Raw genomic sequence first — 57,671 nt, forward strand, 5'->3', positions numbered from 1 at the left:
CCCGGCTGCGCGCCGCCCTCGACGTGCGGGTGCCGCTGGCCGCCGTCTTCGAGCATCCCACGCTGGGCGAGTTCACCGCCGCGCTGCGCGCCGAGCACGGTCCCGCCGTGGACGAGGCCGCCGCGCTCTACCTCAGCGTGCTGGCCTGCTCGGACGCCGAGGCCGAGACGATGCTCGGGCGTCTCGATGACTGACGTGCTCTCCCCGCGCCAGGCCGCGCTGCTCGCCGCCCTGCGCGCCCGGCGCGCCGCTGCCGCCGACGGGGGCGCGGCCGTGCCGGCCGGCACGGACGCGATCATCCCCGGCGGCGGGCCCGCCGGCCGCGTCGCCTCCGCCGGGCAGCGGCAGATGTGGTACCTGGCGCAGGCCGACCCGGGCGAGCCGGCGTACCTGGCACCGGTGGCGTGGCGGCTGCGCGGCCCGCTGGACCTGCCCGCCCTGAGCGCGGCGCTGGACGCGGTGGTCGCCCGGCACGAGCCGCTGCGCACCACGCTGACCGCCGAGGGCGGCCGGGTGGTGCCGGTGGTCGCCGAGCCACCGGCCGGCCTGCTGGCCGTGCTGGACCTGACCGGGCTGGCCGCGTCCGCGCGGGAGGACGAGCTGGCCGCCCGCCTCGCCGCCGAGGCGGCCACCCCGATCGACCTGGGCGGCGGCCCGGTGCTGCGGGCCCGCCTGCTGCGCCTCGCCGACACCGACCACGTGCTGGTGCTGACCGCGCACCACGCGGCGGTGGACGAGTGGTCGCTGCGGATCGTCGCCGACGAGCTGTCCGAGGCGTACGCCGCCCGGCTGGCCGGTCGGTCCGCCGAGCTGCCGGCGCTGCCCGTCACGTACGGCGACTACGCGCAGTGGCAGCGGCGGTGGCTGGCCGGGCCGGAGGCGGAGGCGCAGCGGCGCTGGTGGCGGGAGCGGCTCGCGGGCGCGCCGCCGGTGCTGGAGCTGCCCACCCCCGGCCCCCGGCCCGCCGCGCCGTCGCAGGCCGGCGCCACCGCCGCGTTCCCGCTGGGCGTCCCGCCCGACGCGCTGCGGGCGCTGTGCCTGCGGCTCAACGTCACGCCGTACCTGCTGCTGCTCGCCGCGTTCCAGGTGCTGCTGGCCCGGTGGACCGGCCGGTACGACGTGCCCGTCGGCACCCCGGTGGCCAACCGAGGCCGCCCGGAGACGGAGCCGCTGGTCGGCCTGTTCGTCAACACCGTGGTGATCCGGACCGACCTGACCGACGACCCGACCTTCGCCACCTGCGTGGCCCGGGTCCGGGCCGAGGTGCTGGCCGCCCAGGAGCGGCAGGAGCTGCCCTTCGGGAGCGTCGTCGAGGCGGTGCGCCCGGCCCGGCACGCCGGGCACAGCCCGCTGTTCCAGGTGATGTTCGTGCACGCCGACGCGCCCGCGCCGCTGCGGCTGCCCGGGATCGACGCGACCTGCGTCGAGGTGCCGACCCGCACCGCGAAGTTCGACCTGACCGTGGCCGTACGCCCCGGCGCGGACGGGCTCGACGCCGTGGTCGAGTACCGCACCGACCTGTTCGACGCGGCGACCGTGGCGCGGCTCGCCGGACATTTCCGGACCCTGCTGGCCGACCTGCTCGCCGACCCCGACGTCCGGATCCGCGACGCCCGGCTGCTCGTCGCCGAGGAGCGCCGGCGGATGCTGGTGGACTGGAACGACACCGCCACCGCCGCGCCGCCGGACGTCCGCGTCCACGCGTTGGTCGGCCGGTGGGCCCGGGAGCTGCCCGACGCCCCGGCGGTCGCCGACGACGCGCGCACCCTGAGCTACGGGGAACTCGACGCCCGCGCCGACGCGCTGGCCGCGACCCTGCGCGCCGAGGGGATCGGCGTCGGCGACCTCGTCGGCGTCCTGCTGGAGCGGTCCGCCGCGCTGCCGGTGGCACTGCTCGCGGTGCTCAAGGCCGGGGCCGCGTACGTGCCGCTGGACCCGACCCACCCGCCGGCCCGGCTCGGACACCTCCTGGCCGACAGCGGCGCCCCGGTGGTGCTGACCTCCGCGCTGCTGCGGCACCGGCTCCCCGTGGGGCAGGCCCGGCCGGTCGAGGTGGGCCTCGACGCGGCGCCGCCGACCGGGACGGCCCCGGTGTCCGTGCGGACGGGCCCGGACGACCTCGCCTACGTCATCCACACCTCCGGCTCGACGGGCCGCCCCAAGGGTGTGATGGTGACCCACCGGGGCGTGGTGAACTACCTGCGCTGGGCGGGTGCCGCGTACCGGCTGGGCCCGGGCGACGAGGTGCCGGTGCACTCCTCGATCGGCTTCGACCTGACGGTCACCAGCCTGCTGGTGCCGCTGGCCGCCGGCGCGACCGTCCGGCTGCTCCCCGACGACCTCGGGCCGGCGGGGCTCGGCGAGGCGCTGCGCGCACGGCGCACGCCGTACGGGCTGGTCAAGATCACTCCCGCCCAGTTGGAGATCGTCAACCGGCAGGTCGGGGCGACCGGGGCGGCGGGCCGGACCCGGGCGTTCGTCATCGGCGGGGAGAACCTGCGCGCCGACCAGGTGGCGCTGTGGCGGGACCACGCTGCCGGCACCCGGCTCGTCAACGAGTACGGCCCGACCGAGACCGTCGTCGGCTGCGCGGTGCACGAGGTCGGCCCCGGCACCGCGCGGACCGGCTCCGTGCCGATCGGTCGGCCGATCGCCAACACCACCCTGTACGTGCTGGACGACCGGCTCGACCCCGTTCCCGTCGGCGTCACCGGTGAGTTGTACGTCGGCGGCGCGGGCGTGGCCCGCGGCTACCTGAACCGGCCCGGGCTGACCGCCGACCGGTTCCTGCCCGACCCGTTCGCCGCCGAGGGCGGGCGGCGGCTCTACCGCACCGGCGACCTGGCCCGGTGGCGCCCCGACGGTGTCCTGGAGTTCCTGGGCCGGGCCGACGGGCAGGTCAAGCTGCGCGGCCACCGCATCGAGCCCGGCGAGGTGGAGGCGGCGCTGCGTCGGCTCCGGCCGGACAGCGACGTCGCCGTCGTGCTGCGCCGCGACGACCCCGACGACCCCCGGCTGGTCGCCTACCTCACCGGCGACCCGGACCCGGCCGTGCTTCGCGCCGGGCTGCGGGCGGAGCTGCCCGGACACCTGGTGCCGGCCGCGTTCGTCGGCGTCGACGCGCTGCCGCTGACCGGCAACGGCAAGCTCGACCCGGCCGCCCTCCCGCCGCCCCCGGCCGGCGCGCCGGCGGCGGACCGGTCGGCCGGGGACGCGCCGGTGGCGCCGCCGGTCGGCGACGTCGCCGCGGCCGAGCGGTTCGTCGCCGAGGTGTGGCGGGAGGTGCTCGGCGTCGACCGGGTCGGCGTCCGGGACAACTTCTTCGACCTGGGCGGGCACTCGCTGCGACTGCTGGCCGTGCACCGGCTGCTGGTCGAGCGGCTCGGTCCGGTGCTCACCGTGACCGACCTGTTCCGCCACACCACCGTCGCGGCGCTGGCCGAGTTCCTCGCCGGCGTCGCCGCGCCGCCGGCGGTCCCGGCGCCGCGTGCACCCGGCGCCGCGACCACCGGGGTGCCGGGGGACGCGATCGCGGTGGTCGGGATGGCCCTCCGGTTCCCCGGCGCCCGCACCCCCGAGGAGTTCTGGCGGCTCGTCCGCGACGGCGTGGAGGCCGTCCGGGAGTTCCGCACCGAGGAACTGCTCGCCGACGGGGCCGACCCGGCACTGCTGGGCGACCCCGCGTACGTGCGGCGGGGCACCGAGCTGCCCGACGTGGACCGCTTCGACGCCGAGTTCTTCGGCTTCACGCCGCGCGAGGCACAGGTGCTCGACCCGCAGCACCGGCTGCTGCTGGAGTGCGCCTGGGAGGCCCTCGAACGCGCCGGCCACGACCCCGAGGCGTACGCGGGTCAGATCGGGCTCTTCGCCGGCTCCGGCCGGGCCGGCTACCTGTCGGAGCACCTGCGCGACGCGCCGGAGGAGATCCGGGCGCTCGGGGAGTACCAGCTCGCGCTGAGCAACGACAAGGACTTCCTGGCGACCCGGGCGTCGTACAAGCTGAACCTGACCGGGCCGAGCGTCAGCGTCGGCACCGCCTGCTCCACCTCCCTGGTCGCGGTGCACCTGGCCCGGCAGAGCCTGCTCGCCGGCGAGTGCGACCTGGCGCTGGCCGGCGGGGTGAGCGTCTTCCCCGCCCAGCGGCAGGGCTACCTGCACCACGACGGTGGGATCTTCTCCCCGGACGGGCACTGCCGCCCGTTCGACGCCGACGCCCGGGGCACCATCGCCTCCAGCGGCGTCGGCGTCGTGGTGCTGCGCCGGCTCGCCGACGCCCTCGCCGACGGCGACCTGGTGCACGCGGTGATCCGCGGTTCGGCGGTGAACAACGACGGCGCCCGCCGGGCCGGCTACTCGGCCCCCGGCGTCGCCGGCCAGGCCGAGGTGGTCAGCCGGGCCCTCGCCGTGGCCGGGGTGGACCCCCGCACGGTCGGCTACGTGGAGGCGCACGGCACCGGCACCAGCCTCGGCGACCCGATCGAGGTCGCCGCGCTCACCGAGGCGTTCCGCCGCGGCACCGCCGACACCGGGTTCTGCGCGCTCGGCTCGGTCAAGGCCGCCATCGGGCACACCGACGCCGCGGCCGGGGTGGCCGGCCTGATCAAGACCGTGCTGGCGCTGCGGCACCGCACCCTGCCGCCGGTGGTCAACCTGCGCCGGCCCAACCCCGCCATCGACTTCGCCGCCAGCCCGTTCCACCTGCCGACCCGGGCCCGGCCGTGGCCGGGTGACTCCGGGCCGCGCCGGGCCGGCGTGAGCTCCTTCGGGATGGGCGGCACGAACGCCCACGTCGTGCTGGAGGAGGCCCCGCCGGCCGCCGCCGCGCCCGAGGCCGCCGAGCCGCCGGCCGGCCCGCACCTGCTGGTGCTCTCCGCACGTACGCCCGCCGCGCTGGACCGGGCCACCGACGCGCTGCGCGCGCACCTCGACGCGTACCCCGCGCTGCGGCTGGCGGACGTGGCCGCGGGCCTGGGCCGGCGGCGGCAGATGGCGCACCGACGGGCCGTCGTCTGCGCCGACCGGGCCGACGCCCGCGACGCGCTCGGCGACCCGGCGCGGCTGCTCACCGCCGCGACCGACGGCGACGCCGGGCTGGCCTTCGTCTTCCCCGGCCACGGCGCGCAGCACGTCGGCATGGGCGCCGGCCTGTACCGGGCCGAAGCTGGCTACCGGGCCGTCGTGGACCACTGCGCCGAGCTGCTGCGCGAGCCGCTCGGGGTGGACCTGCGGGCGGTCCTCGACCCCGCGCCCGCCGACCGGGCCGAGGCCGAGCGCCTGCTCGCCGAGCCCCGGATCAACCAGCCGGCGCTCTTCGTCACCGAGTACGCGCTGGCCCGGCTGCTGGTCGACCGGGGCCTACGCCCCGACGCGGTGGCCGGGCACAGCCTCGGCGAGTACGTCGCCGCCTGCCTCGCCGGGGTGTTCTCCCTCGCGGACGCGCTGCGGCTGGTCCGCGCCCGCAGCCGGCTCGCCCAGTCCACCGCGCCGGGCGCGATGCTCGCCGTCTCCCTGCCCGAGCCCGAGGTCGGCGCGCTGCTCGGCGACGACCTGGACCTCGCCGCCGTCAACGCGCCCGGCCTGTGCGTCGTGTCCGGCCGGCCCGACGCCGTCGCCGCGCTGCACCGGCGGCTCGACCGCGACGGGGTCGAGACCCGCCCGCTTCCCGCCGACCGGGCCTTCCACTCCGCGCTGCTCGACCCGGTCCTCGACGACTTCCGCGCCGAGGCGCGGCAGGTCGGCTACGCCGAGCCGACGACGACGTTCCTGTCGAACGTCACCGGCGCCACCGTGGGGCCCGGGGAGGTCACCGACCCGGAGTACTGGGTGCGGCACCTGCGCGGCACGGTCCGGTTCGCCGACTGCGCCGCGCTGCTGGCCGACCGGGGCCTGGCCGTCGCCGAGGTCGGCCCCGGGCACACCCTCGGCGGGCTGCTGCGGCAGGGCGGCGCGCGGCCCGACCGCGTGGTGCAGGTGATGCGCCACGTCCGCGCCGACGCCGACGACCACCGCGTCGCGCTCGACGCCGTGGGCCGGCTCTGGCTCGCCGGCGTACGCGTCGACTGGTCGGCCTTCCACGCCGGGCCGTGCCGCCGGGTTGAACTGCCCACCTACCCGTTCGAGCGGCAGCGGCACTGGGTCGACCGCGGCGTCCCCGCCCCGCGCCCTGCCCCGCCGCCCGGCGCGGAACCCGCCGTGCCGCCCGGGGCGGAGCCCGCGCCGCCGTCCGGCGCGGCGTCCGCGTCCCCTGGGGACGGCGGCGGCGTCCCGTCGGGCGTGGACTCGCCGGAGCGGGGCAACCGGCCGGCGCTGACCACCGCCTACCTCGCCCCCCGTACCGAGGCGGAGCGGGCGGTGGCGGAGATCTGGTCCGAGCTGCTCGGCGTCGCGCCGGTCGGCGCGCACGACGACTTCTTCGCCCTCGGCGGCCACTCCCTGCTCGCCACCCAGGTCGTCGCCCGGGTGCGCGCCCGGCTCGGGGTGGCGCTGCCGATCGAGGCGGTGTTCGCCCGGCCCACCGTCGCCGGGGTCGCCGCCGCCCTGCCGGCCGCGCCGGAGCCGGCGGTGCCGCCGATCCCGCGCGCCACCGATCCCGGGCCCGCCCCGGTCTCGTCCGGGCAGCGCCGGCTGTGGTTCCTGGAGCAGGTGCACGACCAGGTCGCGTACGCGGTGCTCACCGCCCTGCGGCTGCACGGCGACCTGCGGGTCGACGTGCTCGCCGCCGCGCTGACCGAGCTGGTGCGCCGGCACGAGGTGCTGCGCACCGTGGTCCGCCCGGCCCCCGACGGCGGGGACCCGGTGCAGGTGGTGCTGCCCGCCGCGCCGGTCGACCTGCCGGTGGTCGACCTGGCCGTCGAGGGCGCCGACGACGCGGACCTCGCCGAGCGGGAGCGCCTGGCGTTGGTCGCCGAGGCCCGCCGGCCGTACGACCTGGAACGGGGGCCGCTGTTCCGGCCCGTCCTGTTCCGCTCCGCGCCGGGGCGGCACGTGCTCTGCCTCGCGATGCACCACATCGTCTCCGACGGCTGGTCGCTCGGGGTGATCCGGGCCGACCTGGGCGCCCTTTACGACGCCTTCGCCGCCGACCTGCCCTCGCCCCTGCCCGACCTGCCGGTCCAGTACGCCGACTACGCCCGCTGGCAGCGGGATCGGGCCGCCGCGGACTCCGCCGACCTGGCGTACTGGACAGAGCGGCTGGCCGGCGCGACGGGCGCCTTGGACCTGCCCACCGACCGGCCCCGGCCGCCGGTGCAGACCTTCGACGGGGCGGTGGCCCGGCTGACCCTGCCGCCGGCGCTGACCGAGCGGGTCCGCGACCTCGGCCAGCGGCACGGCGCCACCCTCTACATGACGGTGCTCGCAGCCGTGCAGGCGCTGCTGTTCCGCTACACCGGGCAGCGCGACATCTGCGTCGGCTCCCCGGTGGCCGGCCGGGTCCGTGCCGAGCTGGAGCCGATGGTCGGCTTCTTCCTCAACAGCATCGTGCTGCGCACCACGCTGGACGGCGACTGGAGCGTCGCCCGGCTGCTCGACGAGACCCGCCGCACCGCCCTGGCCGCGTACGACCACCAGGAGACGCCCTTCGAGCGGGTGGTCGACGCCCTCGACGTGCCCCGGGACCTCAGCCGCAACGCCCTGTTCCAGGTGATGGTGAACCTGCTCAACCTGCCCGAGCAGGACCTGGCGATGACCGGCCTGCGGGTGGAGCAGCTCACCGTCGAACCCGGCACCGCCCAGGTCGACCTCGCCCTGTACGCGTACGACCGGCCGGACGGGTTGCTCTGCTGCCTGGAGTACAACACCGCGCTGTTCGACCTGGGCACCGCCGAGCGGATGCTGGCCCACCTGGAGACGCTGCTGACCGCGTTCGTGGCGGACCCGGACGGCCGGCTCGCCGACGTGGAGATCCTGGCCCCCGCCGAGCGGCACCGGCAGCTGGGGGAGTGGAACGCCACGGCCGCGCCGGTCCCGGCGGTCGGGCTGGCCCGGCTGGTCGAGGAGCAGGTGGCCCGCACCCCGGACCGCCCCGCGGTCACCTTCGCGGGCCGCACCCTCAGCTACGCGGAACTGAACGTGCGCGCCAACCGGCTGGCCCGGCGGCTGCGCCGGGTGGGCGTCGGGCCGGACGTGACGGTCGCCGTGTCGATGGAACGCTCCGCCGACCTGCTGGTGGCGCTGCTCGGCGTGCTCAAGTCCGGTGGCGCGTACGTCCCGCTGGACCCGTCGTACCCGCTCGACCGGCAGCGCTGGGTGCTGGACCACAGCCGCGCGGCGGTGCTGGTCACCGAGCCGGCGCTGGCCGACCGGTTCGCGGACTTCGCCGGCCCGGTGCTGCGCGTCGACGACCCGTCCCTGGCCGTCGAGTGCGCCGCCGACCCCGATCCGGTCACCACTCCCGGGCACCTGGCGTACGTGCTCTACACCTCCGGCTCCACCGGCCGGCCCAAGGGCGTGCGGGTCAGCCACGCCTCGGTGGTCAACCTGCTCACCGCGATGCGGCACGCGCCGGGCCTGACCGCCGACGACACCCTGGTCGCGCTGACCACCTTCGCCTTCGACATCTCCGTGCTGGAGCTGTTCCTGCCGCTGGCGGTCGGCGCCCGGGTGGTGGTCGCCGGCCGGGACGTCGGCTACGACGCCGCCGGGCTGGCCGCGCTGCTGCGCGCCGAGGGGGCCACCGTCGTGCAGGCCACCCCGGCCACCTGGCGGCTGCTGCTCGCCTCCGGCTGGACCGGGATGCCGGGGCTGAAGGCGCTCTGCGGCGGCGAGGCGCTGCCTCCGCCGCTGGCCCGCGACCTGGCCGCCCGGGTCGGCGAGCTGTGGAACATGTACGGGCCGACGGAGGCCACCATCTGGGCCACCACGGCCCGGATCGCGCCGGACGCGCCCGAGGTCACCATCGGCCGGCCGATCGCCAACCTGCGGGCGTACGTGCTCGACGAGGCGCTGCGGCCGGTGCCCGTGGGCGTGGTCGGGGAACTCTGGCTCGGCGGCGCCGGGGTGGCCCGCGACTACCTCGACCAGCCGGGCCTGACCGCCGACCGGTTCCGCCCCGACCCGTACGCCGACCAGCCGGGCGCCCGGCTCTACCGCACCGGCGACCTCGCCCGGTGGCGTCCCGACGGCACGATCGAGTGCCTCGGCCGCAACGACTCCCAGGTGAAGGTGCGCGGCCACCGCATCGAGCTGGGCGAGATCGAGGCGGCGCTGCAACGGCACCCGGCGGTGCGGGAGTCGGCCGTCGTGGTGCGTGACATCGACGGCGAGCCGGCCCTGGTCGCGTACCTCGCGCCGCGCCCCGAGCCGCCCGACGAGGGGGCCGGCCGGTGGCGGGCGTTCCTGCGCGACTGGCTGCCCGACTACATGGTCCCGACGACGTACGTGCCGCTCGACGCCCTGCCGTTGACCGACAACGGCAAGGTCGACCGCCGGGCCCTGCCGGCGCCCGGGCGCGGCGGGCCGCGCGGCGACGTCGGCGCGGCGCCGGCCACCCCGCTGCAGGCCGCCCTCGCCGAGCGCTGGGCGCAGGTGCTCGGCTACGACCGGGTCGGCATCGACGACGACTTCTTCGACCTCGGCGGGGACTCGTTCACCGCGATCCGGGCGCTCAGCGGCATCGAGCCACCGATCAGCGTGCTGGACCTGTTCCGCCACCCGACGATCCGCGGCCTGACCGGGCACGCCGACGCCGCGGCCGGCGAGGCCGACCGGCTGCTGCACGAGCTGACCCCGCCCCGGGCGACCGCGCCGGCGGTGACGGTGCTCTGCGTACCGTTCGCCGGGGCCGGCGCGGTGACCTACCAGTCCCTGGCCGCCGCGATGCCCGCGCACGTCGCGCTCTACGCCCTGCAACGCCCCGGGCACGACCTCAACCGCCCCGACGAGCCGGCCCTGGGCATGGCCGAGCTGGTCGAGCGGTGCATGGCCGAGGTGACCGCCGGCATCTCCGGGCCGGTGCTGGTCTACGGCCACTGCATGGGCGGCGCCACCGCCGTCGAGCTGGGCCGGCGGCTGGAGGCGGCCGGGGTCGACGTGCGCCGGGTGGTCGTCGGCGGGCACTTCCCGGCGCCCCGGCTGCCGGGCCGGTTCGCCCGCTGGTTCCGCCGCGCCTTCCCGATGGAGCGCTGGACCTCGAAGCGGCACGCGCTGGACTTCCTGCGGGCCATGGGCTTCTTCACCGACGTGCTCGACGAACGGGAGAAGGACTTCCTGATGGGGGTCTTCCTGGCCGACACCCGGGTCGGCGAGGACTACTACACCGACGTCTACGCCCAGGGGCTGCCCCGGCGGCTGGCCGCCCCGATCGTCTGCGTGGTGGGCACCGGCGACCGCGCCACCGAGCTGTACGAGGAGCGCTACCTGGAGTGGGGGTACTTCTCCGACTCGGTCCGCCTGTGCACCATCGAGGGCGCGGGGCACTACTTCCAGAAGCACCAGGCCACGGAGCTGGCGGACATCATCCTGGCCGACCCGCCGGACGCGGCGGTCCCCACCGCCGCGCCGGTCCCCGCGCCGGTCACTTCCGTGCAGGCCGTCCCGACCCAGGCCGTCCCGACCCAGGTCGTCCCCGCGTCGGCCGTTCCCGCGCCGTCCGTTCCCGCGCCGGTTCCGCCGGCCCGCTCCGGGCTGACCACGTTCTTCCTGGTCGCGTTCGGGCAGCTCGTGTCGCTGGTCGGCACGGGGCTGACGGGGTTCGCCCTGTCGCTGTGGGTCTACCAACGCACCGGCTCGATCTCCTGGTTCGCGCTGGCGTCGGTGCTGGCGCTGCTGCCGGCGGTGGTCCTCTCACCGATCGCCGGCGCACTGGCCGACCGCTGGGACCGCCGGCTGATCATGGTCTGCGCCGACTCCTTCGCCGCCTGCGGCACGGTGGTCCTGGCGGTGCTGCTCTGGACCGGCCGGGCGCAGCTCTGGCACGTCTTCGCGGCGCTCACGGCCAGCGCGCTGGCCACCGCGTTCCAGCAACCGGCGTACCTCGCGGCGGTGACCCAGCTCGTGCCCAAGCGGTACTACGGCCGGGCCAACGGCCTCATCTCGCTGGGCACCGCGACCAGCACCGTGCTCGCCCCGCTCGTCGGCGGCGCGCTCGTGGTCGCGATCGGCCTGCGCGGCATCGTCCTGATCGACCTGGTCAGCTTCGCCGTCGCGGTCGGCATCACCCTCGCCGTACGCTTCCCCGACACCCTGTTCAAGAAGCGGGAGGAGTCGTTCGGGCAGGAGGTCCTCGGGGGCTGGCGGTTCATCGCCCGCCGGCACGGCCTGCTCGCGATGATCGTGCTGACCGCGCTGCTCAACTACTTCTTCGCCGTCGTCGAGGTGCTGGCCACCCCGCTGACCCTCTCCTTCGGCGACCCCTCCGTGCTCGGCGTGGTGCTCGCCGCCAGCGGCGCCGGGTTGCTGTTCGGCAGCATCCTGATGGGCGTGTGGGGCGGCACGGCGCGGCGGACCACCGGCATCCTGACCGGCGTGGTGCTGCTCGGTGTCGCGATGCTGATGGTCGGGCTGCGTCCGGACCCGGTCTTCCCGGCGGTGGGCCTGTTCGGGCTGGGGCTCGCCTCGGCGCTGGTCAACACGCACTGGCTGGCCATCGTGCAGGCCAAGGTGGGGCTGGAGTTGCAGGGCCGGGTGCTGTCCACCACGCTGATGCTCTCCTGGCTGATGGTGCCCGCCGGGTTCCTCACCGCCGCCCCGCTCGCCGAGGGGGTCTTCGAGCCGCTGATGGCTACCGGCGACGGCGTCGCCGGGTCGCTCGGCGCGGTGATCGGGCACGGGCCCGGCCGGGGGATCGCGCTCACCGCCGTCGTCGCCGGGCTGTGCACCCTGGCGCTCGCCGCCGCCGGGTGGGCGTACCGGCCGATCCGGCGGCTGGAGGACGAGCTGCCGGACGCCGACCCGGGCACGGTGATCGTCAGCGACAAGGACCGCATCCAGGAACTCGCCGACCGGCGGCTGGCCGAACTGACCGGCGCCCGCTGACCGGTGAGGAGATGACGTGCGCGCCGGTAAGCTCGCTCACCGGCCGGTCACCGCGCGGCCGAATCGTTCGGCGACGTCCTGGATCAGCAGGTTCGACGGGGTGCGGAAGTCGTCGAAGCGACCGTCGATCGACCGGTCGAGCAGCGGCTTGTGCCGCTCGGACGGTACGCCCGCCAAGCCGAGGAACCAGCCGAGCACCTGCCGGCAGTGCCACTCCCAGGGGCCGTCGGCACAGGTCCGGTCGACCACGACGGTGACCAGGTGCGCCACCGCCCGTTCCCAGGCGGACGGGTCGGCGCGGTCGGCGGCGATCAGCGGCAGGAACCGGTCGAAGCGCTCGGCCAGCTCCTCCAGCCACCCCCGCCACTCGACCAGCGCCTCGGTGACCACGTCGAGCGTCTGCTCGGGGTCACCCATGCTGTCGGCGGGGCAGCACCAGGCGTGGACGGGGCCGCCGCCGAAGTCCGCCTCGCCGACGCCCCACCGCCAGCCCGACGCCCAGTGCCCGTAGTGACCGACGATCGCGAAGCTCATCTCGTCGGCCCACCGCATGCCCTGCCGCTGCCCCCATTCGTGCACCTCGGGCCGGCCCGACCGGCCGGATGGTCGGGTGGGAACAGTGGCGGCCGGCGGCAGCGACCGGACGACGGCGGGGGTGGAGACCGGATCGAACGGCTGCCGGGACGGCTCCACCTCCGCCCAGGTCAGGTGCCAGGGCACGATCTTCGGGTCATAGCTGGGGAGGTAGGGCTCGGCGTCTGGCGCGTCGGGCAACGAGGCGTCCTCCGGTGGCTCGCGGTCTGACCCGCCCACCCTAGTGGGTCCAGCCGCGGCGCCGCCGTCAACGCCCGCCCTCATCTGGCGGCGCCCGCCGGACCCGCGAGAGGTGCCGGGATGGTACGACGCGCACGGCGCCGGGTGGTGCGCCGGCCGGCCGGATCGGTCAGGATGACCTGGGCGAGGGCGCCGCCGGGCCGAGCCGCGGCCGACGGCGCGACCGCCGCCGGAAGGAGACCTGTGTCGTCCACTCTGCTCTCCCGTCGCGACCTGCGGTTCCTGCTGCACGACTGGCTGGAGGTGACCCGGCTGACCGAGCGGCCCCGCTACGCGGAGCACTCCCGGGAGACCTTCGACGCCGTGCTGGACCTCGCCGAGCGGGTGGCCACCGAGCGGTTCGCCCCGCACAACCGGGCCGCCGACCTCACCGAGCCCAGCTTCGACGGCCGGCGGGTGCACGTCATCCCGCAGGTCAAGCAGGCCCTCGACGTCTTCGCCGAGACCGGCCTGCTGGCCGCCGGCATGGACGCCTCGATCGGCGGGATGCAGTTGCCGCACGTCGTGCAGGCCGCCTGCTTCGCCTGGTTCCAGGCCGCCAACATCGGCACCTCGGCCTACCCGTTCCTGACCCTCGGCAACGCCAACCTGTTGCTGGCGCATGGCAGCGCGGAGCAGATCGACACCTGGGTCCGGCCGATGGTGCAGGGCCGGTTCTTCGGCACCATGTGCCTGTCCGAGCCGCAGGCCGGCAGCTCGCTGGCCGACATCACCACCCGCGCGGAGCCGCAGGACGACGGGACGTACCGGCTGCACGGCACCAAGATGTGGATCTCCGGCGGCGACCACGAGCTGTCGGAGAACATCGTCCACCTGGTGCTCGCCCGGATCCCCGGCGGCCCGCCCGGGGTGAAGGGCATCTCGCTGTTCATCGTCCCGAAGGTGCTGCTCGACGCCGACGGCGCCCCCGACGCGCGCAACGACGTGGTGCTGGTCGGCCTCAACCACAAGATGGGCTACCGGGGCACCACCAACACGCTGCTGAACTTCGGCGAGGGCGTGCACCGGCCGGGCGGGCGCCCCGGTGCGGTCGGCTACCTGGTCGGCGAGCCGCACCAGGGCCTGCCGCAGATGTTCCACATGATGAACGAGGCCCGGATCGGGGTGGGCGCGGGCGCCACCGCCCTCGGCTACACCGGCTACCTGAAGTCGCTCGCGTACGCCCGCCAGCGGCCGCAGGGCCGCCCGGCCGCCGACAAGGACCCCACCGCGCCGCAGGTGCCGATCGTCGCCCACCCCGACGTGCGGCGGATGCTGCTGGCGCAGAAGAGCTACGTGGAGGGCGCGCTGGCGCTCGTCCTCTACTGCGGACGGCTGCTCGACGAGGAGAAGACCGCGCCGGAGGCGGCCGACCGGGAACGCGCGCGCCTGCTGCTGGACGTGCTCACCCCGATCGCGAAGAGTTGGCCGTCGCAGTGGTGCCTGGCCGCCAACGACCTGGCCATCCAGGTGCACGGGGGCTACGGCTACACCCGCGACTACGACGTCGAGCAGCACTGGCGTGACAACCGGCTCAACCCGATCCACGAGGGCACCCACGGCATCCAGGCGCTGGACCTGCTGGGCCGCAAGGTGACCATGCGCGGCGGGGACGGGCTCGCGCTGCTGGTCGAGACGGTCCGCGCCACGGTCACCCGGGCGTGGAAGGCCGAGGGCGAGGCCGCCGAGCTGGCCGGCCCGCTCGGCGCGGCCCTGGACCGGATCACCCTGGTCACCCGGCGGTTGTGGAGCACCGGCGATCCGGCGGCGGCGCTGGCCAACGCGAGCGTCTACCTGGAGGCGGTCGGCCACGTGGTGATCGCCTGGATGTGGCTGGAGCAGTTGCTCGTCGTCGAGGCGGCCGGCGGCCCGGGCGACGGGCCGGACGCCGACCTGCACGCCGGCAAGCGGCAGGCCGCCCGGTACTTCTTCCGCTACGAGCTGCCCCGCACCGGGCCGCAGTTCGACCTGCTGGACAGCCTCGACCGGACCACGCTGGAGATGCGCGACGACTGGTTCTGACCGCCCCGCGCCACCGTCCGCCGCCGCACCCGACCTGCGCGTGACGGTGCGGGCGGACCGACCGGCCCCGCCGCCTCAGCCGTCGGCGGGCAGCCGGTCGCGCACCTCGCGGCGCAGGACCTTGCCGATCTGCGAGCGGGGCAGGTCCTCGACCAGGACGACCCGGCGGGGCACCTTGTACGCGGTGAGGTGCTGCCGACACGCGGTCCGGACGCCGGCCTCGTCCAGGTCGGCGTCCTCGTGCGGCACGACCGTCGCCACCACCTTCTCGCCGCCGTGCGCGCCGGGCAGGCCGACCGCCGCGGCGTCGCGCACGCCCGGGACGCGGCGCAGCGCGTCCTCCACCTCGGACGGGTAGACGCTGAACCCGCCGGTGATGATCAGCTCCTTGATCCGGTCGACCACCGTGACGAAGCCGTCGGCGTCCGTCACCACGATGTCCCCGGTGTGTAGCCAGCCGCCGGGCAGCAGCACCGCCGCCGTCTCCTCCGGGCGGCGCCAGAAGCCGGCGAACACCTGCGGCCCCCGGATCAGCAGCCGCAGGGCCTACTTCACGGTAACCTACGGTCACGTAGGTATTGGTCGGGGTCCCCGGCGGACGGGCGCCGGCCGTAGACTCCGACGATGCGGGATCGGCGGGTGGCGGTGCTCTGGTCGGTGTTCGTCATCGTCGCCGCGGGGTCGTCCGCGCTCGTGACGCTCCGCCCGGACCGCCTCTCCGACCTGCACATCTACCGGGGCGCGCTGCTGCACCTGCACGCCGGCCGGCCGCTCTACGACTTCTTCGCCGAGAACGGCGGGCCGTTCACCTACCCGCCGTTCGCGGCGCTGGTGCTCTGGCCGGTCGCCGCCGTCCCCGAGGGAGTCGCGCAGGGCGTCTGGCTGGCGCTGACCTGCCTCGCGGTGGTCGCCATCGCGGTGCCGGTGGGCCGCCTGCTCGCCGGCCCCGGGCCCCGGCGGGCCCTCGTCGTGCCGGTCGTCGCCTGCGCCCTGATGCTCTCCGCGCCGGTGCAGAGCAACCTCCGCTTCGGCCAGGTCAGCATCTTCATCGTGCTGCTCGCGCTGTTGGACGGCATGGGCGTCGTCCCGGCCCGACTCCGGGGCGTGCTCGTCGGGGTGGCCGCCGCGATCAAACTGACCCCGCTGCTGTTCGTCGTCTACTTCCTCGCCACCGGACGCTACCGGGACGCCGGGCGGGCCGTGGTCACCTTCCTGGGCTGCGCCGCGCTGGGGGCGACGGTCCTGCCGGCGGCGAGCTGGACGTACTGGACCGAGGCGATGCGCGACACGGCGCGGATCGGCAACCTCGCCTCGCTCGGCAACCAGTCGGTGCACGGCATGCTGCTGCGGATCGGGCTCGACGAGGCGTCCCTGCCGCTGCTCTGGGCGGCCCTGGTGGCCGTTCTCTGCGGGGTGGCCCTGCTGCGGGCGCGGCACCTCGCCGCGCACGGGCGGCCCGGGCACGCCGCCGTGCTCGTCGGGTGCGCCACCGTCGCCGCGTCCCCGGTGTCCTGGACCCACCACCAGATCTGGCCGGTGCTGGCGGCGATGCTGCTGATCGGCGCCGAGGGGATCGCCCGGCGGGTGGCCGGCGGCGCGCTGCTGGTGGCGATGGTGGTCTCGCTGGGGGTGGTGCTGGCCCCGGTCTCGACGACCCCCGGGATCCAGTTCCTCTTCGAGAACGCCCGGGCGCTCGGCGTCGGGGTGCTCTGCCTGGCCGGGTTCGGCGGGGCGGCACTGGCCGTGGCGGGCACGGGCCGGCGGCCCCGGGCAGCCCGTGGCTGGCTGCGGGTGGGCACCACCGCCGCGCTGGCCGTGGCGTTCTTCGCCGTGCAGCCGCTGCCGGCCGGCGCCGACCCGACGTTCAAGGCGTACACGCTGTCCGACGTGGACAATCCGCGCTACTTCTTCGTCTGCCGGGGCCCGGTGCAGTGCGCCGCGTACGGCACCGACGCCCCGGTGACCTTCGGCACCCGGCGTGAAAAGACCAAGGTCCGGGTCAACGGGGTGGTGTCGCCGGCGGTGGCCCGGCTGGAATACCACTCCGCCCCCGGCGGCGCCCCCCGGGTCATCCCGCTGCTGGCGGCCCATCCGGGGCCCCGGACGTTCTCGTTCCGGTCGGCGACCATGGCCCACGGCCGGCTCGTCGCCTACGCCGCCGACGGGCGACCGATCGCGACTTACGACGAGGAGCTGGCCGCCGCGCTCGACGTCACCGGCGCCCGGCGGAGTGGTGCATCGCCTGTCGCCCCTTGACCGCCGCCAGCACGACGACCGCGAGCAGCGCCACCGCGCCGATGACCACCAGCCAGCGCACCGCCTCGAGGAGCAGCCCGAGCAGGACGAGCGTGCCGGCGATGACGGCGACGACCCAGAGCATGGCCCGCATGTCCACCTCCCGTGACTCCGGCCGCGCCGCGCGGCCCCCGCCCGCCTTCCCGGTCCGGCCCGCACCATGCGGCGCGGACGGCCCGAAAACGCCTGGTCAGGTGGCCTGTCAGAGCTGGGCGACGTACACGGTGTTGGCCGACTCCCCGCCGGTCAGCGGGTTGGCGAACGGGACGACGTGGGCCCGCGCGGTACGGAACACCGCGGCGAGCGCCTCCTCGAACGCGGCGTCGGGCGGGTCGTCCGACCAGAGGGCGAACACCCCGTCCGGGTGCAGGTGGGCGGCGAGCCGGCGCAGGCCGTCCGGGGTGTAGAAGGCGGCGTGGGTGGGGTGCAGCACGTTGCGTGGCGAGTGGTCGACGTCGAGGAGCACGGCGTGGAACCGCCGTCCCGGCGCCTGCGGGTCGAAGCCGGTGCCGTCGGCGACGGCGGCGAAGAAGTCGGCCCGCACGAAACGGGTACGCGGGTCGGCGGCCAGCCCGGCGGCGAACGGCAGCAACTCGCGGCGGTGCCAGTCGATGACGTCCTCGATCGCCTCCACCACCAGCAGCGAGCCGACCCGCTCGTCGGAGAGCGCCGTGCGGGCGGTGTAGCCGAGGCCGAGGCCGCCGACGACCACGTCGAGGTCGCGCCCGGCCAGCGGGGCCAGCCCCAGCCGGGCCAGCTCGATCTCCGCGACGGGGAAGAGGCTGGACATCAGGAACTCGTCGTCGAGCTTGACCTCGTACACCTCGACGTCGAGCGACGGATCGCGGCGCCGACGCAGGCTGATGAGGCCGATCGGGGTGTCCCGCCAGGCCAGTTCCTCGAATCGCACGCCCACGGGCCCGGATGCTACCGGGCGGCGCCCGAGGAGCGGCCACCGGCGCGCATTCCTTCCGTCCGGCCGGGTATGCGCGCTCGTCGAGGGCCGCCGACCGGGGGCCGGACAGGGAGCGCGCACTGTGGCGGACATGCTGGCCGGACGGCTGCACGTGGCGGACCGGGTGCTGCGGATGGAGTCGGTGCCGGTGCCGGAGCCGGAGCGCGGGCAGGTGCGGATCAGGGTCGAGGCGGCGGGTGTCTGCCTGTCGGACGTGCACCTGATCGACGGCACCCTCACGCCGCTCTACCTGCCAGGCGACGTGGTGACGCTGGGCCACGAGGTCGCCGGGGTGGTCGACGCGTTCGGTGACGACGTGGAGGGGTGGGAGCCGGGCCAGCGGGTGCTGCTCCAGGCGGGGGAGCGGGACCGGCGTGGCACGGTGTTCACCCGGGGCGTGGACTACGACGGCGGCTGGGCCGAGTACGCCGTGGCCCGCGAGGACACGGTGGTGCCGATCCCGGACGACCTGCCGTTCGAGCAGGCCTGCATCATCCCGGACGCGGTCTCCACCCCCTGGGCGGCGGTGACGGACACCGGGCGCACCCGGCCCGGGGAGGCGGTTGCGGTGTGGGGCGTGGGCGGCCTGGGCGCGCACGCCGTCCAACTGCTGCGCCTGGTGGGCGCGGCCCCGGTGATCGCGGTGGAGCCGCTGGCGGCGGCGCGGGACCGGGCGACGGCGCTGGGCGCCGACGCGGCGCTCGACCCGGCCGACCCCGGGTTCCGCGACGCCGTGCTGGAGTTGACCGGCGGGCGGGGGCTCGACGTCGCGTTCGACTTCGCCGGGGTGACTCCGGTCCGTGAGCAGGCGCTGACCGTGCTCGCCCGCCGGGGTCGGCTGGTGCTCGCCGGGATCGCCAACAAGCCGGTCACGATCGCCTCGGACAGCCCGTTCAACTACTTCCAGCAGGCGCTGCTCGGCCACTACGGCTCGGAGTCCGAGCACGTCGAGCAACTGGTGTCCCTGGCCCGGCAGAAGCGGCTCGACCTGAGCGCGTCGATCAGTGACGTGCTGCCGCTGGCCGAGGCCGAGGAGGCGGTGCGGCGGGTGCACACCAAGCAGGGCAACCCGATCCGGCTGATCTTGCGTCCCTGAGTCGGCACTCGGGGACTGACGGGTCGAGCTCGTCCTCCGCCGGAGCGGCGGAGGACGGAGCCCGGCCTCGAAGGGATCACCGGTCGATACGCAGGGATCCGGTAGATGGTTCAGCGACCAAGCAGAACCTGAGACCGAAGACTGTCGTACGGGGGCGGTCAGCTATGCCCGATACCATCCTCGCCAGGTTCCCCCATCACGCCAGGACCACCACCTGCCACTGTTGTTCACCCACACCTCGATGACCCGGTTTCCATTGGAGGTGTAGCAGTCGTAGGTGTTATCGGCCCTGCCGTTGTTTGGCATCTCGTGCCAGCGGCCAGCCCCAGCCCACGTGTGCCAGATCGTACGGTCGTCTGCAATGACCCATGCCTCGTCGTACGTGCCGTCAGCGTTGAAGTCGCAGGTGAGCTTGATCGTGTTGCATTTTGCCCAGCCCGCGTAGCCGAACGCCGATACGCGACAAGCGGCCAGGGTGCCTACCTCGTCACCCGACGCGGGGGTGATCAGCGTCCTTTCCGCAACCACGGATGCCTGGTCTGGGTCTGCAGTAGAGGCGGCGGCGGCTGGCGTCGCGGCGACGAGTCCCACGATCAGTCCTGCGACAATCGCCGCAAGTCCGGTGCGGAGTGGTGCAGTCAAACGAATGCGGGTTCGTAGCTTCTCCATTATTTCCTCCGAGCGGGTCATGGTGGACTGCGGCGTTGTTTCCGCTCGTCCCTTATTCGAAGGCTAGGGCGGAGCAGGGGGGCGCCGTGACGGTCGTTCAACCCACGAACCGGGTCGGGTACGCTACAACTCGTCCAGCCGGACCAGACCGTCCTGAATGGCCCGGGCGACCAACGCCGCCTTGGTGGAGGCCGGGCGCCCGGCGTTGGCATACCGGATGCGGACCCGGTCGATGTAGCTGTTCACCGTACGCACGGACAGGCCGAGCTTGCGGGCCACCATCTCCTTGGACTCGCAGGCGAACCAGTTGACCAGCACGTCGATCTCCCTCGGCGTGAGTCGTGGCCGGTCGGGCCGGGTGTCCGTGCTGATGGCGCGGGCCATGGACGGGGACGTGTAGGGCAGGTCCTGACCCGCCGCGCGAATCGCGTGGAGTAGGTGACCGGGCCCCTCCGTCTTGGCGAGACAGGTGAACGCGCCGAGGTCGAGGCACGTGAGAATGGTGTCGCGGTCCTCCCGCATGGTGTAGACGATCACTCGACGGCCGGCGTCGACGAGCCGCCGCAGGTCGGGGTACGCGGGGACCTGCCCGTGGAGTAGTAGGTCGAACACGACGACGTCGGCGGAGAGGCCCGGATCCGTCCACGCCACTGCCGGTGTTCCGCCGGAGTCGATGACCTGGACCGGCGGTTCGGCCGCGCCGCACCACGCCTCGATCCCGGAGACGATCGCCGGATGGTCGTCGATGACCACCACCGTGTTCAGCCCTGCGGTCGCCATGTGGCCTCTACCCACACCTTCGGCCCGTCTACGAGTCGGGTGACGGTGACTCCCCTGTGGACGGCGGCACCGCCTAGTGGATCGATACCGGCGGGCTCGCCAACCCAGAGGTCGGCGAGCACACTCACCGTGACGCTGGCGGCCGACCCGCGCACCGTGACCCGTGCCTCCGACGTGGCGTACGCCATGATGCGCAACGCGGGATCGGTCAACGCGCGACGCACCGCCAGCGGTGGTGTCGGCCAGGCCCCACACGCCCCGAAGTAGATCGCGACTCCGTTGCGTTCCGCTAGGTCCAGACAGGCGCGCAGCTCGTGCAACAGCGGATCGGCCGCCTCGTCGTGTTCGGCGAACAGGCGGCGTAGTCGCGCCGCCGCCACGGCGTAGGCGCTGCGGACCCGCTCGTCACCCAGGTCTGCCGAACCGTTCGCCAGGTCGGCCAGCAGCGGTATGGACATGGCGGTGAGGTCCGCGCATCTCGACCGGCGGTCGGCATGCAGGTGCTCCGCGATGGCCTCGGCGGTCCGGACCCGCTCCGCGCCGGCGGCGGCGGCCGACGAGGTGGCCACGAGGCCACGCAGCGCCATGGCGCCGGCCAGGACCGGCAGCTCGCAACCGAGCATGATCGCGGTGACGACGACCATGTCGGCGGTTTCGTGCCGTTGCCCGACCAGTGCCAGCTGCGCGAGGCTCGCGACGGTGTACCCGCCGAGGAAAATTGCCGCGGCTACGACGCTGCGGTCCACCAGCAGCAGCAGCCCGAACCAGCCGATCACGCCGTAGGACCATTCCTCTTCCGACATGAGCTCGGCGGCCGGAATTCCGGTGGTCGCCAGCGCCGCCGCCGCGATCACCGCCACCACCAGGACCCAGCGGGGCCGGCCGAGCGGCTCATCCCGCAGGATCCGCACCCCGGCCACGACGGCCACCACGGTGAGGATCGCGAAGGCGAGCGCCTGGCGTGTCAGGCTGCTGTAGGTCTCCGAGCTCGTGACCAGCAGCGGCAGGGCGAAACCGAACAGCGTGGTGACCGCGATCGCCAGCGTGGCCAGGCGTAGGCCGCGCAGCAGCTTCCCCGCCATCAGGTAAGGAACCGGCTCAGCCATCCGGCACCTCCAGCGAAACCAGGGTGCCGCCGCCAGGACGGGGCGTCACGATCGCCCGTCCGCCGACCCGCGCCACGCGTTGCGCTATGGACTGCGACAACCCGCGCCGATGCGGCGGCACCACCTCCGGCGCGAAGCCCGTGCCCCGGTCGGAGACCTCCACCAGGATCCGGTCCCCGGCCCGCCCCACCACCAGTTCGGCGGTGTCGACGCCGGCGTGACGCGCCACGTTCGTCAACGCCTCCCGAACCGCCGCGCTGATCGCCGTGGCGCGGATCGCCGGCATCGGCACGGCCGCCGGCGACCGCACCTCCACCGCGACCGGCGCGTGCCCCGCCACCTGGTTGAGCAGCCGCACCAGGTCCGTGTCGCCGTCGGAGAAGTCCGGCTGCGCGGCCAGGATCTCCAGGTCGCGGGCGGCCTGCTCGGCCAGCCACGGCTCGGTGCCGTCGACCATGCGCGCGCCGACCGCGAGCAGAGTGGCGGCCGCGGTGTCGTGCAGTACCGCCAGGTGCTCCCGTTCGTCGGCACGTCGGGCTGCCGCGACCGCCGCGTCGCGCCGGGCCCGTTCGCTGGCCGCAACGATCCGGTCAGCCTGCTGGGCGCCGGCCCGGACGAGCAGGAACAGCACCCTGGACAGGCCGGCCTCCGCGAAGGTCCACAGGCCGAGCGGAACGGTTCCGGCCCAGGACCCGGGGATGGCAAGGGCGTTCCCGGCCAGGTGCGCCACCACGATTGCGGTGGTCAGCAGCACGCCGCCGGCCACGGTCGTGAGCCACTGGTGGGCGATGGCCGTAACCGTCACGACGGCGAGCACCCAGTTCGTGCTGTCCGTCACCGCGTCCGGCGGCACGGTCCACCGCTGGGTCAGGCACAGCAGCATGATCACCAGCGTGTCCGCGGGCAACAGCCAACGCCGGGAGCTGAAGCGGGCGTACGCCACGTTCCAGGCGGCGAGCCCGGTGACCACGCCCACGACCAGCGCGCGTCGGTCCGGGGTGGCCTGGAACAGCGCAGTGGCGCTCACGCAGCCCAGCGCCGTGGTGCGCATGGCGACGGCGTACCGTCGGCCCATCCGGTGCAACTCGCGTTCGGTGGCGCCGGCGGGCTTCAGCGGTAACGGACCCAGTCGCCACGGATTCATGACGGCGTCCCGTCCTTCGGTCGAATCGGGCTCATCCCAGGTGGCATGGGGTGCTCGGGAACGTGGCGCGTCCCTTGGCCGATGAGTCCCTGTCGAACGTTCACCCGGCGTCAGCGTAGGTGGTTCGTCGACTTTTGTTGTCGTCTAGTCGCATTGGAGTCAGATGACACCGGGCGGGCCGGGACTCGCGCCACACCCCGGCGAGGAAGCGCTTCTCGCACTCGTCATCGCGGGTCGACGCCTCGCCACGCACCTCCTCGCCGTTCCCCGCACACCCCGGGGTCGCCCATCGAGCACTCTGCCCGCGGGGACGCGGGGACGCGGGGCACCGCCCGGCCCCCGCGACGCAGGGTCCTCGGGACATCGACGGAACGCTTATCCTGTGCCCCGACCGCACCACCGGAAGGGATCCCATGCCGTCGCGGCAGGACCAGCTGCACTCGTACCAGTTCACCGTCCAGCGGGCGGTCGCCGCCCTGGTGATGCGGGAGACCGACCCGGCGCAGTCGCCGTTCCGGCGGTTGGCCGGCGCGGCCCTGGCCAGCGTCCTGGTCGCGGCCATCGTCCTGGGCGGTTTCGCCCTCTACGGCCTCTTTGCCGGCGGGGGCAGCAGCTGGCGCGACCCGGGCGCGGTGATCGTCGAGAAGGAGTCCGGGGCCCGCTTCGTCTACCGGGAGGAGAAGCTGCACCCGGTGCTCAACTACGCGTCGGCCCTGCTGATCATCGGCGCGGACCGACCGAAGACCGTGCTCGTCTCCCGCCGCGCCATCGACGGGGTGCCGCGCGGGCTGCCGCTGGGCATCGCCGACGCCCCCGACTCGCTGCCTGCGCCCGGACGATTGTCGACCGCGCCGTGGACGGTCTGCTCCGTGGCGGCCACCGAGGACAACCGGTCGACGCCGCGGTCGGCGCTGCTGATCGGCGTGGCCGGCGACGGCGGTCGGGCGCTCGGCGAGGACGCGCTGCTGCTGCGCCACCCCGACGGCGCGCTGCACCTGGTCTGGCATCAGCGTCGCTACCTGCTGCGCGACCCCAACCGGGTGTTGGCCGCCCTGGCGGCCACCCGGGCCCGGGCGGTCCCGGCAGCGCCAGCGCTGCTCAACAGCCTGCCCGCGGGCGCCGACCTGGCCCCGCTGGCCCTGCCCGCCGAGGGGGAACGCTCGGCGCGGGTGTCCGGGGCGCGGATCGGCGACGTCTACCTGGTACGCAACTCCGGCGGGGGCCGGCAGTACGCCGTCGCGTTGCGGGACGGCCTGGCGGGCATCACCGAGTTGCAGGCCGGCCTGCTGCTCGCCCGCACCGGGCAGGGCGAACCGGAGCCGATCACCCTCGGGCGCTTCGCCGCGCTGCCGAAGCTGCCCGACCTCGCGCCGACCGGCCCGACCGCTCCGCCGACCGCGCCGCCCCGCCTGGCCGCGCCCGACGGGTCCGCGCTCTGCGTCCGGGTCGGTGACGACGGCGGCGCGACCGAGGTCAGGATCGGTGTGGGGCTGCCCGACCTCGCCGCCGCGCCGCGCACCCCGCCTCCGGCGTCCGGCGGCGGGGTGCGCGCGGACCACGTCGTGGTGGAGCCGGGCCGGGGTGCGGTGGTCGAATCGGTCGCGGCGCCGGGCGCGTCCGGCGGCGCGGTCTCCGTGGTGACCGACCTGGGACGGCGGTACGTGCTCGCCGGCGGCGAGGTGCGCGGGATGCTCGGCTACCGCGACGTCCGGCCGCTGCGGCTGCCGGCGGGCCTGGTCAGCCTGGTGCCCGCCGGCGCCACGCTCGACCCCGCCGCCGCGCGGGTCGTCGCCACCCCAGCCTGACCCGGCCGGCGAAGCCCCGGCACCACGATCCGGCTGCTGCCCGACCGGTAGCCGCTCAGGCGACGCCGCGGCCCAGGCGGCGGGTCGGGCTCAGACGGCGGGGCGGCGCAGCACGGTGACGGCGAAGTCGGCGTCGTCGCGCCAGGGGCGCAGGTCCCAGGTGGCGAAGCGGTGCTCCAGCCGCAGCCCGGCGGCGACGGCGTCGGCGTCGAAGTCGGTGAGCGGATAGCCCCGGTCGGTGCCGAAGCCCACCGCCACCACGCCGTCGGGCCGCAGGTGGGCGGCGATCCGGCGGAGCACGTCCCGCTCGGTGCCGGGGGCCACGAAGGCCAGCACGTTGCCGGCGACGACCACCGCGTCGAACGGCTCCGGCTCCCCGGCCGCCGCCAGGTCCAGCTCGGCCAGGTCGGCCACCAGCCAGCGCGGGCCCGGGTGGTCGGCGCTGGCGGCTTCCACCAGCGCCGGGTCGGCGTCCACGCCGACGACCGCGTGCCCCCGGGCGGCCAGCGCCGCGCCCACCCGGCCGGTGCCGGAGCCGGCGTCGAGGATCCGGGATCCCGGCGCGACCAGGGCGTCCACCAGCCGGGCCTCGCCGGCCAGGTCCGCCCCCTCGGCGGCCAGCCGGCGGAACCGGTCGATGTACCACTGCGAGTGCTCCGGACCGGTCTCGGTCACCCAACGGGTCGGCTTTCCCATGCCGCCACCGTAGCCGGATCCGGCTGGCCCTCCGGCGGCGGGCACACCTGCGCCGACGGACCACGCTCACGGGTGCCGAAGGGCGGGCTCACCGCGCGGCGGGTGCCGACGGGCGAGCGCACCGCGCAGCGGATGCCGACGGGCGAGCGCACCGCGCAGGCGTCCGGGGCCGGCGGGGTCCAGCATCCGCCGAGCGGACGGTCGGGCGACGGCTCCACGGCGCGCGCCGCCACGCCCGGCCCGTGGCGCCGGTCGACCGGGTCAGGTCAGCGCGAGGAATGTCGCGGCGGTGAGCGGGGCGCCGGCGACCGCCCCGGCGACCACCTGGGCCACCGTGTGGTCGCGCAGGCGCACCCGTGACCAGGCCACCGCGACGACCAGCGACCAGAGCGCGTGCAGCGCGGGACCGAGGATCAGGACGAGGACGGCCACCGAACCGGCGGCGGTGGCGGCGTGCACGCTGAGCTTCCACCAGTGGTTGACCGCCGTGACGACCGCCCCGTTGACGAGGGTGGCGACCATCAGCGCGACCAGCAGCCGAGGCGCGTCGAGGGCGGCCAGCAGCGCGATGCCGACCGCGACGGAGGCCAGTCCGAGGGCCAGGGGACGCAGCCGCTGCGTGTGGTCGCCGATGTGCCGGTCGGTCAGCCAGCCCCGGCGTACGCCGTACAGCACCATGCCGACCGGGATCACCGCGCAGAAGACCAGGGCGGCGCCGCCCCAGCGCAGCACGCCGCCGAGGCTGCCGGTGGCGCGGGCCGCCACCACCAGCGGCATGACGGTGACCAGCACGCTGGGCGCGAGGACCTCCGTGACCAGCCGGGCCGCCCGGCGGCCGGGGCTCCGGTCAACCGGGTCGACGCCGACCGGTGCCGCGCCGACCGGTGCCGCGCCGACCGGTGCCGCGCCGACCGGTGCCGCGCCGACCGGCGCCGCGCCGACCGGTGCCGCGTCGAACGGCTCCGCGGCGGGCGGCTCTGCGCCGGTCAGGCCGGCGCCGGGCGGGGCCGCCGCGGGCGGGACGCCGGCCTTGGTGTCGGTGTCGGGTGAGGCTTCCACCCGGGACATCCTTGGCCGGCGGTCGCCGCGCGGCAACCCCGTCCCGCCTCAGCCCTTCTCGGCGCCGCTGGTGAGCCCCTCCGTGAGCAGGCGCTCGCTGGCGAAGAAGAGGATCACGATGGGCAGGGTGAGGATCACCGAACCGGCCATCAGCACCGTCTTCGGCACCTCGACCCCGTCCGCCAGCTGTGCCAGCCCCAGCGACACCGTCCACCGGTTCGGCTTGTCGACCAGGAAGAGCAGGGCGAAGAGGAACTCGTTCCAGGCGATCATGAAGTCGTACAGGGCGACCGCCATGATGGACGGCGCCGCCAGGGGGAGGCTGACCCGACGGATGATGCCGAGCCGCCCCGCGCCGTCGATGGCCGCGGACTCCTCCAGGCTGACGGGGATGGTCTCGAAGTAGTTGCGCAGCATGTAGACCGAGACCGGCAGGGTCTGCGAGATGTAGACCAGCACCAGGCCCAGCAGCGAGCCGCGCAGCCCGGCCCGGGTGAAGACCACGAAGAGCGGGATCGCGATGACGATCGACGGGAAGAGGTAGACCGCCAGGAAGAGGAAGTCGACCTGCCGCCGGCCGAAGAACCGCAGCCGGGCGACGGCGTACGCGCCGGGGATCGCCACGGCCAGCGTCAGCAGGGTCGCCGCGACGGCGACCAGGCCGCTGTTGCGCATGAAGGTGAGGAAGCCCTGGCCGCCGTCGTCGGCGGCCCTGACCACCTCGGCGTACGTGTCGAAGGTCAGCTCGCCGAGGCCCACCACCAGCGAGCCGGGGTCGAGCAGCAGCCGCTCGATGGGGCGCACCGAGAGCACCAGCATGTAGTAGAAGGGGAAGACGGTGACCAGCAGGAAGGTGGCGATCACCAGCCGGCGCAGCCAGCGCAGGCCCACCGTCTCGATCCGGTCCCGGTCCATCAGTCGACCCTCCGTCCACCGAAGAAGCGCAGGTACACCAGCACGAACACGATCAGCACCACCGCGAGCACGACCGCCTGCGCCGCCGCCGCGCCGATGTCCGTCCGCGCGGTCAAGAACTCGTAGACCCGGACGCTGACCACCTCGGTGCCGGCCGCCCCGCCGGTGAGCAGGTAGACGTCGTCGAACTTGTTGAACGTCATGATGAACCGCAGCACGCCCAGCAGGCCGATCACCGGCAGCAGTTGCGGCAGCAGGATGTGCCGGAACCGCTGGGTGGGGGTGGCACCGTCCACCCGGGCGGCCTCCTCCAACTCGCCGGGCACCGCCTGGAGCCGGGCGAGCAGGAACAGGAACGCGAACGGGAAGTAGCGCCACGCCTCGAACGCGACGACCGTGGCCAGGGCCGTCGACTCCTGGGACAGGAACGGCACCGGGGTGTCCCAGCCGAGGAATCGCCGGCCCCAGTCGTTGACGACGCCGAGCTGGGGGTCGAGCATCACCTGCCAGACGAAGGTGACCGCGACCACCGGCGCCACGTACGGCAGCAGCATCGACGCGCGCACGAGGGTGCGGCCCCGGAACGGCCTGCGTACGACGAGCGCCGCCACCAGGCCGAGCACGATCGAGCCGGCGGTGCTGGCCACGCTGTAGACCAGCGTGGTCCAGAGGGTGTCGGCGAAGCCCGGGGTGTTCAGGACCCGCTCGACGTTGTCCATCGTGAACTCGCCGAAGAGCCCGGTGCGGCGCAGCGTGGCGAGGCGTACCCGCTGGAAGGCCAGCACGACGGTCCAGACGATGGGGACGCCGATGACCGCGACGACGACGAGCAGGGTCGGGGCGACCAGCGCCAGCCCGGCGCGGGCCTCCCGGCGACGCAGGGTCAGCGGGCGCCGGCGGCGGGCCGGGGCCGGCCGATCCCGGGTGGGGGAGCGGCCGGTGCCCGGCGCGGCGGTGGTCAATTGACGCCCGCCTTGATCGCCTCCACGTCCTTCTTCGCCCGGCCGGCTGCCGCGGCGGCGTCGGTCTTGCCGGCGACCACGTCGTTCAGCGCCTTGGGCACGGGCAGCTCGCCGAGGATCGCCCCGACCAGCTTGCCCTGGCCCTGGGTGAGGCCCCAGCGCTGGAAGGTGTCCGGGCTGCGCCGCAGGCCGGCGAGCACCTCCTCGCCGTACACGTCGGCGAGCGGCTTCTTGGCGTCCACCCCGGCCTGGCTGGCGTTCCAGGCGGTGAGGAACTTCTCCGGCTCGGCCGCGGTGCCCTTGCGAACGGGGAAGCGCCCCTCGGGGGACATGCCGAACCAGCGCGGGTAGGCGTCGCCGAGCATGTGCTCCACGAAGGACTTCGCCGAGTCGGCGGCGGCGCCGTCGAGCACGGCCCACGAGCTGATCTCGCCGTACTGGGCCGGCGCGGCGCCGTTCGGGCCCTTGATCGCGGTGACGAAGCCGCTGTTCTTCGCCAGGTACGTCGGGTCGGCCTGGCACTGTGGGCAGGTCGGCCTGGCGTCGTTGCGCAGCCCGGCCAGCTCGTCGAGGATGAACGGCGACCAGATCAGCATGGCCGCCTTGCCGGCGAAGTAGGTGGCCCGCGTGGTGTCCACGTCCTGCGCGCCCTTCACGGAGCTGGTGCGCATGAGGTCGCCGTAGAACCGGAACGCCTCGACGCACTCGGGGGAGTCCAGTTTCACTGCCCCGGAGTCGTCGGTGAGCTGGCAGTTGTTGGCCAGCGCCAGGTGCTCGAAGGTCTGCTGGGTGAACACGTCGCCGGGGGCGGTGGCGGCGGTGATGCCGGCGACGCTGCCGGTGTTCAGCTTCGTGGCGGCGGCGGCGATCTTCTCGTACGTGTCGGGGGCGGGCAGCCCGGCGGCGTCGAACAGGTCCTTGCGGTAGACGAGCAGCTGACCCCAGCCGTCGCTGGGCACGGAGAGTTGTCTGCCGTCGTCGGCGGTCAGCTCGAGCGCGCGCGGCGAGAACGTCTGTCGGCCGAGCGCCTCGACGACCTCCGCGTTCGCCGAGGGGTGCAGCAGTTCGTTGCCGGCGAGGGTGCGTACCCCGGCCAGCGACACCGAGCCGACCACGTCGGGCAACTCGCCGGCGGCGGCGCTGGAGGCGATCAGCGAGGGGAACTGGTCCTCGTTCACGGTGACCAGGTCGACCGTGATCCCGGTCCGGGCGGTGAAGTCCGCGATGATCGCCTTGGTGGCGGTGACCCGGTCGGCCACGTCCTCCAGGCTCCACACGGTGATCTTCTTGCTGTCGCTGTCGGTTTCCTCGTCGCCGCAGGCCAGCAGGCTGGCCCCGGTGACTGCCATGATCAGGGTGGCGGCGAGTATCCGCATCGGAGGTGCTGACATCGGTGGCACTCCTCTCGAAGGGTATACAAGGGATTCAACGCCTTCGATTGATCAATTACAAGACATATACCGATTTTCTGCCTACGATGGAACCCAGTGCTACCGGGATGTGACTCATGGTCAACTGGGTTGTCTCTCTGGCCGGGCCTCGACGGATCAGCCTCGAGCCCTGCCCCCCGGATCCGCTCGGGCCCGGTCAGGTCCGCGTTCGCACCTGCTACTCCGGCATCTCGGCCGGCACCGAGCTCACCCTCTACCGGGGCAGCAACCCCCGGCTGAGCAAGGACTGGGACGACGTCAGCCGGATGTTCGTGCCCCGGCAGACCTCCGTGCCGTACCCGCTGGTGGGCTTCGGCTACGAGGAGGTCGGCGAGGTCGTCGAGGTCGCGCCCGACGTGGCCGACCGGCGGGCGGGGGAGGCGGTGTGGGGCATCTGGGGGCATCGCGCCGAGGCGGTCGTGGCCGCCGAGGCGGTGCATCCGCTGCCCGCCGGGCTGGATCCGCTCGCGGCCGTCTTCGCCCGCCCCGGGGCGATCGCCCTCACCGCCGTGCTCGCCGGCGACCTGCACCTCGGCGACTGGGTCGGCATCTTCGGGCAGGGCGTCATCGGGCTGCTCGCCACCCGCCTCGCCGCCCTCTCCGGCGCCCGGGTGGTCGCCGTCGACCGGGTGCCCGCCCGGCTGGCCCACGCCACCCGACTCGGCGCGCGCATCGCGGTCGACGCGGGCGCCGAGTCGGCCGCGGCCGTGCTGCGCCGGGCCACCGGCGGCCGGGGCGCGGACGTCTGCCTGGAGCTGTCCGGGGCCTACCCGGCGCTGCACGAGGCGATCCGCTCCACCACCCACGCCGGCCGCGTCGTCGCCGCCGGCTTCTACCAGGGGCAGGCCGACGGGCTCGGCCTGGGTGAGGAGTTCCACCACAACCGGATCCAGCTGGTGGCGGCCCAGGTCTCCGGGCCGACCCCGGCCCCCGGCATGGCCGGCCGGTGGACCGGAGCCCGCGTCGCACACACCTTCATGGACCTGGTGGCCGAGGGCAGCGTCGACCCGCTGCCGCTGGTGAGCCACGTCGTGGACGCCAGCGCGGTGGCCGACGCGCTGGCGCTGCTCGACCGCGGTGACGGTGACGCCCTCCAAGTGGTGCTGAGGTTCCGATGACGATTCCCCTGGCCTGTCAGGAGCAGCTCCTGCCGGGCACCGACCTGATCCAGAAGTACGCGCTCGCCACCGCGCTCGGCTACGACGCGATCGAGCTGCGCGGCCGGGGCGACCTCGGCCTCGCCCGCCGGCTGCCCGAGCTGCGTCGCGCCCGGGCGGCCGGGGTGGTCATGCCCACCGTCTGCGTCGAGATGGGCCACTTCATCGGCGACTTCGACCCCGGGCGGTCCCGCGACGCGGTGCGCAACCTGCGCTCGCAGCTCTCGGTGATCGCCGAGCTCGGCGGCGTCGGCGCGATGACCCCGGCGGCGTGGGGGATGTTCTCCCGGCGGCTGCCGCCGTTCGAGCCGCCCCGCTCGCCCGCCGGCGACCGGCAGGTGCTTCTCGACGCCCTCGGCGAGCTGGGCGAGCACGCCCGCGCCGAGGGGGTCACCCTCTTCCTGGAACCGCTGAACCGGTACGAGGACCACATGGTCAACCGGCTCGACGACGCGGTGGCCCTCTGCGCGGCCGTCGGGCTGCCCTCGGTGCGGGTGGTGGCGGACACGTTCCACATGAACATCGAGGAGGACGACGTGCACCGGGCGCTGCGCGCCGCCGCGCCCTATCTCGGGCACGTGCAGGTCAGCGACTCCAACCGTTACCAGCCGGGCGCCGGCCACCTCGACTGGCCGGCCCTGGTGCGCACCCTGCTGGAGATCGACTACCGGGGCTGGCTGGCGCTGGAGTGCCGGCTGCGGGGTGATCCGGTCCGCGCCCTGCACCAGGCCGCCGCCGTGCTCCGACACGCGCAGCCTCGGCAAGCGGCGGCATGAGCACCGACACCGCCGACGGCGGCCCGGACACCGGGACGGCCGCCGACGCCAGCCCCCGGGACGGCGCGGCGCTGCGCCAGCTCGCCGTCGCCACCCTCGACGGCAACTGGGAGCACGACCACACCGTGCCCTCGCGCACCCTCTACCCGCACCAGTGGAGCTGGGACTCGGCGTTCATCGCGCTCGGCTGGGCCCACGTCCGCCCCGGCCGCGCCTGGCGGGAGCTGGCGAGCCTGTTCCGGGCCCAGTGGGCCGACGGGCGGGTACCGCACATCGTGTTCAACCCGGCGCTGCGGGTCGGCTCGTACTTCCCGGGGCCGGAGTTCTGGGACGCGGCCCTCGCCGAGGGCGCCCCGGCCGCCGCCACGTCCGGGCTGGTCCAGCCGCCGGTGCACGCGCCCGCCGCGTGGTTGGCGTACCGTCGGTGCCCCTCGGCGGACGGACGGGCCGCGCTGCGCCGGCTCTATCCCGGGCTGGTGGCGCAGCAGCGCTACCTGGCCACCCGCCGGGACGTCGGCGGGGGCGGGCTGGCCTGCATCGTCCACCCGTGGGAGTCCGGGCTGGACAACAGCCCCGCCTGGGACGCGCCGATGGCGGCGGTTCCCGCCGACGCCGCCGTGATGCGCGCGTACCGCCGGCACGACACCGCGCACGCCGACGCGGCGCACCGCCCCACCGACCTCGACTACGCGCGCTACGTCGCGATCGTGGCGTCCTACCGGCAGCACCGCTACCGTGACGTGGAACTGGCCGCCCACCATCCGTTCCTCGTGGAGTGCCCGCTGTTCAACGCGGCGATGGGCGCCGCCGAGCACGCGCTCGCCCGGATCGCGCCGGTGGTCGGGGCCGATCCCGGCCCGCACCGGGAGCGTGCCGCCCGGATCACCGAGGCCCTGGTGCGCCGGCTGTACGACCCCACGACCGGCACCCTCCAGCCCCGGGACCTGCGCGCCGACCGCCTCGTGCCGGCCCGGACGGTGCTCGGCCTCGTCCCGCTGATCCTGCCCGACCTGCCCGCCCGGCAGGCCACGGCGCTGGTCGCCGAGGCGTGCTCGCCGCGGTTCGGGTTGGCCGCCCGGATGGACCGGCCGCTGCCCAGCCACGACCGCACGGCGCCGGACTTCGAGCCGCTGCGCTACTGGCGCGGGCCGAGCTGGATGAACGTCAACTGGCTGGTGCGCCGGGGCCTGCTCACCCACGGCCGTCCCGACCTGGCGGCCGGCCTGCGCGACTCGATGATCGAGCTGGTGGCCCGCTCCGGCTGTCACGAGTACTTCCACCCGGACACCGGCGCCGGGCTCGGCTCGCCCGCCTTCGGCTGGACCGCCGCGCTGCTGCTCGACGTCCTCGCTGACGACCGGACCGGCTGAGCCGTGCCGCTCAGTGCCCGCCGGCCATGCCCGCCGCCCGGGCGCGCGGCACCGTGCGCATCGGTGTGATCGGGGCGTCGTTCTCGGCCCAGCGTGGAAACGGCGGATCAGTCGAGGCGGCGCCAGTCGGGCCAGGACGGGCGGGGCGGGCGGGTCGTTTGCCGGCGGCGGGCGCGGGTATGCGCGGGGCCGGTGACGACAGGAGGGCGCCGTGCGGTTTCCCCTATTCGTCGACGCGGTGTCCCGCCGGGCGGGGCTGTCGACCGCGCAGTCCGCCACGATCGCCCGCGCCGTGCTGCAGACGATGGTGGAGCGGATGACCGGTGGCCGGTCGGGCGACCTGGCCGGGCACCTCCCCGACGAGCTGGACGGCTACCTGGCCGGGCCCGACCCGGCCGACGACCGGCCGGCCCCCCTCGGGCCGGCGGAGTTCCTGCGCCGCGTGGGGGAGCGGGCCGGGGTGGACGAGGCCACCGCCCGGGTCGGCACCGGCGCCGTCTTCGCCACCCTGCGGGAGGCGGTCACCGTCGACGAGTTCCGCGACATGGTCGCCCGGCTGCCCGGGGACTTCGACGGTACGAGCCAGCCGATCCCCCCGCCCGCCATATGACAGCCGACGACCCAGCCGGTCATCCGTCGTTCACAAAGTCGTCTGTGGACATCGACCCCGATCGCAGGAAGACTGAAGGTCCACGCGCCGTTTGGCCGGAGAATCACCGGCCGGCTCGCAAGTAGACGGAAGCTCCTCTACGCGCTAGAGGGATGATCGGACGGTTTTACCCATCCGTTGCGTGAGGTGCCCGTCGACTGTTCGGCTGGACTCTAAACGATGATCTTTCCCGCCAGGCATCGAGCCTTATGCTGCTTCCATTGTGAAGTCCTGGGGGGGGATCGATGGTTGCGTTTGTCGAACGCTGCGCGCTGTCCATGAGCGGGTCCGCCACCGCGCGCTGACATGGCAGAACCGACGGTAGTCAATCGTTTCGGTGCTGTCGCCGCCCGCCAGCCCGACCAGCCGGCCGTCCTCGGCGAGGCCGCCCCGCTCAGCTACGCCACGCTCGCCGGCGCCGCCGGCGGGCACGCCGCCGCGCTCGCCGCGGCCGGGTGCCGGCCGGGCGACCGGGTCGCCCTGCTCACCGGGCACGGGCCCGCGACCATCGCCGCCATCCTCGGCACGCTCGCCGCCGGGTGCGCGTACGTGCCGCTGGATCCGGGCTTCCCGGAGCAGCGGCTGCGGCACATGCTCGCCGCCGCGGAGGTCGACACCGTCCTGTGTGGAGTCGAGCACGCCGGGCTGGCCCGTCGGCTCACCGCCGACCGGCCGGCCGTCCGGGTGCTGACCGTCGACGACCTCCCGGCCGCGCCGCTGCGGCCCGTGCCCGTCGACCCGGACGCGCTGGCGTACGTGCTCTTCACCTCCGGTTCCACCGGCGTGCCGAAGGCGGTCGGCCAGACCCACCGCAACCTGCTGCACGTGGTGGACAACCAGATCGCGGCCCTCCACATCGGCTCGGAGGACCGGCTCAGCCTGCTCGCCTCGTTCAGCTTCGACGCGGCGATCCCCGACCTCTACCCGGCGCTGCTCGCCGGGGCCGCCGTCGTTCCGGTGGAGCTGCGCCGGCACGGCCTCGCTCACGCCGTCGAGCAGCTCGCCCGGCACGGGGTCACCGTCTACCACTCCACCCCGACCGTCTACCGCTTCCTGCTCGACACCCCCGGCCCCCGCCTCGACCGGGTGCGGGTCGTGCTGCTCGGCGGCGAGCAGGCCACCCACGCCGACGCGGCCCGCGGGCGGGACCGCTTCGCCCCCGACTGCGTGCTGGTCAACGGCTACGGCGCCACCGAGATGACCTTCGCCGCCCGGTACGCGCTGCCGCTCGCCGACGCCGACCCTGCCGCCACCGGGCCGCTGCCGATCGGCACGGCGCTGCCCGGGTACGAGCTGCGCCTCGGCGAGGGTGACGAGATCGTGGTGCGCAGCCGGCACCTCGCCCCCGGCTACCTCGGCCAGGACAGCGACCGGTTCGCCGTCGACCCCGACGGCGTGCCGACGTACCGGACGGGGGACCTCGGCGCGCGGCTGTCCGGCGGCGACCTCGTCTGCCTCGGCCGGCTCGACCGGCAGGTGAAGGTGCGCGGGTTCCGCGTCGAGCTGACCGAGATCGAGGCCGTGCTCGCCGACCAGCCGGGCGTCGCCGCGGTCCGCGCCATCGCGCGCGACGGCGAGCTGCTCGCGTACGCCCGGCCGGGCGGTGCCGCGCTGGACCCGGTGGCCCTGCGCGACGCCCTCGCCCGACGGCTGCCGGAGTACGCGCTGCCGCGAGCGGTGGTGGTGGTCGACGAGTTCCCGCTCACCGTCACCGGCAAGATCGACGAGCGGGCGCTGCCCGACCCGGCCCGGGACGTGCCCGCCGGGGAGGCGCCGGCCACACCCACCGAGCGGGTCGTGCACGACATCTGGTGCGAGGTGCTCGGCCGCCCGGCCGTCGGCCGCTCCGACAGCTTCTTCGACGTCGGCGGCCAGTCGCTGCTGCTCGGTCGGGTGCAGCAGCGGCTCGCCGAGCGGTTCGGGGTGCGGCTGCCGATGCTGCGGCTCTTCGAGCACCCGACCGTGGCCGCCCAGGCCCGGCTGGTCGACACCCCGCCGGAGCCGGTCCGCGCGCCGGCCGTGCGCGCTCCGGTCGCCCCGGCGACCGCCGCCCGGGAGTACACGGGCGACGAGATCGCCGTGGTCGGCCTCGCCGGCCGGTTCCCGGGCGCGCCCGACGTCGGCACCTTCTGGTGGAACCTCTGCGCCGGCGTGGACTCCATCCACGACCACAGCGACGAGGAGTTGGCCGCCCTCGGCATCGGCCCCGGCCTGCGCGCCGACCCCCGGCACGTCAAGGCGGCCGGCCGGCTGGACGGGGTGGCCGACTTCGACGCCGAGTTCTTCTCCTTCGGCGCCGACGAGGCGGCCCGCACCGACCCGCAGCACCGGCTCTTCCTCGAGACGGCCTGGGAGGCCCTGGAGGACGCCGGGCACGACCCGGCCCGGTTCCCCGGGCTGGTCGGCGTCTACGCCGCCACCTCCGCCAACCGGTACTTTTTGTTCCATCTCATGGACAACCCGGCCGTGGTCGGCGACGTCGACCCCGACGACTGGGAGGCCCGGCTCGTCGGCCGGCAGTTCACCGACCACCTGCCCGGGCAGGTGGCCTACCGGCTGGGCCTGACCGGGCCGGCGGTCGCCGTGCAGAGTGCCTGCTCCAGCTCGCTGGTCGCGGTCTGCCTCGCCGCGCAGAGCCTCGCCGACTACCAGTGCGACATCGCCCTGGCCGGCGGGGTGAACGTCACCTGGCCCCGCTACCGGCACACCCCCGGCGGTCTGGCCTCCCCGGACGGCCGCTGCCGCGCCTTCGACGAGGCCGCCGCCGGCGCCGGCTTCGGCTCCGGCGCCGGTGTGGTCGCGCTGCGCCGGCTCGCCGACGCCCAGGCCGACGGCGACCGGATCTACGCGATCCTGCCCGGCTGGGCGGTCACCAACGACGGCGCCGACCGCGCCGGGTTCGCCGTCCCCGGGCCCGCCGGGCAGGCCGCCGCCGTCGCCGGCGCGCTCGCCGCGGCGGAGGTCGCCCCGGGCGAGGTCCGCTTCATCGAGGCCCACGGCAGCGGCACGCCGCTCGGCGACGCCATCGAGGTCGCCGCCCTGCACGAGGTGTACGCCGGCACCGGGCCCGCCGAGACGTGCGCGCTCGGCTCGGTGAAGACCAACATCGGCCACCTCGACGCGGGCGCCGGCATCGCCGGGCTGATCAAGGCCGTGCTCGCCGTGCAGCACGGCGTCATCCCGCCGAACCTGCACTTCACCCGTCCGCACCCGGAGATCGACCTGGCCGGCGGTCCGTTCTACGTGCCGACCAAGGCGCGGGACTGGCCCGAGGCGACCCGTCGCGTCGCCGGGGTCAGCTCGTTCGGGCTGGGCGGCACGAACGCGCACGTGGTGGTCGAGCAGCCGCCCCCGGCCGAGCCGGTCGACGGCGCGGAGGCGCCCGCGTACCTGTTGCCGGTGTCGGCGCGGACCCCGGCGGCGCTGCGGGCGGCGCTGACCCGGCTGCGGCAGCACCTCGCCGGGGCCGCGCCGGCGCTGACCGAGGTGGCCGCCACCCTCGCGCTGGGCCGGCGCGCCTTCGGCTGCCGGGCGGCGGTGGTGGCGGCCGACCCCGCCGGGGCCGTCGCCGCCCTGGACGAGCTGCTCGCCACCGACGCCCGACTGGCCGGCGAGCCCGGCGAGCTGCGCGAGCTGGCGGCGGCCTGGGTCGCCGGCAGGGACGTGGACTGGGCCGAGCTGCACCCCGACGGCTCGGTCCGGCGGACCGGGCTGCCCACCTACCCGTTCCAGCGCCAGCGGTACTGGATCGACCCCCCTCAGAAAGGCGCGCGGTGAACTGGTTCGTCTCCGCCGGCCGCCGTGACCCGGCACCGGTGCAACTGTTCTGCCTGCCCTACGCCGGCGGCGGCGCGAGCGTCTTCCGACGCTGGCAGGACGGGCTCGGCCCGGACGTCGAGGTGCTGCCGGTGCAGCTCCCGGGTCGGGAGAACCGGATCAGCGAGGACCCGGAGTTCCGGGTGGCCGACGTCGCGTCCGCCATCGCCGACCGGGTCCGCGGCCCGTACGCGATCTACGGCCACTCGATGGGCGGCCGGGTCGGCTTCGAGGTGGTCCGCGAGCTGCGCGGCGCCGGCCGTCCGCTGCCGCTGCGGCTCTACGTCGGCGGCGCCCGCGCCCCGCACGTGACCGCGGCCAGCCTCTTCGACGGGCTGTCCGGCGTGGACGACGACGAGCTGCTGCGCCGCCTCGGCGCCGGCGGCGGCCTGCCGGCCGAGCTGCTGGCGCACCCCGAGCTGGTCGAGTTGCTGCTGCCGCTGCTGCGCGCCGACTTCGGCCGGGTCGACAGCTACCGCTACACGCCGGAGGAGCCGCTGCCGGTGCCGATCGTGGCGTTCAGCGGCCGGCACGACCGCGCCGTCGCCCGGGAGCACAGCGACGGCTGGCGTGAGCACACGGCCGCCGGCTTCACCCTGCACGAGATCGACGGCGGGCACTTCTTCCTCAACGACCGGCTCCCCGAGCTGCTCGCCGCGATCCGCGCCGACCTCGACGGGTCCGTGGCCGCCGGCCCGGAGCCGGCGGCTGCCGTCCCGGCGGCGGCGACGGTCGGGACCGGCGCGGCCCCGGCCGGGCACCGGGTGCCACTCGGCGACACCGGCTGGTCGGTGTGGCGGGACGCCATCCTGCGCACCACCGGCTTCCCCGCCGAGGGCCTGACCATGCTGTCCGCCCCGCAGGCCGCAGCGGCCGCCGACGAGCTGCTGGCCACCGGCGACGGCGCGGAGCGGTTCGACAAGGAGTTCGCCGAGGCGGTGACGGCGACCGGGCGCCGGATCACCGAGCTGGCTGCCGATCCGCTGCTGCGGGAGGCGGTCACCTGGCAGAACCGGGGCGCCGTGGTCGCGCTGGACGGCCTGGCGCGGGGCGGCCCCGACCCGGCGCGCAACGTGCGGCGGCGGGACCGGGAACGCGCCCTGCTGAAGTACTGGCAGCGGTACTGCGGCAAGAACGAGACGGTCGGCTTCTTCGGCCCGAGCTGCTGGGTCACCCTCGACCCGGCGCGCCCGGAGACCGCCGACGTGCGCCCCGGCCCGGGCCTGACCCGGCGCCGCTGGGTGTGGTTCGAGTCCTGGGCGCTCAGCGCCTACGCCGACCGGATCGGCCGGGACGTGGCGGTGCGCGCCTGGTGGGCGCCGATGCTCTGCCCGCAGCTCAGCCTCGCCGACCGCACGGTCCGCCGGCCGGGCCGGCCGCCGGTGTCGCTCACGCCGGTGGAGGCGGCGCTGCTGGCCGCCGCCGACGGCCGGCGCCCGGCCCGCGAGCTGGTCGCCGACCCGACGATCGGGCTGCGCCGGGCGGAGGACGGCTACGCGCTGCTCGACCGGCTGGTCGAGCGCGAGCTGATCACCTGGGACGCGGGGCTGCCGGTGAGCCCCGACGCGGAGGACGTGCTGCGGCGGCGGATCGAGGAGATCGGCGACGAGCCCGCCCGGCAGGACGCCCGCGCCGGCTTCGACCGGCTGTGCGCCGCCCGGGACGCCGTGGCCGCCGCCGCCGGCGACCCGGAGCGGCTCGGCGCCGCCCTGGACGCGCTCGACGCGACCTTCACCGAGCTGACCGGGCAGCCCCCGCGCCGCCGCGCCGGCCAGATGTACGCCGGCCGCACCCTCTGCTACGAGGACACCAGCCGGGACCTCGACGTGGTCTTCAGCAAGCCGCTGCTCGACCGGATCGCCGCCCCGCTCGCCATGCTGCTCCAGGCGGCCCGCTGGTTGGTCGACGCGCTGGAGCGGGCGTACGACGCGGCGTTCCGCGAGCTGTACGACGAGCTGCGCGCCGAGGCGGGCGGCGGCCAGGTGTCCCTGGCCGACCTCTGGTTCCTGGCGCAGGGCCTGTTCTGGGGCGACGGCGCCCGGCCGGTCGACGCGGTCGCCGCCGAGTTCGCCGACCGCTGGGCCGGACTGTTCGGCCTGGCCGCGCTGCCGGCCGGGACGACGCAGGTCCGGCTGCCGGTGGCCGACCTGGCCACCCGGGTCGCCGAGGCCTTCCCGGCCGAGCGACCGGCCTGGCCCAACGCCCGGTTGCACAGCCCCGACCTGCAGATCTGCGCCGCCGACGCGGAGGCGCTGGCGCGCGGCGACTACACCGTGGTCCTCGGCGAGCTGCACGCCGCCTGGGCGTCCTTCGACTGCCAGGTCTTCACCCCCTCGCATCCGGACGTGGGCCGGCTGCGCGACGCGCTGACCGAGGACCTCGGCGAGCGGCGGATCCGGCTGCTCACCCCGGCCGACTGGCCCCGGCGCACCAGCCGGGTCGCCGAGGCGCTCACCGGGCCGACCGACCGGCAGTTGGCCTTCGCGCCCGCGCCCGGCGCCGACCCGGACCGGGTGCTGCCCACGGTCGACCTGACCGTCACCGAGGAGGGTGGCCGGCTGGTCGCCACCGGCCCGGACGGGCAGCGCTGGACGCTGCCCGAGCTCTTCTCCCCGCTGCTCAGCGCGCACGCCGTCGACGGGTTCAAGCTGGTCAGCCCGGCGCCGTACACGCCCCGGATCACGGTCGGCGAGCTGGTGGTGGCGCGGCAGACCTGGCGCACCACGGTCGGCGCGAGCGGGCTCGCCACCGTCACCGGCGAACGGGAACGGTTCCTCGCGGTCCGGGACTGGCGCCGCCGCCTCGGGCTGCCCGAGCAGGTCTACATCAAGCTCGGCACCGAGACCAAGCCCTGCTTCGTGGACCTCAGCAGCCCGGCGTTCAGCGCCATGTTCTGCGCGATGGTGCGGGCCGCCCGCACCGACGGCGGCGACGACGCCTCGCTGATGGTCAGCGAGATGCTGCCCACGGTCGGGGACGCCTGGGTGCCCGACGCGGCCGGCCGGCGCTACTTCAGCGAGCTGCGGCTGCACATCGTGGACGCCGACGAGCGGGAGGACGCCCGATGAGCGAGCGTCAGCGAGTGAATCATCGGTACAGCGCATTGGTGCCTCATGGCGGCACGGAGCGAAGCGGAGTGCAGTCATGAGCCACCGGATCCCGCTCGGCGACACCGGCTGGTCGGTGTTTCGCGACGTCGTCCTGCGTACCGCCGGCTTCCCGGCGGCCGGGCTGGCCGCCTTCGCCGCGCCCGAGGCGGCGGCGGCCGCCGACGCCCTGCTGTCCGACGAGGCCGCCACCGAGGTGTTCGACAAGGCATTCGCCGCGGCGCTGGCCGACGGCTCCGCGGTGGCCGGCGAGATCGCTGCCGACCCCCTGCTGCGTGAGGCGGTCACCTGGCAGAACGCGGAGATGCTGATCGCGCTGGACGGCCTGCTGCGCACCGACCCGACGGTGCGCAACGTGCGGCGCCGCAAGCGCGAGTTGAGCCTGCTGCGCTACTGGCAGCGCTACTGCGGCAAGGCGGAGACGATCGGGTTCTTCGGCCCGGTCTGCTGGGGCCGGATCGATCCCGACGAGCCGGCTACCCGACTGCGGCCCGGGCCCGCGCTGGTGTCCCGGCGTCAGGTCCACTTCGAGGCGTGGGCGCTGATCGCGTACGCCGACCGGCTCGCCGACGACCTGGCCGTGCGGCGCTGGTGGGCGCCGACGCTGCCGCCGCACCTGAGCCTCTCCGGCCGGCAGGTCACCCGCCCGCTGCTCCCGCCGACCGAGCTGACCGGCGCCGAGGCCCGGCTGCTCGCCGCCTGCGACGGGCGCACCCCGGCGGTCACCCTGGTGGAGCGCCTGCTCGCCGGCGGGGAGGCCGGGCTGCGCAGCGCCGACGACTGCTACCTGCTGCTCGACCGGCTGGTCGACCGGAGCCTGCTGACCTGGGACGCCGGCCTGCCGGTCAGCCCGGACGCCGAGCGCGTGCTGGGAGAGCGGATCGAGGCCATTGGCGACGCGTCCGTCCGCGCCGAGGTGGCGGCCGCGTTCGACCGGTTGCGCGCGGCGCGCGACGAGGTGGCCGCGGCGGCCGGGGACCCGGACCGGCTCGGCGCCGCGCTGGCCGCGCTGAACGCCGAGTTCACCGCCATCACCGGCCGGCCCGCCACCCGGCAGGCCGGGCAGATGTACGCCGGCCGCACGGTGCTCTACGAGGAGACCGCCCGCGACCTGGACTTCACGGTCGGCTCCCGGGTGCTGGACGCGCTGGCCGAGCCGCTGGCGATCGTGCTGACGGCCGCGCGCTGGCTGACCGCCGAGGTCGGTGCCGCCTGCGAACGGCTCTTCGCGGAGTTGCACGCCGAGCTGCGCGGCGACGGGCCGGTGCGGCTGGCCGACATCTGGGCCCTGGCCCAGGGGCTGCTGCTCGCCCCGGACGGCCCGATCGCCCAGGCCGGCGCCGGGCTGACCGCCCGCTGGGCGGAGCTCATCGGCCTGGACACGGTGGCCCCGGGGCAGACCGAGCTGCGGCTGCGCAGCGCCGACCTGGCCGAGCGGGCCCGCGCCCTGTTCGCCGCCGACCGTCCCGGCTGGCCGTCCGCCCGGATCCACAGCCCGGACGTGCAGATCGCCGCCACCGGGCTGGACGCCCTCAACCGGGGCGACTTCCTGCTCGTCCTCGGCGAGCTGCACCCGGCGTACGTCCCGTTCGACAGCGCGGTGCTGACCCCGTTCCACCCCGACCAGCCGTCGCTGCGGGCCGCGCTGGACGCCGAACTCGGGCCGGCCCGGGCGCGGGTGCTCTACCCGGAGAGCTTCCCGCGGATGACGACCCGCATCACGTACGCGCTCAACGGTCCCCGGGACCGCCAGTTCGGCATCGACACGGCCCGGGGCGCCGACGTCGACCGGCTGGTCCGCGCCACCGAGGCGCGGGTGGAGAACGACGGCGACGAGTGGCTCGCGGTGCTGCCGGACGGCACCCGCTGGCCGCTGATGGAGATCTTCGCCAACCTGCTCGGCGCGTTGCTGCTGGACACCTTCAAGCTCCTCGCGCCGGCCCCGCACACGCCCCGGATCACCATCGACCGGCTGGTCGTGGCGCGGCGGACCTGGCGGACGACGGTGGCGGAGACCGGCCTGGCCGGCGTCACCGGCGAGGCCGAGCGGTTCCTGGCCGTGCGCCGGTGGCGGGCGGGTCTCGGGCTGCCCGAGCGGGTGTTCGTCAAGGTGGGCACCGAGATCAAGCCCTGCTACGTCGACCTCACCGCCCCACTGCACGCCCAGTCCCTCTGCGCCATGGTCGACGCCGCCGCGAAGAGCGGCCCCGACGTCACCGTGACGGTCGGCGAGCTGCTGCCGGACCCGGCGGACGCCTGGGTGACCGACGCGCGGGGCCGCGGCTACGTCAGCGAGCTGCGGTTGCAGATCACCGATCCAGTGAGCCACCGGGGAGAGAACGGGTGACCGACATCCTGTCCATCAGCGCCGTCCACGGGGAGACCCTGCCGTGGCCGGACGCGACGCTGGCTGAGCTGGTCGCCGCCCAGGCCACCCGGACCCCGGACGCGGTCGCGGTGCGCCAGTGGGACACCCGGCTCACCTACGCCGAGCTGGTCGGCCGGGCGGCCGGGGTGGCCGCCGCGCTGCGCGGGCGCGGTGTCGGCCGGCAGACGCGGGTCGGCGTCTGCGGAGCCCGCACCCCCGACCTCGTGGCCACCGTGCTCGGGGTGCTCTTCGCCGGCGGCTGCTACGTGCCGCTGGAGCCGGGCGGCCCCCGCCGGCGGCTGCGGGAGATGGTCGCCGACGCGGGGGTGTCCGTGGTGGTCGGTGACGCCGCCGTGGCCGAGTTCGGCGACGTGCCGGGCGTCGAGGCGATCGGGCTGCCCGGGCCGGCGCCGCTGGCCGCCTGCCCGGCCCGCCCCGGCGACCCCGCGTACGTGCTGTTCACCTCGGGCTCCACCGGCCGCCCCAAGGGGGTGGTCGTCACCCACCGGAGCGTGGTCGAGTTCGTCACCGGCTGCGCCGCGGTGACGGGTGCCGACGCGGGCGTACGCAGCCTCGGCTACGCCTCGCTCGGCTTCGACGCGGCGATCATCGACCTCTTCGTGCCGCTGCTGCTCGGCGGCGCCGTCCAGCTCGTCGGCGCCGACGACCGGGCCGACCCGGTGCGGCTGGCCCGGTTCATCGCCGCGCACGAGGTGAACTGGGGACTCCTCACCCCGACCGTGCTGTCCATGCTGGACCCGGCGGAGCTGCCCGCCTGGCGGGTGGTGCTCTGCGGCGCCGAGGCGGTGCCGGCCGAGCTGGCCGCCCGCTGGGCCCCCGGCCGGCTCTTCGTCAACGCCTACGGCCCGACCGAGGCCACGGTGATGGCGGTCAGCGGCGGGCTGACCGGTGCCGAGACCGACCCGGTGCCGATCGGCCGCCCGGTCCCCAACCACCGCGTGTACGTGGTCGACGCCGGGCTGCGCCCGGTGCCGCCGGGGGAGGCCGGCGAGCTGCTGGTCGGCGGTCCCGGGCTGGCCGACGGCTATCTCGGCCGGCCCGGCCTGACCGCCGAGCGGTTCGTCCCCGACCCGTTCGGCGAGCACCCGGGGCAGCGGCTCTACCGCACCGGCGACCTGGCTCGGCAGGAGCCCGACGGCCGGCTGGTCTACCTCGGCCGCATCGACCGGCAGGTCAAGATCCGGGGCCAGCGCATCGAGCTGGGCGAGGTGGAGGCCGTGCTGGCCGACCTGCCCGGCGTACGGCAGGTCGCCGTGGAGGCCGTCCCCGGCCCGGCCGGCACCGAGCTGGTCGCCTTCCTCACCCCGGCCGGCGCCCCCGACGACGAGCGGCTCCGGGCGTACGCCCTGCCCCGGCTGACCGCCGCGATGCTGCCGACCCGGGTGCTGCGCCGCGACGCCCTGCCGGTCAGCCCGACCACCGGCAAGCTGGACCGGCCGGCGCTGCGCGCGCTGGCCGCCACCGCCAACGTCCCGGTCCCGGCCGGGCCCGTCGACGCCGACGAGCCGCTCGCCGCGGCGGTGGCCCGGATCTGGGGCCGGCTGCTCGGCGGGACGCCCACCCCGGAGACCGACTTCCTCGCCGCCGGCGGTAACTCCATCGCCGCGATGCGCCTGGTCGCCGCGCTCCGGGCCGAGCTGGGCCGGCACGTCGACACCCGGGACGTGTTCACCGGCCGCACCCTGGCCGGCCTGGTGGAGCGGATCACCGCCGCCGCCCCCGCAGACGGCGACGGGCTGACCACCGGCAACCCGCCCACCCTCTCCGCGCCGCAGCGCCGGCTCTGGTTCGTCGACCAGCTCGCCCCCTCCAGCGCTCCCTACAACATCGCGGTGGCGCACCGGCTGCGCGGCCCGCTGGACACCGCCGCTCTCGGGGCGGCGCTGCGGGCGGTCGCCGAACGGCACGACGTGCTGCGCTGGCGCATCCCGCAGACCGCCGGCGTGCCGTACGCGGTCTGCGAGGAGCCGACCGACGTGGCCGTCCCGGTGGTCGACCTGACCGGCAGCGCCGACGCCGAGGCGGACCTGGCCGGGATGCTCGCCGCCGGGGCGGCGCACTCCTTCGACCTGGCCACCGGGCCGCCCTGGCAGGTGACCGTCTACCGGCTCGGGCCGGAGGAGCACGTCCTGGCGATCACCCTGCACCACGCGGTCTTCGACGGCTGGTCCGAGAAGCCGCTCTACGACGACCTCGCGGCGGCGTACGACCGGGCGCTGGCGGGCGGCAGCCCGACGCTGCCCGCGTTGCCCGCCACGTACGCCGACTACGCCGTCTGGCGGGCGGAGCGGGACCGGCGTCGCGGCGCCGCCGACCTGGACTGGTGGGTGGCGCACCTGCGCGACGTGCCCACCGTGCTGGACCTGCCCCGCGACCGGCCCCGGCCGGCGGTGGCCACCTACGCCGGCGCCGAGGCGGCGGTGTGGCTGCCCGAGGCGTGTGACCGCGGGGTGCGGGAGCTGGCCGAGCGGCGCGGCGCCACCGTGGCGGCGGTGCTGCTGGCCGGCTTCGGCGAGCTGCTGCGCCGGCTCACCGGCCGCGACGACCACGTGGTCGGCGCCGTCGTCGCCGACCGCCGGCTGGCCGCGTTCGACGACGTGGTGGGCTTCTTCATCGACACCGTGCCCGTGCGGGTGCGCGGCGGCGCGGCCAGCTTCGCCGAGCTGGTCGACCGGTGCGCCGGCGAGCTGCACGAGGCGACCGCCCACCCCGGCGCCCCGCTGGAGCGGATCGTCGAGGCGCTCGCCGTGGGCCGGGACACCTCCCGCGCGCCGCTGGTGCAGGTGCTGTTCAACGTGCTCAACTTCGTCCCGCCCCGGCTGGCGCTGACCGGCCTGGACGGGGACCCCGTCGCGGTGCCCAAGCCCGGCTCGCCGTTCGACATCACCGTCTACGTGGTGGAGCGGGCCGGCCGGTGCGGCGTCGAGGTGGTCTACAACCCCGACCTCTTCGACGCCGGCCGGATCGACGACCTGCTGGCGGACCTGGCCGCCCTCGTCGGCGCGCTGGTCGCCGCGCCGGACACGCCGACCGACCGGGTGGCCACCGAGCTGCCCCGCCCGACGGTGGCCACGCCCCAGCTCGGCGCGATGACCGTCGCCGCCGGCGAGGCGCCGCGCGGCGTGCTGCCGGCCGGCCCGGACGGGCTGACCGACACCGAGGAGCTGATCGCCGGGATCTGGCGCGAGGTCCTCGAACGCGACCAGGTCGGCGTCACCGACAACTTCTTCGACATCGGCGGGCACTCGCTGGCGCTGGCCGCCGTGCACGCCCGGCTCACCGCCGCCACCGGCCGCTCGATCAAGATGCTCGACCTCTTCCGCCACCCCACCATCCGGGCGCTCGCCGCCAGCCTCGACGGCGCCGCCGACCGACCGGAGCTGGCCCGCGCCGCGCTGCGCGCCGCCGCCCGGCGCAGTCGTACCCGCCGCAACCCACCCCGCCGCCCCGGCGGCACCGCGTGACGAAGGACAGCCTGATGAGCAACCCGACCGCAACCGACCTCCCCGAGGGCGACGGCATCGAACCGATCGCCATCGTCGGGCTGGCCGCCCGCCTGCCCGGCGCGGCCGACGTGAACGAGTTCTGGCGCAACCTGGTCGACGGGGTCGAGTCGGCCACCGAGCTGACCCGGGAGGAGCAGCTCGCCCGCGGCGCCACCGCCGACGAGGTCGACGACCCGGGCTGGGTCAACCGCGCCCCGCTCGTCGACGGGTACGACGAGTTCGACGCCGGGCTGTTCGGCATGACCGCCCGCGAGGCGGAGATCACCGACCCGCAGCACCGGCTGTTCCTGGAGTCCTGCTACACCGCGCTGCAGGACGCCGGCTACGACCCGACCCGCTACGACGGCTCGATCGGCGTGTACGCCGGCACCGGCGGCAACACCTACCTGCACCGCTACGTGCTGCGCAACAAGCGGGTCGGCGGCAACCTCCACGGCACCGTCTCGCTGGCCACCGGCAACTCCCCGAACTACGTGGCCACCAACGTGTCGTACCGGCTGGACCTGCGCGGGCCGAGCCTGACCGTGCACACCGCCTGCTCCACCTCGCTGGTCGCGTTCCACCTGGCCTGCGAGGCGCTGCGCAACGGCGAGTGCGACATGGCCCTCGCGGGCGGCGTCAACATCGAGCTGCCGCACGTCGGCTACCTGGGCATGGACGGCTTCACCTCGCCCGACGGCCGGTGCCGCCCGTTCGACGCGGACGCGAACGGCACGGTCTGGGGCAGCGGCGCGGGGGTGACCCTGCTCAAGCGGCTCTCCGACGCGATCGCCGACGGCGACGCGATCCGCGCCGTGGTGCTCGGCAACGCGATCAACAACGACGGCGCCGGCAAGGTCGGCTTCACCGCCCCGAGCGTCGACGGGCAGATGGAGGCGATCGCCCAGGCCGTCGCGATGGCCGACGTCGACCCGCGCACCATCAGCTACGTCGAGGCGCACGGCACCGGCACCGCGATGGGCGACCCGATCGAGGTCGCCGCGCTCTCCGCCGTCTACACCAAGGACACCGACGAGCGGGGCTGGTGCGGCATCGGCTCGGTGAAGTCCAACATCGGTCACCTCAGCCAGCCCTCCGGCATCGTCAGCGTGATCAAGACGGTGCTCGCCATGGAGCACGGCCTGATCCCGCCGACCATCAACTACGAGACGCCGAATCCGGCGATCGAGTTCGCCGACACCCCGTTCTACGTGGCGAACACGCTGACCAAGTGGGACACCGACGGCACGCCCCGCCGCGCCGGGGTCAGCTCGTTCGGCATCGGCGGCACCAACGCGCACGTGGTGCTGGAGCAGGCGCCGGCCGCGTACCGGGAGCGGCGGGTCCGCCCGGCGCAGCTGCTGCACGTCTCGGCGAAGACCGCCGGCGCGCTGGACACGGCCGTGCAGCGGCTCGCCGCGCACCTGGAGTCCGCCACCGACCGCGGGCCGGAGCACCTCGCCGACGTCGCGCACACCCTGCACGTCGGCCGCCAGCAGTACCCGCACCGCGTCGCCGTGGTCGCCACCGACCTGGCCGACGCGGTCGCCGCGCTGCGCACCAAGCGCCGCCGGCAGGCCGGCGTGGTCGAGGGCCCGGCGCCCCGGACGGCGTTCCTCTTCTCCGGCCAGGGCTCCCAGTACGCGGGGATGGGCGCGCAGCTCTACGCCGAGGAGCCGGGCTTCGCGGCGGTGGTGGACGAGTGCGCCGAGCTGCTCCGCCCCGAGTTGGGCCTGGACGTCCGCGACCTGATCCTCGGCCGCGACCCGGAGGCGGGGGAGAAGCTCACCGAGACCCGCTACACCCAGCCCGCCCTGTTCGTCGTCGAGTACGCCCTGGCCGTGCTCTGGCAGTCCGCCGGCGTGCGGCCGGCCGCGATGATCGGCCACTCGATCGGCGAGTACGTCGCCGCCACGGTGGCCGGGGTGCTGAGCCTGCCGGACGCGCTGCGGGTGGTCGCCGCCCGGGGCCGGCTGATGCAGTCCGTAGCGCCGGGGTCGATGCTCGCCGTGCCGCTGGACGAGTCGGTGGTCGCCGAGCGGCTGCCCGAGGGGCTGGCCATCGCCACCGTCAACGGCCCGGGCACCTGCGTGGTGGCGGGCCCGAGCGACGCGGTCGCCGCCTTCGCCGACACGGTCGGCGCCAAGACCAAGGCGCTGCGCACCTCGCACGCCTTCCACTCGCCGATGACGGAACCGATCCTCGCCGAGTTCACCGCCCTGATGGCGACGGTCACGCTGCGGCCGCCGGCGATCCCGTTCCTGTCCAACGTGACCGGCACCTGGATCACCGAGCAGCAGGCCACCGATCCGGCGTACTGGGCGGCGCACCTGCGCCAGCCGGTCCGCTTCGGCGCGTGCGTGGCCACCCTGCTCGCCGAGGGCACCTGGTCGCTGGTGGAGTGCGGCCCGGGCCGCCAGCTGGCGAACCTGGCCCGGATGCAGGTGGCCAAGGCGTCCGAGGCGCAGCGCAAGCTCGTCCCGCTGGGCAGCCTGCCGGGTCCGGGCGAGCCCACCGGCGACCTGGCCACCCTGCTCGGCACCGCCGCGGCGCTCTGGTGCGCCGGCACGCCGGTGCGGCTGGGCTCCGACCCGGACGCGCGGCGGGTGCCGCTGCCGACGTACCCGTTCGAGCGGCGCCGCTACTGGGTCGACCCGGACCCGGTGCAGGCGGGCGCCGCCGCGCCGGCCGAGACGGGGCCCCAGCCCCTGCCCGAGTGGTTCGCGGTGCCGGTCTGGCGGCAGGCGGCCCCCGAGCCGCGCACCGCGCCGCTGGGCCGCTGCCTGGTCCTCGCCGACGGCCCGCGCGGCGACGCGCTGGTCGCGGCGCTGCGGGCGGCGGGAGAGCAGGCGCTGACCGTACGCCCCGGCGAGGGCTTCGCCGCCGACGGCGACGGCTGGCGGCTGCGCCCCGGCGTCCGGGACGACTACGACGCGCTGGTCGCGGCCCTCGCCGCGGACGGCGTGCCGACCCGGCTGGTGCACGCGTTCGCCCTCGACGGCGAGCCGACCGGCGCCGACATCGCCGCCACCTGGGCCGCCCAGGACCGGGGCTTCTTCAGTGCGCTGCACCTGGTGCAGGCCCTGGCGGGCGCCGGCCTGACCGCCGAGGAGGGGGCGTTCACCCTGGACCTGGTCACCGCCGGCATCGGCGACGTGACGGGCGCCGACCTGACCCGGCCGGAGCACGCCACCCTGGCCGGCCTGGCCCGGGTGCTCCCGGCCGAGGTGCCCGGCCTGACCGTCCGGCTGGTCGACGCTGGCCCGGCCGACGCGGGGGAGCGCGCCCTCGTGGCCGAGCTGCGCCGCCCGGTCGACCCGGAGCGGCCCGAGGTGGCGCTGCGCGGCGGACGCCGCTGGGTGACCGGCTACGAGCAGGTGACCGTCGACGCCGAGGGCGAGCCGGGGGCGCTGCGCGAGGGCGGCCGGTACGTCATCACCGGCGGCCTCGGCGGCATCGGCATCACCCTCGCCGAGGACTTCGCCACCCGGGCCCGGGCGAAGCTGGTGCTGCTGGCCCGCTCCGGGCTGCCGGCCCGCGAGGAGTGGGACGACCACCTGGCCGTGCACGGCGGCGACCGGGCCGGCCGGGCCATCGCCGCGATCCGCCGGATGGAGGCGGCCGGCGCCGAGGTGCTGGTGCTCGCCGCCGACGTCACCGACCCGGCCGACCTGGCCCGGGTCCGGGCCGAGGCCGAGCGGGCGTACGGCGGCATCGACGGCATCGTGCACGCGGCCGGCCTGCCCGGCGGCGGCATGGCCGAGATCAAGGAGCGGGCCGAGGCGGAGCGGGTGCTCGCGCCGAAGCTCGCCGGCACCCTCGCGTTGGCGCGGGTCTTCGGCGACCTGCCACTGGACTTCGTGGTGCTCTGCTCCTCGATCACCGCAGTGATCGGCGGCTTCGGCCAGGTCGACTACTGCGCGGCGAACAACTTCCTCGACGCGTACGCCCGGGCCGGGGTCGGCTTCCGCGCGCCGGTGGTGTCGCAGAACTGGGGCGGCTGGGCCGAGGTGGGCATGGCCGTGGAGACCAACTCCCCGGCGGGCTTCCGGGCCGCCGGGCGGGACACGGTCACCAGCCCGGTGGACCACCCGGTGCTCACCACGAAGGTCACCGGCGCGGACGGGACGGTGCTGCACGGCCTCGTCTCCGCCACCAGCCACTGGTTGCTCGACGAGCACCGCATCGGCGGGGTGCCCGTGGTGCCGGGCACCGCCCACCTGGAGTCCGTCCGCGCGGCGGTGACGGCCGCGCTGCCCGCCCCGGCCGGGGACGCCGCCGTGGAGCTGCGCGACGTCGTGTTCCTGGAGCCGTTCTCGGTGCCCGACGGCACCGTCGCCCAGTACCGGGTGGAGCTGACCCCCACCGACGAAGGCGTCGACTTCGCCGTGTGCAGCCTCGCCGCCGGCCAGTCCCGCACCCACGTGCGCGGGGCGGCGGGCTGGACGGTCGAGCCGGCCCCGCCGGCGGTGCTGCCGGCCGTGGCGGGCCGCCGGGTCGACGACGACTCGTCGTTCGGCCGGGGCCGCACCAGCATGCTGACTTTCGGGCCGCGCTGGACGGCGCTGCGTGAGCACGTGCTGGGCGACGGCGAGGAGTTGGCCCGCGTCGAGGCCCCCGCCGAGGCGGTCGGGGACCTGCCGTCGTGGGGGTTGCACCCGGCGCTGCTGGACGTGGCGACCGCGTTCGGCCGCGGCCAGGGCTCCGGCACCTACCTGCCGCTGTCGTACGGGCGGATCGTGGTGCGCGGGTCGCTGCCGGCGCGGTTCGACAGCCACCTGCGGCACCGGGACAGCGCCACCGCCGAGGTGGTCGCCGCCGACCTGTCGCTGCGCGACGCCGACGGCCGGGAGCTCGTCGCCATCAGCGACTTCGTGCTGCGGCGGGTCGACCAGGGCGCGGTGACCGGCGGGCTGGCCGCCGCGTCGGAGGCGGACCCGGCGGCGACCTCCGCCGGGCCGACCGAGGACATCCGGCCGGTGGACGGGGTGGAGGCGTTCCGGCGCAGTCTCACCGCCGGGCTGGGTGCCCAGGTCGTGATCGCCACGCGGACGGTGGCGGACATCCGCAGCCGCGCCGGCCGAGTGACCACGGAGAGCCTGGAGAACGAGCCGGAGACGACCTCCTCGGCGCCGTCCGGCACCGGCGGCGGCTCGGCCGCGCCCCGCACCGAGTTGGAGATGACCATCGCCCGGGTCTGGCAGGACGGGCTCGGGGTCGCCGAGGTCGGCGTCGACGACGACTTCTTCGCCCTCGGCGGCAACTCCCTGGTGGCGGTGCAGCTGATCGCCGCGATGCGCAAGGCGACCGGGGTGCGGCTGCCGATGCGCAGCCTCTTCGAGACTCCCACCGTGGCCGGGATCGCGGCGCGGATCGAGGAGATGCGGGCCGCCGCCGCCCCCACCGACGAACCGCCCGCGCCGACCACCCCCGGCATCCCGCGGCTGCCCCGCGCGTGACGACGAGCGACAACAGGAGTGAGGAAGCAATGAGCGACACGATCGCCACACTGCCGGTGGTCGTCGAGAACGACGGCCGGGAGCTGACCGACCTGATCGCCGCCCGCCGCGCGGAACTGCGCGCGAGCCTCGTGGAGCACGGCGGGCTGCTGTTCCGCGGGTTCGACGTCGGCGGCGTCGAGGGCTTCGACCGGGTGGTGCGGGCGCTGTCCGGCGAGCCGCTGGTCTACACCGAACGTTCGTCGCCCCGGCACGCCATCGCCGGCCGCGTCTACACCTCGACGGACTACCCGCCGGACGAGGAGATCTTCCTGCACAACGAGAACTCGTACCAGGCCCGCTGGCCGCTGACGCTGTTCTTCTACTGCATCACCCCGCCCGAGACGCAGGGCGCCACCCCGCTCGCGGACGTGCGCCGGGTGTACGCGGAGATCGATCCGGCGGTGCGCGAGGAGTTCGTCCGCCGCCGCTGGATGCTGGTGCGCAACTTCCACGGCGACTTCGGCACCCCGTGGCAGCACGTGTTCAACACCGACGACCGCGCCGAGGTCGAGGCGTACGCGGCGGCGAACCGGATCGAGCTGGAGTGGCTCGGCAAGGACGGGCTGCGTACCCGCGCGATCCGCGACGTGGTGCACCACCGGCCCGGCTCGGACACCCCCCGCTGGTTCAACCACGCCACGTTCTTCCACCTGAGCACCCTCCCGAAGGACTACCAGGAGGGGCTGCTGGCCATGTTCGGCCCCGAGGGGCTGCCGTCGAACACCTACTACGGCGACGGCGGCGAGATTCCCGCCGACGTCATGGACCACCTGCGGGCCGCGTACCGGGCGGCCAGCGTCCGCTTCGACTACCAGCGCGACGACGTGCTGGTGGTCGACAACATGACCGCCGCGCACGGACGGGAGCCGTTCACCGGCCCCCGCAAGATCGCTGTCGCGATGGCCGAACCGCACACCCCCGAGAGCGCTGGAGAGAAGTGATGGCCGAAACCCGATTCCTGGTCGTCCACAACGACGAGGAGCAGTACTCGATCTGGTCGGCCGACCGCGACCTCCCGGCGGGCTGGCACGAGGCCGGCTTCGCCGGCACCCGCGAGGAGTGCCTCGCGCACATCGACACCGTCTGGACGGACATGCGCCCGCGCTCCGTGCGGGAGGCCATCTCATGAGCACCGCGAAGGAGTGGACCTTCCCGGCCTCCTACGCCCAGGAGCGAATCTGGGTGGCCAACCAGCTCGACACCGACTCGCCCGTCTACAACGTCTCCAACCCGTGGCGCTTCCCGGCCGGGATCACCCCGGAGCAGGCCAACGAGGTGTTCGGCCGGGTGGTCGCCCGGCACGAGTCCCTCCGCACCCACCTGCGGATGGACGACGGCAGCCTCACCCAGGTGGTCCGCGCCGTCGAGCCGGTCGCGCTGCCGGTCGACGACCTGCGCGGCCTCACCGGGCCGGAGCGCGACGAGAAGGTGACGGCGCTGCTGAGCGGGCTGGCCCGCACGCCGATCCCGCTGGACGCGCCGCCGCTGTGGCGGGCCCGGCTGGTCCGGCTCGCCGACGACGAGGTCGCGGTGCTGTTCGTGGTGCACCACGCGGTCTTCGACAGCCACTCGGCGGTGCTGTTCACCGACGAGCTCGCCGCGTTCAGCCGGGCCGCGCTGACCGGCGCGCCCGCCGACGTGCCCGAGCTGCCCATCCAGTACGCCGACTTCGCGGTCTGGCAGCGCGACCAGCTCACCGGCGCGGAGCTGGACCGGCAGCTCGGGTTCTGGCGGAACCACCTGGCCGGCGCGCCGCCAGTGACCGCCCTGCCGCTGGACCGGCCGCGCCCCGCGCAGCTCGGCTTCGCCGGCGACGAGGTGCGCTTCGACCTGCCCGAGGGCCTGCTCGACCGGGTCGGTCAGCTCGCCACCGGCTCCGCCGCCACCCCGTACATGGTGCTGCTCGCCGCGTTCACCGCGTTGCTGTCCCGGATCTCCGGCGACGACGACGTGGTGGTGGGCGTCTCCACCGCCGGCCGGGACACCGCCGAGCTGACCCCGCTGATCGGCATGTTCGTCAACCCGGTTGCGCTGCGCTGCGAGTTGACCGGCGACCCCACGTTCGCGGAGCTGCTCGGCCGGGTGCGCGGCGGGCTGGTCGACGCGATGGAGCACGGCTCGACCCCGTTCCAGAAGATCGTCGAGACCGTCGCCCCGCAGCGGGACCCGTCGGTGCAGCCGATCTTCCAGACCGCGCTGAACTTCATCCCGGACTCCGGCCTCGACCCGGTGCCGCTGGGCACCACCAAGGACGACCTCGCGTTCGACATCACCACCGGCGACAGCCGGCTGGTCTACCGCACCGCGCTGTTCGACCGGGTCACCGCCGAGGCGGTGGTCGCCCGGTACGTCCGGCTGCTGACCGCGGCCGTCGCCGACCCGGCGCAGCGGATCTCCGCCCTGCCGCTGCTCGACGACGCCGAGCGGAGCCTGGTGCTGTCGGGCTGGAACGACACCGCCCGCGAGGTGCCGCCGACCACCCTGGTCGCCGAGTTCGAGCGGCAGGCGGCGGCCACCCCGACCGCCACCGCCCTGGTCCGCGACGGCGTCTCGCTGACGTACGCCGAGCTGAACGCCGCCGCGAACCGGCTCGCGCGCACCCTGGTGGCGCGGGGCGCCGGACCGGAGGCCCGGGTCGCGCTGGCCCTGCCCCGCTCCGTGGAGCTGGTGGTGGCGATCCTCGCGGTGCTCAAGTCCGGCGCCGCGTACGTGCCGGTGGACACCGGCTACCCGGCCGGGCGGATCGCCTACCTGCTGGCGGACTCCGAGCCGGCGCTCGTGCTCGCCACGCCCGAGACCGCCGGACTGGTGCCCGCCGGCGCGCTGGTGCTCGACGGCCCGGTCGACGGCGACGACGCCGACCTGACCGACGCCGACCGGGTCGCCCCGCTGCGTCCCGGGCACCCCGCGTACGTCCTCTACACCTCCGGCTCCACCGGCCGCCCGAAGGGCGTGGTGGTGGAGCACCGGGCGGTCACCGCCTACCTGGCCTGGGCCCGGGACACCTACCCGGGGTTGGCCGGCACGGCGCTGCTGCACTCGCCGGTGTCGTTCGACCTGACCGTCACCGGCCTGCTCGGCCCGCTCACCGCCGGCGGCACCGTCCGGCTCGCCGCCATCGACGAGGCCGCGGCCCGCGTCGGCGACCGGCCGGCGTTCCTCAAGGTCACGCCCAGCCACCTGCCGCTGCTCGACGCCGAGCTGTCGCCGACGACCGACCTGGTCATCGGCGGCGAGGCGCTGACCGCGGAGCAGCTCGCCGACTGGCGGGCCGCCCACCCGGGCGTCGCCGTGATCAACGAGTACGGCCCGACCGAGGCGACCGTTGGCTGCGTGGCCGCCCGCGTCGCGCCGGGGGAGGAGCTTCCCGCCGGGGCGGTGTCGATCGGCCGGCCCACCTGGAACACCCGGGTGTACCTGCTCGACGCCGCGCTGAACCCGGTCCCGCCGGGCGTGGCCGGTGAGCTGTACGTCGCCGGTGACCAACTGGCCCGGGGCTACCTGCGCCGGCCCGGCCTCACCGCCGAGCGCTTCCTGCCCTGCCCGTACGGGCCGCCGGGGCAGCGGATGTACCGCACCGGCGACCTGGCCCGCTGGCGGGCCGACGGCACGCTGGACTACCTCGGCCGCCGCGACAACCAGGTCAAGATCCGTGGCATGCGGATCGAGCTGGGCGAGATCGAGTCGGCCCTGCTGGCCCGGCCGGACGTCCGCGAGGCGGCCGTGGTGGTGCGCACCGACTCCGGCGAGCCGACGCTGGTCGGCTACGTCGTCGGCGCGGCCGACGAGGCGGCGCTCGCGGCCGACCTGGCCCGGGAGTTGCCGGCGCACCTGGTGCCGGCGGCGTTCGTCCGTCTCGACGCGCTGCCGCTGACGCCGAACGGCAAGCTGGACGCCGCGGCGCTGCCCGCCCCGGCCACCGCCCCGGCCGCCGACGCGTTCGTCGCCCCGCGCACCGACGCCGAGGCGCTCGTCGCCGAGGTGTACGCCGACATCCTCCAGGTGGACAAGGTCGGCGCGCTGGACGACTTCTTCGCCCTGGGCGGCAACTCGCTGCGCGGCATGCGGGCCATGGCCCGGATCCGGGCAGAGGTGGACGTGGACCTGCCGATGCGGGCGCTGTTCAGCACCCCGGTGGTGGCCGACCTGGCCGCCCAGATCGAGCAGCGGATCGCCGCCGAACTCGACGAGCTCTCCGAAACCGAGGTCGCCGCGCTGCTCGCGGCGGAGAAGGACACTCCCTGATGACCGACCTGAAGGATCCGGCCCGGGACGCGGCCCGGCAGGCGCTCATCAGGCAGCGCCTGCGCAAACGGCAGGCCGCCACGCCCACCGCCCGGGTCACCCCGCGTCCGCCGGACGCAGAGGTGCCGCTGTCGTACGCCCAGGAGCGGGTCTGGTTCATGGACCAGCTCGCTCCGGGCGAGGCGGCGTACCACATCGCGGTGCCGCTGCGGGTGCGTGGGCCGCTGGACGTCGCGGCGCTGCGCCGGGCGCTGGCCGACCTGAGCCGGCGGCACGAGTCGCTGCGCACCCGGTTCCCGGCCGACGCCGACGGCCGGCCCACCGTGGTGGTCGCGGACTCCGTCGAGGTGCCGCTGACCATCGTGGACGCCCCCGACGAGGCCGCCGCGCAGGCGCTGGTGGACGCCGCCGCCGCCGAGCCGTTCGACCTGGCCGAGGGCCCGCTGCTGCGCGCCCTGCTGATCCGGTTGGCCGACGAGGACCACGTGCTGTTCCTCGGCAAGCACCACATCATCGGCGACGGCTGGTCGGTCGACGTGCTGCTGCGGGACCTGATCACCCTCTACCACGGCGGGGAGCTGCCGGCCCTGCCGATCCAGTACGGCGACTTCGCCCACTGGGAGGCCCAGGAGCTGGACGGGCCGCAGGCCCGCGGACACCTCGACTACTGGAATCAGCGGCTGGCCGGCATCACCCCGCTGGAACTCCCGCTGGACCTGCCCCGCCCGGCCACCCAGACCTACGCCGGCGACTTCGTCGAGTTCCGACTGGACCGGGCCGCCGCCGACGGGCTGAACGCGCTCACCCGCTCGTACGGCGGCACCCTGTTCATGACGCTGCTGGCGGCGTACCAGGTGCTGCTGGCCCGGCACGCCGGCCAGGACGACTTCGCCGTCGGGGCGTCCGTGGCCGGCCGCTCCGCGCCGGAGCTGGAGAACGTCGTCGGCATGTTCATCAACATGCTGCCGCTGCGGGCCGAGCTGGCCGGCGACCCGACCTTCGCCGAGCTGCTGGAGCGCACCCGGCGCAGCGTGCTGGACGGGCTGGAGCACGGCGAGGTGCCGTTCGCCAGGGTGGTGCACGAGCTGGGCCTGCCCCGCGACGTGAGCCGCTCCCCGGTGTTCCAGACGATGTTCGTGCTGCAGAACTACGAGATCGGCCGGTTCAACGAGGTCTCCGACGCCACCGACGTCACCTTCGACTGGACGCCGATGGAGCTGCGGGCCACCCGGTTCGACTTCGAGTTCCACGCGGTGGAGATCCTCGACGGGCTCTACGGCAAGCTGGTCTTCAACACCGACCTGTTCACCCGGGACACGGTGGAGCGGATGGCGCAGCGGCTCAGCACGCTGCTGCGCGCGGTGGTGGCCGCCCCCGACACCCCGATCTCCGCGCTGGACCTGCTCTCCGACGGCGAGCGGGACCTGCTGGCGGGATGGAACGACACCGCCGCCGA

Annotated in this window: 31 protein-coding genes and 1 pseudogene (2 of these 32 cut by a window edge); 19 read left to right on the top strand and 13 right to left on the bottom strand. The window is 75.3% G+C overall.

The window, feature by feature from the left end:
- Both AB0G14_RS13220 and AB0G14_RS13225 read left to right on the top strand, forming a co-directional pair.
- Window positions 1-194: the 3' portion of a phosphopantetheine-binding protein gene (locus AB0G14_RS13220; RefSeq protein WP_357696863.1), read on the top strand. 151 nt of this gene lie to the left of the window's left edge; the window shows 194 of its 345 coding nt (coding positions 152-345); its start codon lies beyond the left edge, outside the window; the stop codon is at window positions 192-194.
- Window positions 187-11,973 (top strand): amino acid adenylation domain-containing protein, encoded by an 11,787-nt coding sequence (locus tag AB0G14_RS13225; RefSeq protein ID WP_357696865.1) that lies wholly within the window; start codon window positions 187-189, stop codon window positions 11,971-11,973. Before AB0G14_RS13220 ends, AB0G14_RS13225 begins: the two co-directional genes overlap by 8 nt.
- A 36-nt stretch (window positions 11,974-12,009) precedes the next feature.
- On the opposite strand, the gene AB0G14_RS13230 is transcribed toward AB0G14_RS13225, so the two are convergent.
- Window positions 12,010-12,747 carry a hypothetical protein gene (locus AB0G14_RS13230; protein ID WP_357696867.1) on the bottom strand — a complete coding sequence of 246 codons (738 nt, stop codon included), beginning with the start codon at window positions 12,745-12,747 and terminating at the stop codon, window positions 12,010-12,012.
- A gap of 243 nt (window positions 12,748-12,990) precedes the next feature.
- Between AB0G14_RS13230 and AB0G14_RS13235 the strand changes: the two genes are divergently transcribed.
- The gene (locus AB0G14_RS13235; protein ID WP_357696869.1) at window positions 12,991-14,808 is read left to right on the top strand and encodes an acyl-CoA dehydrogenase; all 1,818 of its coding nucleotides are present in this window, start codon (window positions 12,991-12,993) and stop codon (window positions 14,806-14,808) included.
- Window positions 14,809-14,883: 75 nt separating this feature from the next.
- Here the strand turns inward: AB0G14_RS13235 and AB0G14_RS13240 are convergent.
- Window positions 14,884-15,345, bottom strand: a pseudogene (locus AB0G14_RS13240) (long-chain fatty acid--CoA ligase); the annotation flags it as partial.
- A gap of 87 nt (window positions 15,346-15,432) precedes the next feature.
- Between AB0G14_RS13240 and AB0G14_RS13245 the strand changes: the two are divergent.
- Complete coding sequence (locus AB0G14_RS13245; protein WP_357696871.1) at window positions 15,433-17,064, top strand: glycosyltransferase 87 family protein; 1,632 nt, start codon at window positions 15,433-15,435, stop codon at window positions 17,062-17,064.
- Here the strand turns inward: AB0G14_RS13245 and AB0G14_RS13250 are convergent.
- Together AB0G14_RS13250 and AB0G14_RS13255 are read right to left on the bottom strand one after the other, a co-directional pair.
- A complete protein-coding gene (locus AB0G14_RS13250) occupies window positions 17,021-17,197 on the bottom strand; it encodes a hypothetical protein (protein WP_357696873.1) in 177 nt (58 codons plus the stop codon). The genes AB0G14_RS13245 and AB0G14_RS13250 overlap by 44 nt on opposite strands.
- A 108-nt stretch (window positions 17,198-17,305) precedes the next feature.
- Window positions 17,306-18,019 (bottom strand): spermidine synthase, encoded by a 714-nt coding sequence (locus AB0G14_RS13255; protein ID WP_357696875.1) that lies wholly within the window; start codon window positions 18,017-18,019, stop codon window positions 17,306-17,308.
- 130 nt (window positions 18,020-18,149) lie between these two features.
- On the opposite strand from AB0G14_RS13255, the gene AB0G14_RS13260 reads away from it, so the two are divergent.
- Window positions 18,150-19,154, top strand: coding sequence for a zinc-binding dehydrogenase (locus AB0G14_RS13260; protein WP_357696923.1), 1,005 nt, complete (start codon window positions 18,150-18,152; stop codon window positions 19,152-19,154).
- Between the two features lie 162 nt (window positions 19,155-19,316).
- Here the strand turns inward: AB0G14_RS13260 and AB0G14_RS13265 are convergent, their stop codons facing one another.
- The 4 genes from AB0G14_RS13265 to AB0G14_RS13280 form a co-directional block, all read right to left on the bottom strand.
- Entirely contained in the window at window positions 19,317-19,823 is a 507-nt protein-coding gene (locus AB0G14_RS13265; RefSeq protein WP_357696877.1) for a hypothetical protein, read from the bottom strand.
- A gap of 123 nt (window positions 19,824-19,946) precedes the next feature.
- Complete coding sequence (locus AB0G14_RS13270) at window positions 19,947-20,603, bottom strand: response regulator transcription factor (protein WP_357696879.1); 657 nt, start codon at window positions 20,601-20,603, stop codon at window positions 19,947-19,949.
- Window positions 20,585-21,709 (bottom strand): hypothetical protein, encoded by a 1,125-nt coding sequence (locus tag AB0G14_RS13275; protein WP_357696881.1) that lies wholly within the window; start codon window positions 21,707-21,709, stop codon window positions 20,585-20,587. The genes AB0G14_RS13270 and AB0G14_RS13275 overlap by 19 nt, the downstream gene beginning before the upstream one ends.
- Entirely contained in the window at window positions 21,702-22,853 is a 1,152-nt protein-coding gene (locus AB0G14_RS13280; protein WP_357696883.1) for an ATP-binding protein, read from the bottom strand. Before AB0G14_RS13280 ends, AB0G14_RS13275 begins: the two co-directional genes overlap by 8 nt.
- A gap of 413 nt (window positions 22,854-23,266) precedes the next feature.
- On the opposite strand from AB0G14_RS13280, the gene eccB reads away from it, so the two are divergent.
- Complete coding sequence (gene eccB / locus AB0G14_RS13285; RefSeq protein WP_357696885.1) at window positions 23,267-24,658, top strand: type VII secretion protein EccB; 1,392 nt, start codon at window positions 23,267-23,269, stop codon at window positions 24,656-24,658.
- Between the two features lie 90 nt (window positions 24,659-24,748).
- On the opposite strand, the gene AB0G14_RS13290 is transcribed toward eccB, so the two are convergent.
- The 5 genes from AB0G14_RS13290 to AB0G14_RS13310 all read right to left on the bottom strand — a co-directional run bounded on the left by AB0G14_RS13290 (window position 24,749) and on the right by AB0G14_RS13310 (window position 29,681).
- Window positions 24,749-25,354 (bottom strand): class I SAM-dependent methyltransferase, encoded by a 606-nt coding sequence (locus tag AB0G14_RS13290; RefSeq protein WP_357696887.1) that lies wholly within the window; start codon window positions 25,352-25,354, stop codon window positions 24,749-24,751.
- Window positions 25,355-25,615: 261 nt separating this feature from the next.
- Complete coding sequence (locus tag AB0G14_RS13295) at window positions 25,616-26,413, bottom strand: phosphoesterase PA-phosphatase (RefSeq protein WP_357696889.1); 798 nt, start codon at window positions 26,411-26,413, stop codon at window positions 25,616-25,618.
- A 48-nt stretch (window positions 26,414-26,461) separates the two neighbouring features.
- The gene (locus AB0G14_RS13300; RefSeq protein WP_357462124.1) at window positions 26,462-27,328 is read right to left on the bottom strand and encodes a carbohydrate ABC transporter permease; all 867 of its coding nucleotides are present in this window, start codon (window positions 27,326-27,328) and stop codon (window positions 26,462-26,464) included.
- Window positions 27,328-28,290: a sugar ABC transporter permease gene (locus AB0G14_RS13305; protein ID WP_357696891.1), complete on the bottom strand. Its 963-nt coding sequence runs from the start codon at window positions 28,288-28,290 to the stop codon at window positions 27,328-27,330. Before AB0G14_RS13305 ends, AB0G14_RS13300 begins: the two co-directional genes overlap by 1 nt.
- Window positions 28,287-29,681, bottom strand: coding sequence for an extracellular solute-binding protein (locus AB0G14_RS13310; protein WP_357696893.1), 1,395 nt, complete (start codon window positions 29,679-29,681; stop codon window positions 28,287-28,289). Before AB0G14_RS13310 ends, AB0G14_RS13305 begins: the two co-directional genes overlap by 4 nt.
- Window positions 29,682-29,797: 116 nt before the next feature.
- Between AB0G14_RS13310 and AB0G14_RS13315 the strand changes: the two genes are divergently transcribed.
- The 13 genes from AB0G14_RS13315 to AB0G14_RS13375 form a co-directional block, all read left to right on the top strand.
- Window positions 29,798-30,838, top strand: coding sequence for a zinc-binding alcohol dehydrogenase (locus tag AB0G14_RS13315; protein ID WP_357696895.1), 1,041 nt, complete (start codon window positions 29,798-29,800; stop codon window positions 30,836-30,838).
- Complete coding sequence (locus AB0G14_RS13320; RefSeq protein ID WP_357696897.1) at window positions 30,835-31,653, top strand: sugar phosphate isomerase/epimerase family protein; 819 nt, start codon at window positions 30,835-30,837, stop codon at window positions 31,651-31,653. Before AB0G14_RS13315 ends, AB0G14_RS13320 begins: the two co-directional genes overlap by 4 nt.
- Entirely contained in the window at window positions 31,650-33,023 is a 1,374-nt protein-coding gene (locus AB0G14_RS13325; protein ID WP_357696899.1) for a hypothetical protein, read from the top strand. The genes AB0G14_RS13320 and AB0G14_RS13325 overlap by 4 nt, the downstream gene beginning before the upstream one ends.
- 211 nt (window positions 33,024-33,234) lie before the next feature.
- Window positions 33,235-33,633: a DUF2267 domain-containing protein gene (locus AB0G14_RS13330; RefSeq protein ID WP_357696901.1), complete on the top strand. Its 399-nt coding sequence runs from the start codon at window positions 33,235-33,237 to the stop codon at window positions 33,631-33,633.
- 345 nt (window positions 33,634-33,978) lie between these two features.
- Window positions 33,979-37,449: an AMP-binding protein gene (locus AB0G14_RS13335; protein WP_357696903.1), complete on the top strand. Its 3,471-nt coding sequence runs from the start codon at window positions 33,979-33,981 to the stop codon at window positions 37,447-37,449.
- Window positions 37,446-40,556: a thioesterase domain-containing protein gene (locus AB0G14_RS13340; RefSeq protein ID WP_357696905.1), complete on the top strand. Its 3,111-nt coding sequence runs from the start codon at window positions 37,446-37,448 to the stop codon at window positions 40,554-40,556. The genes AB0G14_RS13335 and AB0G14_RS13340 overlap by 4 nt, the downstream gene beginning before the upstream one ends.
- A 76-nt stretch (window positions 40,557-40,632) precedes the next feature.
- Complete coding sequence (locus AB0G14_RS13345; protein WP_357696907.1) at window positions 40,633-42,942, top strand: lantibiotic dehydratase; 2,310 nt, start codon at window positions 40,633-40,635, stop codon at window positions 42,940-42,942.
- Window positions 42,939-46,448: an amino acid adenylation domain-containing protein gene (locus AB0G14_RS13350; protein WP_357696909.1), complete on the top strand. Its 3,510-nt coding sequence runs from the start codon at window positions 42,939-42,941 to the stop codon at window positions 46,446-46,448. The genes AB0G14_RS13345 and AB0G14_RS13350 overlap by 4 nt, the downstream gene beginning before the upstream one ends.
- A 14-nt stretch (window positions 46,449-46,462) precedes the next feature.
- The gene (locus AB0G14_RS13355; protein WP_357696911.1) at window positions 46,463-51,928 is read left to right on the top strand and encodes an SDR family NAD(P)-dependent oxidoreductase; all 5,466 of its coding nucleotides are present in this window, start codon (window positions 46,463-46,465) and stop codon (window positions 51,926-51,928) included.
- Between the two features lie 29 nt (window positions 51,929-51,957).
- Window positions 51,958-52,911 carry a TauD/TfdA family dioxygenase gene (locus AB0G14_RS13360; RefSeq protein WP_357696913.1) on the top strand — a complete coding sequence of 318 codons (954 nt, stop codon included), beginning with the start codon at window positions 51,958-51,960 and terminating at the stop codon, window positions 52,909-52,911.
- The gene (locus tag AB0G14_RS13365) at window positions 52,911-53,099 is read left to right on the top strand and encodes an MbtH family protein (RefSeq protein ID WP_357696915.1); all 189 of its coding nucleotides are present in this window, start codon (window positions 52,911-52,913) and stop codon (window positions 53,097-53,099) included. The genes AB0G14_RS13360 and AB0G14_RS13365 overlap by 1 nt, the downstream gene beginning before the upstream one ends.
- A complete protein-coding gene (locus tag AB0G14_RS13370) occupies window positions 53,096-56,215 on the top strand; it encodes an amino acid adenylation domain-containing protein (RefSeq protein WP_357696917.1) in 3,120 nt (1,039 codons plus the stop codon). The genes AB0G14_RS13365 and AB0G14_RS13370 overlap by 4 nt, the downstream gene beginning before the upstream one ends.
- Window positions 56,215-57,671, top strand: partial view of an amino acid adenylation domain-containing protein gene (locus AB0G14_RS13375; protein WP_357696919.1) — the start only. The gene runs 4,051 nt beyond the window's last position; the window shows 1,457 of its 5,508 coding nt (coding positions 1-1,457); its start codon is at window positions 56,215-56,217; the stop codon falls past the right edge of the window. Before AB0G14_RS13370 ends, AB0G14_RS13375 begins: the two co-directional genes overlap by 1 nt.

Origin of the sequence: Micromonospora sp. NPDC023814, from assembly GCF_040639595.1 — a bacterium.
Taxonomy (GTDB): Bacteria; Actinomycetota; Actinomycetes; order Mycobacteriales; family Micromonosporaceae; genus Micromonospora.

Bases quoted from the DNA above. Each gene is read 5' to 3' on its own strand.
- eccB (WP_357696885.1), top strand. From the start codon at position 23,267: ATGCCGTCGCGGCAGGACCAGCTGCACTCGTACCAGTTCACCGTCCAG.
- AB0G14_RS13275 (WP_357696881.1), bottom strand. From the start codon at position 21,709: ATGGCTGAGCCGGTTCCTTACCTGATGGCGGGGAAGCTGCTGCGCGGC.
- AB0G14_RS13365 (WP_357696915.1), top strand. From the start codon at position 52,911: ATGGCCGAAACCCGATTCCTGGTCGTCCACAACGACGAGGAGCAGTAC.
- AB0G14_RS13290 (WP_357696887.1), bottom strand. From the start codon at position 25,354: ATGGGAAAGCCGACCCGTTGGGTGACCGAGACCGGTCCGGAGCACTCG.
- AB0G14_RS13265 (WP_357696877.1), bottom strand. From the start codon at position 19,823: ATGGAGAAGCTACGAACCCGCATTCGTTTGACTGCACCACTCCGCACC.
- AB0G14_RS13315 (WP_357696895.1), top strand. From the start codon at position 29,798: ATGGTCAACTGGGTTGTCTCTCTGGCCGGGCCTCGACGGATCAGCCTC.
- AB0G14_RS13300 (WP_357462124.1), bottom strand. From the start codon at position 27,328: ATGGACCGGGACCGGATCGAGACGGTGGGCCTGCGCTGGCTGCGCCGG.
- AB0G14_RS13310 (WP_357696893.1), bottom strand. From the start codon at position 29,681: ATGTCAGCACCTCCGATGCGGATACTCGCCGCCACCCTGATCATGGCA.
- AB0G14_RS13370 (WP_357696917.1), top strand. From the start codon at position 53,096: ATGAGCACCGCGAAGGAGTGGACCTTCCCGGCCTCCTACGCCCAGGAG.
- AB0G14_RS13260 (WP_357696923.1), top strand. From the start codon at position 18,150: ATGCTGGCCGGACGGCTGCACGTGGCGGACCGGGTGCTGCGGATGGAG.
- AB0G14_RS13225 (WP_357696865.1), top strand. From the start codon at position 187: ATGACTGACGTGCTCTCCCCGCGCCAGGCCGCGCTGCTCGCCGCCCTG.
- AB0G14_RS13280 (WP_357696883.1), bottom strand. From the start codon at position 22,853: ATGAATCCGTGGCGACTGGGTCCGTTACCGCTGAAGCCCGCCGGCGCC.
- AB0G14_RS13250 (WP_357696873.1), bottom strand. From the start codon at position 17,197: ATGCGGGCCATGCTCTGGGTCGTCGCCGTCATCGCCGGCACGCTCGTC.
- AB0G14_RS13325 (WP_357696899.1), top strand. From the start codon at position 31,650: ATGAGCACCGACACCGCCGACGGCGGCCCGGACACCGGGACGGCCGCC.
- AB0G14_RS13335 (WP_357696903.1), top strand. From the start codon at position 33,979: ATGGCAGAACCGACGGTAGTCAATCGTTTCGGTGCTGTCGCCGCCCGC.
- AB0G14_RS13355 (WP_357696911.1), top strand. From the start codon at position 46,463: ATGAGCAACCCGACCGCAACCGACCTCCCCGAGGGCGACGGCATCGAA.
- AB0G14_RS13360 (WP_357696913.1), top strand. From the start codon at position 51,958: ATGAGCGACACGATCGCCACACTGCCGGTGGTCGTCGAGAACGACGGC.
- AB0G14_RS13245 (WP_357696871.1), top strand. From the start codon at position 15,433: ATGCGGGATCGGCGGGTGGCGGTGCTCTGGTCGGTGTTCGTCATCGTC.
- AB0G14_RS13345 (WP_357696907.1), top strand. From the start codon at position 40,633: ATGAGCCACCGGATCCCGCTCGGCGACACCGGCTGGTCGGTGTTTCGC.
- AB0G14_RS13270 (WP_357696879.1), bottom strand. From the start codon at position 20,603: ATGGCGACCGCAGGGCTGAACACGGTGGTGGTCATCGACGACCATCCG.
- AB0G14_RS13320 (WP_357696897.1), top strand. From the start codon at position 30,835: ATGACGATTCCCCTGGCCTGTCAGGAGCAGCTCCTGCCGGGCACCGAC.